Genomic DNA, 52,907 nt, shown 5'->3' on the forward strand with positions numbered 1-52,907 from the left:
GGCCGTGAAGGCACTGCTTGAAGAGCATGACCTGGATCTGGTGCTGCCGAGCGAAGCCGTTGTCTATGCCAAGCCGGATATGGACCTGACCAAAGAGTTGATCAAGAAACTCAACAAATAAGTCGATGGGTCGCTGCCTGAAAACGACTTGAGCGCCCCCGAATCAGGGGGTTCCAGCCATTGTCCCGCTGCGGGGCCTCTGGCAGGATTCGGCGGTATTTTTCGGGCGACTCGTTTTGGCGAAGAGCCCCTGTCCAGGGGCGGGTTGTATTTCGCCCTCAATAGGGAGGCGAGGCGACCCGTCACCTTTTCAGGGGCTTTTCAGGTCTGGTGGCTGGCACAAGGGAGGCTGTCCGCGTCCTGTGTATTTGCGACGGTGAGCCCGAAGCAGTATCCCAAGACAGGGTGGAGTGAATCATGACGAACAAAGTCCATACGCTGGGCGACATTGCACAGGCACTGGGCGGTCGCGTAATCGGGGATGAATCGGTCCAGATCAGCGGCATTGCGACGCTGCAGTCTGCGGGAGAGGGCCAGATCTCTTTCCTGGCCAACCCGTCCTACGGCCGCTATCTCAAGGAGACGCGAGCTACGGCCGTGATCGTCTCGCCGGACATGGCTGACGAGTGTCCGACCAATGTCCTGTTACTGGACAATCCCTACCTCGGTTATGCTCGGTTGAGCCACTGGTTTGATCCCGAGCCCAATCCTGAGGCCGGCATTCATCCCTCGGCGGTAGTTGATCCGTCGGCAACGATTGCCGAAACAGCCTGGATCGGTCCCCAGGCGGTCATCGAGGCAGACGCGTCGGTCGCCGATCGTGCGGTGATTGGCGCGGGTTGTGTGGTCGGTCAGCGCTGCCGGGTCGGGGAAGGGTCCCGACTCAACCCGCGGGTGACGCTCTATCACGACGTCGTCGTCGGCAAGCGTTGTCTGATCCTGAGCGGTGCCGTGATCGGTTCCCAGGGGTTTGGATTCGCCAATGAAAAAGGCGTCTGGCATCGCATCGCCCAGGTTGGACGCGTGGTCATCGGCGATGATGTGGAGATCGGCGCCAATACGACAATTGATCGCGGCGCGCTGGACGACACCGTCATCGGCGATGGCGTCAAACTGGATAATCTCATCCAGATCGCCCATAACGTGAGCATCGGTGATCACACGGCTATGGCGGCACTGACCGGTATAGCCGGCAGTACACGGGTGGGACGGCACTGCGTCTTTGGTGGCGCATCCGGGGTGGGTGGACATCTCGAGATTGCCGACAACGTGCACCTGACCGGCATGACGATGGTGACACGCAGTCTGAAGGAACCGGGTGTTTACTCGTCAGGTACCGGCGTGGATACAAACCGCAAGTGGCAAAAGAGCGTCGTGCGCTTCCGTCAGCTGGATGATCTGGCGCGGAAATTGCGCGAGTTAGAGAAGAAACTGCTTAAACGAGCCTGAGGCCGTACCTGATGATGCATATTGAAGAAATTATGGAATTCCTGCCCCACCGCTATCCGTTCCTGCTGGTGGATCGCGTCACGGAAGTCGAGAAAGGGCAGTCCATTGTCGGCTACAAGAACATTTCGATTAACGAGCCGTTCTTCAACGGACACTTCCCGGGCAAGCCGATCATGCCGGGTGTGCTCATTATTGAGGCCATGGCGCAGTTGTCAGGGATTCTCGGGTTTGTGACTGTCGACCGGAAACCGTCCGATGGCGTGATACACTACCTCGCCGGTTCCAGTAAGGCTCGCTTCAAGCGGCCGGTGGTACCGGGAGACCAGTTGCGTCTTGAGTCCCGTTTCATTTCGGACAAGCACGGCATCTGGAAGTTTGACTGCCGCGCGCTGGTGGATGACAAGGTTGCCTGCGTCGCGGAAATCATGACCGCTGAGAGAGAAGTTTGATGGCGACACAGGTCTGGTCGGGAGTCCATCCTCAGGCGATCGTTGATCCCGGAGCGAAGTTGGGGAAGGACGTGACCGTGGGTCCCTTCAGTTATGTGGGACCCGATGTGGAAATTGGCGACGGTACGGAAGTTCTGTCCCATGTGGTGATCAAGGGGCCGACCGTCATCGGCCGCAATAACCGCATTTTCCAGTTTTGCAGTGTGGGCGAAGAGTGCCAGGACAAGAAGTACGCCGGTGAGCCGACGCGGCTGATTATCGGTGACAACAACGAGATTCGTGAAAACTGCACCATCCACCGTGGCACGGTCCAGGATCGGGGTGAAACGGTGATTGGCAGCAACAACCTGCTGATGGCCTATGTGCATGTGGCGCACGATTGCGTTGTGGGTGATAACACCATCCTGGCCAACTGCGCGACCCTGGCCGGCCACGTGTCGGTGGGTGACTGGGCGATTCTGGGCGGGGGCACCATGGTGCACCAGTTCTGCCATATTGGCGCCCACAGCATGAGCGCCGGCGGCAGCATCGTGCTGAAGGACATTCCGGCCTACATCATGGCCAGTGGCCAGTCGGCGTCCGCCCATGGTCTGAACGCCGAGGGCCTCAAGCGACGTGGCTTCAGCCGCGAGGTGATCACCGAGTTGCGTCGGGCCTACAAGGTGATCTACCGGCAGGGGCACACCCTGGCGCAGGCCCTTGAAGTATTGGAGCGGGATTTCTCTGGTCAGCCTGAGCTCGATGCACTGATCGAATCCCTGCGCATAGCGCATCGCGGTATCGTTCGATAACGGGGTGACCGTGACGGAATCCCCGCCTTTCCCTGCGGTCTCAGTCAAGCACGAGGCCGCGTCCCCGAAAGCCTCCATGATCAGCGAGCGTGCGTTCACCATCGGTATCGTGGCGGGCGAGGCGTCCGGCGATATTTTGGGCGCCGGGCTCATCCAGTCGTTGCGCCGGCGCTACCCGAATGCCCGTTTTGCTGGTATCGGCGGTGAAGAGATGCAGGCCGAGGGTTTTCACTCCCTGGTGCCCATGGATCGGTTGTCCGTCATGGGGTTGGTGGAGGTGCTTGAGCGTCTGCGAGAGCTGGTTTCCATTCGCAGGCGTGTGCGCGACTACTTCCTGGCCACGCCGCCGGCCATCGTCATCGGCATTGATTCCCCGGACTTCACCATCGGCCTGGAGTTGCAGTTGCGCGAGGCCGGGATCCGCACCGCCCACTACGTTAGCCCTTCTGTCTGGGCCTGGCGCCGTAAGCGCATCCACAAGATCGCGCGGGCGGTGGACAAGATGCTCACCCTGTTTCCCTTCGAGGCCCGGTTCTACGAAGAGCACGATGTGCCGGTGGCTTGTGTCGGTCATCCGTTGGCCGATGCGATCCCGATGGAGCCCAATACCCAGGCGTTTCGGCAATCGCTGGAACTTGACGCGTCCGCGCCGGTACTGGCCATTCTGCCTGGGAGTCGTGCCGGTGAAGTGGAGCGTCTCGGCGAGCTTTTCCTCGCGGCGGCCCGGTGGCTGCAGTTCCGTAAGCCGGATCTTCAGCTGGTCATCCCCTGTGTGAATCGTGCAAGGCAAATGCAGCTGGAAGCACTGCTCGACGCGATGGACGTCAAGCTGCCGGTGCGTCTGGTTTTGGGGCGTTCAAGGGATGTCATGGCTGCAGCTGATGTGGTGTTGCTGGCTTCCGGAACGGCCACGCTGGAAGCGATGCTGCTCAAGAAACCCATGGTGGTGGGCTATCGTCTGAACAGCTTTACCTACTTTCTTGCCTCTCACCTTGTTAAGGTGCCGCACGTCGCGCTGCCCAACCTGCTCGCCCGTCGGGAGCTGGTGCCCGAGCTGCTACAGGATAAGGCGACACCTGAAGCGCTTGGTCAGGCGGTACTGGACCGGCTGACGCCGGGGCCGGACATTGACGCGCTTAAAGAGGCTTTCTCTGAATTGCACGATATGTTGCGTCGCAATGCCAATGAACGCGCGGCCGAGGCCTTGGTGCCGTTGATCGAAGGGGGCGTCGATGGCCGCCGCTAGTTTGGTCGGACAGCCGTTTGTGGCGGCGTATCAGGGCGATTTACTGGCCGGTGTCGATGAAGTGGGTCGGGGGCCGCTGGCGGGGCCTGTCGTCACTGCCGCGGTTATTCTTGACCCGGCCCGGCCGATCGAAGGCCTGACCGACTCCAAGAAGCTGACAGAGCGGCGCCGGGAGGCGCTGGCTGGCGAGATCCGGGAAAAGGCGTTGGCCTGGTGTCTGGGGCGCTGCGAAGTGCATGAGATCGACGAACTGAACATCTATCAGGCGACCATGCTGGCCATGGAGCGAGCAGTGGGTGGCTTGCAACCGGCGCCAGAGCATGTGCTGGTCGATGGTAACCGCTGTCCAAAGTGGCGCTGGCCCAGTGAGCCGGTGGTCAAGGGCGACAGCCGCGTCGCTGCCATCAGCGCCGCGTCGATCCTGGCCAAGGTAGCGCGCGATCAGGAGATGCTGGCGTTGGAAGATCATTACCCCGGCTATGGCCTCGGTGCCCACAAGGGATATCCCACCCCGGTTCACCTTGAAGCCCTGGCGCGTCTGGGCGTGACGCCTGTCCATCGTCGCTCGTTTCGTCCTGTCAGGGAGGCGCTGGAGAGCATCGGTGCGGCAACGGCCTCGGTCCCGGTCTTTCCCACGGATCTGTTTGACGTCTGAGGTGGGGCTGTTTCGTGTCCGAATCAGGCCGGTGCGCGTCGCTTCATCTCATACAGTCGCTGGTCGGCCAGTCGCAGCAGTTCTTCCGTCGTCGTGTTGGTTTCCGGGCGAATACAGGCGATGCCGTAGCTGAAGCTGACCGAAACCGCCTCGCCACGGATCGTCACCGGATTTGATTTGAGATCGTCCTGCATCCGGCTGGCGATCTGTTCCGTCCGTTCTTCCGTCTGTCCGGGGAGTAAGGCGATAAATTCATCGCCAGCGAAGCGGAACAGACTGTCATCCCGGCGCATCAGCGATTGCATTCGGCGGGCCACGTGAACCAGGCAGGCATCGCCGGCTTCGTGCCCCCAGGTGTCGTTGACCGTCTTGAAGTCGTCCAGGTCGAGAAAGAGCAGGGCGAGTGGCTGCTCGTGACGCTGTGATCGGCCCAGTTCCTGTCCCAGCACCGCTTCCATATCCCGTCGATTGCGCAGGCCGGTTAACGGGTCGCGTGTGGCGAGCAGGCGAAGTTGCTCCCGCGCCCATATGCTGGTCAGGCCGGCAGAGGCCTTGATCGCCAGTTGGTGCAGAAAGAAGGATTCCATCTCCGGCTGATAGCGCGTGACGTCGCCGGAGCCCAGGATCAGAGCGCCGATCAGTCGTCCCTCCATTTGCAGGGGCAGAATGGCCAGTGAGCGGATACGGCTTCGCAGGTGGCGTGGAACGAGCGGCTGCAGGGGGCGGATGTTGTCGCGGAGCACCGGCGTATCACTGTTCTCCGTCAGGCGGAGAAAGTCGACCGCACTCACCAGCAGGCGTTCGGAAAGGCCACCCTGTTCGCCCAGCAGCGCGAGGATGCGGCGGTTGTCTTCGATATCCGTCAGCGCAAACCAGACCTCATCCAGTTCAAACCGATCCCGGACCTGCTCGGTCAGGCCATCGGCGAACTGGCTCAGCTCGGCTGCTCGCAGCATATCCAGCTCGATGTCGAACAGCTTTGCTGCGATCGCCTCATTGCGGCGAGCCTGCTGAATCAGGGCCTCCAGGCGATGGGTCGCATGTTTGTGATCGGATGACGGCATGACAGGTCCGGATGAAAGACTCAAGGCGCAAGCAGCTGAGCGTATCGTACTTTTGTGATCTTTCTGAATAACCTGTAATGCGTCAATTGGCAAGCCCGGCGCCGGAACTGATGCGTGGTTTTACAATGTGTGAAATCCGCTACGAGAAACGTTTGACACCCACCCCGCAAGGCCGTATTATTCGCGCCACTGAGATCAAGGGCGCATTCACGAAGTGCTTGATTTCTAAAAGTTTGATGCGGGGTGGAGCAGTCTGGTGGTTCGTCGGGCTCCCCATTCCAAAACAGCCGAAGGGAGTATTTCGACCTTTGGGTTGTGAGCCCGGATCGCAGGTAACTGAAGTTGCCGGGCTAGAGAAAGTTTTGATGCGGGGTGGAGCAGTCTGGTAGCTCGTCGGGCTCATAACCCGAAGGTCGTTGGTTCGAATCCAGCCCCCGCTACCACGTTTACCCAAAGTTGGGTGTTTCCGGGAACGCTTCCAGAGTTCTCGGTCTAAAGTTAAAAGCCGTTTTGATGCGGGGTGGAGCAGTCTGGTAGCTCGTCGGGCTCATAACCCGAAGGTCGTTGGTTCGAATCCAGCCCCCGCTACCAATTTGAGAATGGCCAGTCTGAGGACTGGCCATTTTCGTTCCTGGAGGGGGCTTTGTGAGTCAGCCCTCTTTTGGCGCTTTGCGCGGAATTGTCGCTGCCGCAAGTGCTTCATCGCACTTGCTCCCCGCTACCAATATGAGAGAGGCCAGTCTGAGGACTGGTCTTTTTTGTTTGTGCCCGGGCTTTAAAATGTAGCAGACGCTTCAGTATCGTAGGTTGGGCTGACGCAGGAAACCCAATAATCGGGGTTTGCCGCCGCTCTCATTCAGCCTGATGGTCGCCAAGCGCCCATGCTCCACGCATTTTCGCGATAACAGGAGCGTCCGGTATGCGCTTGTGTTGGGCTTCCTTTGTCAGCCCAACCTACCGTCGGTCCCTGTTAAGGCTCAAGGTCCACTCCAACTGGATGCGTTAGTCGTCATCCAGCAAGTGCGTCATTGGAAAGCGCTCAATCCTCAAATTCTCCCTCTCGATCCATTCCGCTTCACCCGCTTTAAATCCGTGTTTCTCGAACAGGGGGCGGGATACCCGGCTGGCATCCACGGAAAGCTCGCGTACGCCCTCGCGGCGGGCGGATATCAGCAGCTCTTCAAGTAACGCCGAGGCGATGCCGCGGCGCGCGAAGTCCGGGTGGGTGTACAGCATGTTGATGTGGTCGTGCGGCTGTCGCTGGGCGAAGCCTGCGATCCGGCCGCTGTGCTGGGCGATGAGGGTTTGCCCCTGGCTCAGGGTCAGGGCGATGGCCTGGGTGCTCTCGCCCCATTGGCGCCAGACCTCGATCACCTCAGGCTCGTAGCATGTCGCGCCCAGCTCGATGATCGACTGGCTGTACAGGGCGCCGATGGCAGCGCAGTCGAATTCCGGTCGGAATCGTCGGATGGCGAAGTGGGTGGTGCGTTGGGCCATGGCTTCGTCCCAATAAGTGTCAAAATATTGGCTAAAAAATAAACCATAAAATGACGTAAAACACATTAGTTTTTACGCCGCTTGGATACAGTGACGCTGTATCGTCAAATTAGTGGTGCAAAAACATGTTTTTTACCGTCATTAATCGGTCATGGGCAGGGATTGCCAGTCTGACATTATCCCTTCTGCTTGTTGGCTGCGGTGGCGGTGGATCGTCAGATGACGTCTCCACGTCGTCCAGTGCCATGCCCGAGTCTATCGTGCTGAACGGTGGCGCGATCAAGGGCATTATCAGTGATGGTGACGTTACCGCCTGGACGCTCGAAAAGAACGCGGACACCGGGCGTTTCGAAATCGGCAGCGCTCTGGGTGACTCCGTGACGACCGACAAGCAGGGGCGTTTCCAGTTGCCGATCAAGCGCAAGGCCTCTGGCTGGATCCTGGTTGAACTGCGTGCCAATGGCGCTACCCGGATGACCTGTGACGTCGTACCGTCCTGTTTTACCGGGACGTCCAGTGCAGTAGCCTTTGGCGAGACCTTCCCGCTGAATGACGATTTCCGGCTGCGCGGTGCGGTCAATCTGTCGGACACTCGCGAGGTTTATCTGACTCCTCTTTCAAGTCTGGCCGTTGCTCTCGCTGAGGCCTCCGACGTGGGGTTCTCCGCGACCAGTCTCACCCGGGCCTACGCGGAGATGGAATCGGCCTTTGGTCTCCAGGCCGGCACCCTGCAGTTGCCGCCGCCGGATCTGGTGCGACTCAACGGCTTTTCCGGTAGTACTGACGCGGTGCAGCTGGCCGTTATCAACGCCGCGTTTTTGTCACTGGTCGATGGCGACCACTGGCAATCCATTGAAGAAGTACTGACGGACAGCGAGTCACTGATTCGTGACGAGGGAAGCTTTTCTTCGGCGTCCAACGGCGGCAATGACCTGTCTGTGGAATCGGTCATGCTCGAAGCTGCCGTTTTGTCAGAAGGGCTGAAATCCGAGGTGAACAATGCCTCGATCGTGGCGACACTGGATGAGGTCTCCACCCGCACCCAGGCCTACTATGCGGTCGTCGCCGGTAACGGGAGCGAGGCCGATACGCCCAGCGATAACAGCGGCGGCGTCATTGTTGACCATACGGCAACGCTGACCTGGGATGCGCCGCTCACCCGCATGAATGGCGACAGCATCGCCATGGGTGAGCTGCAGGGATACGAGATCGTCTACGGGCACAGCGCCGATCGTCTCGACAACACCATTACGATTTCAAGCGCCAGCACCACGACCCATACCATTGAAAACCTGGATTCGGGAGACTGGTACTTTGCTGTTCGGGCGATCGATACCGAAGGGCTGACAAGCCCCCTGTCCCAGGTATTGAGCAAGTCAATCTGAGTCTGAGGTCTCAGCTGCGATGGTGGCCAGCGGATCGGCCACCGGCAGACGCAGGGTAAACGACGACCCCTGGCCTTCCTTCGACTCCACGCTGATTTCCCCCTTGTGCTTGTCCACCACGACTTTGACGAACGACAGGCCCAGGCCGGCGCCCCGGTTGCCGGATAATTCCGTGCTCTTCTGGCGCCGGTAACGGTCGAACAAATGAGGCAGTTCGTGAGCCGCGATGCCCATGCCTTCGTCGGAGATCGTCAGGCAAACCTGATGGCCGGCCCGGAACACCTGGATGGTGACGGTGGACCCCGGTGGGCTGTATTGCACGGCGTTGGTCAGCAGGTTGATGACCGCTCGCTCCAGCAACTCGGCGTTGCCCCGCAGCCAGATGTCGTCCAGACCGTGCAGGGCGAGTTCGATGCCTTTGCTCTGGGCCTGTTCGCTGACGCTGTCCCGGGCGTTCTCGACCACGGACAGGAATTCACAGTCGTAGAAGCGGGTCTCGGTCAACTGCTCGGCCCGGGCGAGCTGCACGAATTCCTCGGCCAGTTGGTAGCTGCGCCGAGCCAGGTTGCCCAACTGCTCGAGCTGCTCCGGGCCAATGGACTCCGGGCGCCGCTTGAGCTGGGCGATCAGGGCCAGCTGGGAGACCAGGGGCGAGCGCACGTCGTGCGAGATGAAGTCGATGGCTTCCCGATGCTGTCGCTGCTGCTCCCGCAGCTCGGAAATATTGGAGATGTTGGCGATGATGCCGTGTTGCTCGTGATCGGACATGCTGAACGGCGCCAGGTGGATCAGCAGATCCATGCCGCGTACGCGTAAATCGACGGTACGGGTCTGGCCGAGTGTTAGCGTGTCGGCAATGGTTTCCTGCCAGGGTGTGCCGTCTCTGGGGTCATGGGCGTTGAGCAGGCCGGGCAGTGGCATGCCAATGAGGCTTGGCCGTGGCTCGCCGAACCATTCCTCGATGTGACCGTTGACGAACTGGATGGTCGCCAGGGCATCGGTCACGATCACGCCGTCAGGCATGCGCTCGAACCCGCGGCCGATGAATTCCCGCATCCCGGTCAGTGATTCGATGGCGCCCCGGACCCGCTCAATGCGCGCGCCGATATTCTCCGCCGGATAGTCCTTTTCCGCGCCGCCGCCATGGCCGGGATGGTCCAGTCGCAGCCGTTGCAGGTAGCGGCGGCTGGCTTCCCGGGTCAGGCTGGGCGGCAGCGCCAGCCCCATATCGAACTGCCGTTCACCGCGTTTGAAGCGCAACCAGCTCTGGTCGCCTTTATGCATCCACAGGCCAATCGTCAGCCGATCCGGCCTGTCCACCTCTGAGAGGCTGTGACAGGCCAACACGTCGTCATCCTGGGATAGCCACCAGCCTCGGGCCTGCAAGAGCTGGGAGAGGTCTTCCAGGACGCGCAGCGGCTGATGATCGTTGGGTTCCTTGAGGCCAAGGCCGGGATCGCGGCTGAGGAGATCGAGCTGACGGTTGAGAAACGTATTGAGCAGCGTCAGGCGGCGGGTGCTCCATAGTGGGTAGGCGATCAGGGGGATCAGCAGCGATTGGGAAACCGGAATCCAGAAATTGGCATGCCGGTACAGCAAAGTGGTCGCGAGCAACAGCAATGCGCTGGTCATCAGGCAGACCCACAGGGTGTGGGACGGTTTGAGCTGGGGCAGGGCCAGGCTGATGAACAGGATGATCGCGATGAGTAGCAGCCATTGCTGGTAGGGTGGCATGGTGATCATCAGCTTGTGCTGGACCAGGGCCGAAAACGCATTGGCATGGAATTCGACGCCGGACATGGGTGCTGCCAGGCCGGACAGCGGCGTTGGCAGTACATCACCAAAGCCCGGGGCTGTCGCACCGACAAAGACCGTTTTGCCGGCGAAGCGGTCCATGGATACCCGCCCCTGCAATACATCGCTGTAGGACGTGGTGGATATCGTCCCGACGCGTCCCGAAAGCGGAATGTAGGCATACTGGCTGCGGACATTCACGTAAGGGGACGCCTGATTCGCACCGGAGTTGCGGGCCGGGACATCGCTGCCGCCGAGTTGTGCGGCGGCCACGGATAACGCCGGCCAGGTGGCGTCGCCCAGACCGCTGTAGAGGTAGAGGCCGCGGGCGATACCGTCTTCATCCAACTCAACATGGACATGGCCGAGCGCACCGGCAACCTGGGTCAATTGCGGTGTCGGTAGCTGTTCGGTGAGCGGGGCGTCGGCGGTGGACGGGTATAAGTGAACCGGCAGGACGACCTTGCCATGCGCCTTCATGGCGGCCGCCAGGGCATCATCACCGGGACCGGCTTCGCTGAACAGCACATCGAAGACGATGACTTTGGCGCCGGCCTCCGTCAGGCGCTCGATGAGCTCTGCATGGCGCTGACGGGGCCACGGCCAGCGGCCGAGCTCACGCAGACTTTTCTCGTCGATAGCTACCAGCTCCAGGTCAGAAGCCGGTGCGAGAGGCGTGCTCAGGGCAAGGGTGTCGTAGAGCCAGAGGTCGAGGCGCTGAGGCAGGCCGGCAAATTTCAGTGCAAACGCAATGAGAATAAGGGGGAGGGCCAGCTTCCAGGCAGTGCGTGTCAGTCGGAACCAATCCCTGTGCATGCGTCTCGCTTATTGAAGCCCGTTTCCTGGAGGTGTGAAAAAACGTGGTGTTTGCGACGCTTTTACACGGACTCCATCCGTTACGGTTTAATTGACAAATAGCTCCCTGCCCGGTCCCCATCGGCCGTTGATCGGTCCATCAGAAAGCGCTTTCAGCCGCACAAAATACCGTCTTCCGGGAATCAGGCGCAAGGCCGCCGTGGTGTCGGCTACGTTGGCCTCCTTGATGATGTGCTTGAAAGACGGGTCTTCAGACAGCTGCAGCTGGTACTTGTCGGCGCTTGCGACCTGTTGCCAGAAGATCCGTACCTGACTGTCGACGTAGTTGATGTTGATGATCCGTGCCGGTGGCAGGGTGCCATTGACGACCAGCTTACGCGGCTGACTGGTGGCGTTGGAATTGCCCCCGGTCCGGGTCACCACCCGCCAGTAATATTCCCCGGGTGTCAGGGCGCGGGATGGAATTGCATTGCTGTCCGGCGCCCACTCGCTGGTGGCCACCAGTTCCGAAAAGTCAGATGAGCTGGCAATTTCCACCCGGCCTACCTCGTTATCACCTTCATAGGTCCAAGCAAACGACGGCATCTTGTCATCAATTTTGGCGTCGGCTTCGGGGGTTTGCAGCTCGGCGGCGCGGGCTTTCTGGTCCACGGTAATAGACTGCTTGTCGGGCATGCCGGGATTGCCATGGCGGTCGATGGCCGCCAGCCGCACCTGGTAATGGCCATTGGCGAGATCATCCAGGCGTATTTCTGGCGATGACGACGTTTTACGCGCCACCCAATTGCCCGTGTCGGCGTTGAAAATGTCCATCTGATAGGCCTGGGCGCCCTGGATAGCCTGCCAGGCGATGTCCAGCGGCATCTTGTTGGTGGTGCCGGGGATCGCGCCGGGTTCGGGCGCCGGCGGTAAATGCCGGATGTCCACCGGGTTTTGGGTGCCCAGGCCCGCCGTCCCGCTGTAGCCGGCCGGTATACCAACCGTGCGACCGTGTGGTCCGAATTCAACCTTGCCCTCGGTCACCTGCAGTTGGGTTTTCGATGAGGTGGCTTGCAGGCTGAATTTGGTTCCCCGCACAGCGGCCACAGCAGAGGGCGTATCAACCTCGAAGCGCGAGCCCTTGTCGATCAGTTTTTCCACTTCCGCATCGAGTTCGCCCCGGTCAAGGCGCATGCGAGTGTCCACCATGCCGGTCTTGCCAAAGCGGGTTAGCCGGTTGAACATCAGGTCCGTGTTGCGCCCGAGGCGCAGGAGGGAACCGTCTGCCAGCTGAACCACGGCAAAACCGCTACCCGTTGCGATTTCGTCACCGGCCCGGATGCGGGACTGTGCCGTCAGTGCCTGGCGCCGCCCGGTCACACCGTCGACGTGCTGAACCGGTCCGGAAACGGCCAGGGCCACGGCGGGTTCGGGGCTTTTCTCAAGCCAGTTGACCGGGATGCGGATGCTCTGACCGGGCACGATGTCACCGGGGCTGGATACCCCGTTGTGCTGCAGGAGCTGATTCAGGTCGTGGGTGGATGCCAGCAGGCGTTTGCCCACCTGTTCCACGGTCTCGCCCGGGCGCAGGGTGTAGCGCCAGTCATCCACGCCATGGGCCTGGGCCACCTGCAGGTTGCCCTGCTGTGAACCATGGGTGACGGACAGGTCCGCCTGGGTGTGCGAGGCCAGGGTCAATAACGTGAGGCCGCCCAGGAATCGGGCGGCACGGGTGACATTGGAAAGCATCGGCATGAATCGTCTAGCCCGTCGGATACGTCATTGGATGGACGGCGAGTCACCGATCGGTAGCGAGTCGTCGTCCGCATCCAGGGCGATCTCGTCCATCGATTCCAGGCGGTAGCCGCGCTGGTAGATGGTCTTGATGCGGAAGCCGTTCTCGGGCTTGATGCCCAGGCGCCGGCGCAGCCGGCTCATGTGGGTGTCTACGGTCCGGGTGTTGATGTCCCGGGTCACGCCCCAGACCCGCTCCAGTAACATTTCACGGGTGAGCAGGCGGCCCTTGTTCTGGAACAGGAACAGGGTCAGGTCAAAATCCTTGTCGGTCAGCGTCACTTGTTCACCGTGCAGCACAATCGTGCGTGCCTTGGTGTCGATGGTGAACGGTCCGAACTCCAGTACTGGGCGATCGACCTCTGGATTGCTGCGTCGGGCCAGCGCGTGGATGCGCGCCAGCAGCTCGCCCGGACGGGCCGGCTTTGACAGGTAATCGTCGGCACCGGCGTCCAGCGCCTGAACAATGTCCTGCTCACTGTCGCGCTGGGTCAGGAAAACCACGGGAATGGGCCAGTTGAGCTGAGCGCGGACGCTTTTCAGAACGTCAATCCCGGTCATGTCCGGAATCTGCCAGTCGAGGATCAGCAGGTCGTAACTGCGGTGCGTGACGGCGCTCAGGAAAGACTGGCCGGTCTGGAAGCTGTCACATTGGTGTTGATTGTCGGCCAGCAGGGTTTCGATGTTTCTTGCCTGAGCCAGCTCGTCTTCCAGTAATGCGATTCGCATTGAAAGTCTCCTGCGTATTGTCGTGCGCCATTACCGCCATCGCGTTGAATATTGTTGCAAATTGCCAGCGAGGGGTCAGTGTCAATGTGTAGCGTACTGTTAACCAGATCGCCCGAATGTTCCATAGGTCTGTAATAAACAGCGACGGATAGCGTGATTTTCAGGCGGGGGCGAGACGTCTACTGCGGGCGACCCGGCCTTCCGTCGACATCCCCTACTGTTTGTCGGCAGGCGGGGAAATTACTGCAGCCCCAGAACCAGCCTTTTTTACCGTGACGACGCACCAGGGGCGAAAAGCAGGCCGGGCAGGGCACGGGTGCCTGGTCGGTGCCGTCGTTGTGATCACTGTCGTCTTCGAATGGACGCGTACCTTTGCATTGGGGGAAGCGCGTGCAGGCCCAGAATCGGCCGAATTTGCCGGTCCGCTCCCGCATCGGGGCGCGGCAGGCCGGGCAGTGGACGCCGGTTTGCTCCACCGGTTCGTTCGAGAAGCCGCTTGCGGCTGGTGCGGAGCGGATCGGGTCGAGCAGCGTGCCGATCTGCTTTTCAATCGACGCCAGGAACGCCCTCGGGTCGCCTTCGCCCTGGCGAATCCGCTCCAGCGTGGCTTCCCAGACCGCGGTCATGTCCGGCCGTGCCACCGCATCGGGGAGTGCGCCAATCAAATCCTGGCCCTTCTCCGTCGACTTGATGGCGCGACCGTCACGGATCAGGTAGTCCCGCTTGAACAGGGTTTCGATAATGCCGGCCCGGGTAGCCTCGGTGCCCAGGCCGTCCGTGTCGCGCAGCGTTTTGCGCAATTCGGCGTCCGACACGAAACGGGCGATGTTTGTCATGGCCGACAGCAGCGTGGCGTCGGTGAAATGGCTGGGTGGCTGCGTCATCCGATCCTTGATCTGAGGCGATGCGCAATCGACCGGATCGCCAACGTCCAGTCGGGGCAGAGGCCGTGCCGGCTTTTCATTCTGCTCTTTGAGGCGGATTTCCAGCACTTTCCACCCAGCGTCCAGGACGCCGGTTTCAGTGGCGCGGAAGTCATAGTCGGCCACGGTCAGATCCAGGCGACCCTCGCGGTGAACGGCATCGGGGAAGAACTGCATCAGGTAATAGCGACTGATCAGTTCGTAGATGCGCATTTCCGATCGGCTGAGGTTGCCCGCGGGCCGCTTCCGGGTCGTCGGAATAATCGCGTGGTGGGCATCCACCTTCTTGTCGTCCCACGCGCGGGAGTGGCGTTTGAGTTCGGCTTGCTGTGCCAGTCTGGAGAGGCCCGGCGCGATAAATTGCAGTGCCTCGACCACGGCGTGGCGTTGCCCGAAGTGTTCCTCCGGCAGGTATCGGCAATCCGATCGGGGATAGGTGATCAGCTGGTGCTTTTCATACAGGGACTGAGCCGCATCCAGCACGGCTTTCGCGCCCAGGCCGTACAAGCGACCGGCCTCGATTTGCAGGGCCGACAGGGACAGCGGCAACGGCGGTGCTTCGTTGCGTTCGCGGAAGCGGGCCTGGGTAATCGTGCCCGTCTGGCCGTCCACGTCGGCGGCGACCTTTTCCACCAAGCTTCGGTCGAGGACGCGATCCTCTTCGTCCATGGCCTGTCGGAACGCTTCCCCCGGTCGCCAGCGGGCCGTGAACGTTTCCGGCGGTTCCGAACGGCTCGCTCCGGTGACGGTGAGCGTGTAGAACGGCTTGGGCTCGAAGTTGGCAATGGTCAGGTCCCGCTCCACCACCAATCCCAGAACCGGAGTCTGGACCCGGCCAACGGAATAGACGCCTTGCTGGCCCTGTTGTTGGTAGCGCAGGGTGTAGGCCCGGGTCAGGTTGATGCCGTAGAGCCAGTCCGCCCGCTGGCGCGCGAGGGCAGAGTGGGACAGATGCCGGAACTCGCGGTTGTCGCGCAATTGCGAGAGTGACCGCACCACCGCGGTGGGGGTCAGATCCTGGATCAGCAGCCGCTCGACCGGCATGCGCACGCGACAATAGCGCAGGACTTCGTCGACCAACAGCTGGCCCTCGCGATCCGGGTCGCCGGCATGGACAATCGTTGTCGCCTGGCCAACCAGCGTCTCCAGGATCTTGAGCTGGTTGCGCACGTTGTTTTTGGGCAGCACGGCCCACTGTTCCGGGAAAATCGGCAACTCATGCAGGCGCCAGGACTTCCAGCGTGGGTCGTAGTGGGCCGGTTCCGCCGGTTCCAGCAGGTGGCCGATGCACCAGGTCACCACGTCGCCGTCACCGCAGCGCAGGTAGCCTTGCCCTTTTTCAATATGACCGGGCAGGGCCGTCGCGATCGCGCGGGCGAGGCTGGGTTTTTCGGCGATGAACAGGCGCATGGTGATACCGGGTCGGAAACAGGCGATGGAAGATGGCGAACCCGCCGGATAGTGTCAAGGGTGGACCGCGTCTTCTCAAGCAGGCGGGGTCGGGATTACGTTACAATAGAGAGTATTGTTAAGGGAGGTTCTTTATGGCCGAAACGGCACCCATCCAGACTGCCATTGAACAGAAGCTGAACCAGGGGTTCCAGGCGACGCATCTGGCGGTCGAAAACGAAAGTCACATGCACAGTGTGCCCCCGAATTCGGAGACGCATTTCAAGGTGACGCTGGTCAGCAACGACTTTGCCGGCAAGAACCGCGTCAAACGGCACCAGGCGATCTACGGTGCGCTCGGAGCGGAGTTGCAGGCCGGCGTCCACGCTCTCGCCCTGCATCTGTATACGCCAGAGGAATGGCAGGCCCGCAACGGGGTATCGCCAGCATCGCCCCAGTGTCTTGGCGGGTCCCGGCACGACAAGGCGTAAGCTCACGTTCGCCAGGAACATGATTGCACCGGTCCCGACCGGATGACCTATTTCGCTCAATCAAAAAGGATGCCCCATGAGCCAGTTTTTCCAGATTCATCCGGAGACGCCACAGCTGCGCCTGATCAACCAGGCTGTCGACATCCTGCGCAAGGGCGGTGTCGTGGTCTACCCCACGGATTCGGCCTATGCCATCGGCTGTCAGCTCGAAGACAAGCAGGCGACAGACCGCATCAAGCGCATTCGCCGCCTTGACGACAAGCACAATTTCACGCTGGTGTGTCGCGACCTGTCCGATATCGGGCAGTACGCCAAGGTGGACAACACCCAATACCGCCTGCTCAAGAATTTCACGCCCGGTCCTTACACGTTCATCCTCGATGCCACCAGCGAAGTGCCGCGTCGGTTATTGCATCCCAAGCGCCGCACCATCGGTCTGCGAGTGCCGGACAACCCCATTGTCCAGGCCCTGTTGGCGGAACTGGGAGAGCCGATCATGAGCAGCACCCTGATCCTGCCCGGTGAGACCGAACCGATGACCGACCCGTACGAGATTCGTGAGACCCTTGAGCATGAACTGGACCTGATTATTGACGGCGGGTTCTGTGGCTTCGAGGCAACGACGGTTGTGAACTTCTGCGGGGAAGTCCCGGAAGTGACCCGGGTTGGCAAGGGGGATCCCGGCCCGTTCCAGTAAGGCCTGACGACCGGATCAGACCCGGGTATTCAGGCTGAAGGCGTACTGGCGATTCTGGCCGGCCGCTTCCAGGGCGGTGGCGCCGGCGTTTTTGCGCAGGCTGTCGTAGCGGTGGGCCAGGTCCTGCAGTCCATTGAACTGCTGGTTTTCGCTGACCATCTGGTCCAGTACGCTGTTGCTGACACCGTAGGCCTGGTTCAGGCGCAGGGCGGTGTCCACAAAGGAGACGGTCGGCTCGTTCACGCTGAGTCGGCCAAACGCCTGTCGAAACGCCTTGTTGTTATCCAGGTCCTTCTCGATCTGCTGGCGGGTCGATTCCGGCATCAACGCGTTGATGGAGAAATCGCCGGACTCTTTCCTGGAGACGGCAATGCGTGTCGCCGGGTTCAGCCCGTACTCGGCAAGTTTGTGCCGCAGCGTATCCTTCACAAAGGCATGATCCTGCCCCACGTTCTGCTTGAACGAATTCACCGACAGCTTGCTGGATGCCTTGTGGGTTTCTCCGCCATTGATGGTAACGCTGTCACTGTCGGCGGAGGCCGATTTCTCAACATCCGCGCCAGCATTGGCTTGTGTGGCCGCCTTCTGGGCTGCCCGGTTTTCTGTGGCCTGTTGGAAACTGGTGCCGGCCCGCATCAGTGATGTCAGCAGAGACATGGTTTTCGATCCCCGAAAGTCAAGGTTTCAACGCTTACCGGTATCGGATTGCATAATGTGGGCCAATTGGGCGTGAACGTGAGCGTGTCTTTGCCCTGACCATCTCGAGGCCCGGTAACGGAAGTCCACGTGTTACTGTCGGGCGTAGACCTTCGACAGAATCAACCGACGAACAGGAGGACGGATGATGACAGACAAGGTCATGTTGATTACGGGAGCCTCTTCAGGCATTGGTGCCGCGACAGCCCGGGCTGCGGCCAAAGAAGGTTATCGACTGGCGCTGGCGGCGCGTTCCGTCGACAAGTTGCGATCGCTACAGGAGGAGCTGGGCGGCGAGTCCAAGGCGCTGGCGCTGTCCTGCGACGTCCAGGATTTCGACCAGCAGAAAGCGGTGGTCAGCAAGACGCTGGATCATTTCGGGCGTCTGGACGTGGTCTTTGCCAACGCCGGACGCGGCGGTTCGCCGGGTGGATTCAGCGGTGCCGATCATGAAGCCTGGCGGGATATGATCCTCACCAACGTCTACGGGGTCGGCTTGACTTTGCAGGCGGCTTTACCGGCATTACGGGAATCGAAAGGTCAGGTGCTGCTGACCGGTTCCGCCGCCGGACGGGCGACCATTCCCGGATCCATGTACAGCGCGACCAAATGGGCCGTGTCGGCGATCGGTTATGGTCTGCGGGAAGAGCTGCGAGGGTCGGGCATTCGCGTCACGCTGATTGAGCCCGGCATGGTCGACACGCCGTTTTTCGATCAGAAGCCCGAGCATGCACTGGTCGACGACGACATTGCCCGCGCGGTGATCTACGCCGTGTCACAACCGGCCCATGTCGATGTGAACGAAATCCTGGTGCGTCCGACACCCAAGGTCGAGTGACACGGTGCTGTAAGCAGCGGGAAAGGCAATGGTGCCCCCGGCAGGCATCGAAAAGAGCTATCAAGTACCTGAAAAATAGACTGTTCGATTGGTGGTATGCTCGCGGGTACCCGCAAAAGTACCCGCATTTTCAATCGCTTAAATTACCCTTGTTTCTGGTATTTGATCCAGCCGCGCTTGGTTTTTAAAAGTGACTCAGGATCACAATAAAAACCCGGAGCAAACCCTCCGCCCGGGCGAAACCACGACTCGAAATTTTCAAATCTCAATTTTGACCGCGCAAAAAAAAAGATGGGGGGGCGGTGTCAGAGCAAAGGGCTCTAAGGTTTCGACCCACCCCCCCGCCCGCCGGCGCCTGGATTGTCTGCGGCTACCATCTGCGGCTGTTGAGCATAATTGCTCCTATCAGCCCAGCGATCGCAAGAGTAGCCTCGCCAGTGCATTTTCCTAAAGCCTTGTTGATGCTTTTCTTGTGGCTCTCGATAAGCGCGGTGCGATCTGATTCGCTGATGCCGTCGGGGATGGCCAGTTCGGTCTCGTATTCGATTCCTGGAGCAAACCCTGCGGTGCACTCTTGGAGTTTCTTCTCCGCTATTTTGATCTCTTCTGCGGTCAGTCCGGCTTTATCCCAAGCACCAAAAACGGTTTCATACCATGGTTTCTGGTGAAGTTTGAATTGGTCGAGATATGTGATTTTATCCATACACCCCTCATTGGTTGACCAGTGCTTTTAGCGTGCGCTTATTTCGAGCCAGATGGTTTACAAAAAGTTTCTCGCCCCGCGTAGAGCCCCAGAAATTCTCAACACCATCGTTGCTCTCAATATTCACTATGCGGATTCTGTCTTCGATTGACGATCCCGAACCACCAGAGCTCATGTTCTGTTGAACACGATTCAGGGTGTTGTCCAATTTCGCGCTGGTCTGAGCTGTGGTCACCCGCTCGCCTTTCTCCAATAGCCAGGTGCCGGTCTGCGGTACCGAGTCGAGGCCTTCATGGGCCATGCCTGTCAGGCCATAGGCCGCCGCAGTAGTGGCAGCAATACCGGCAATGGCTGCCGTCGCATTGGAACCGAAACTGGCCAGGGAGGCAGCTGCAGCTGCTGGCGCATAGGCGGATGCGATGGCAGAGCCCGTCGTTTCAGCTTGAACGACTGCGGCGGCGGATCCCTGTTCACCGATGGTCGCCTGAATCGCTTCATTCACGAGTAGTTGTGCCGCAACCTGACCAAGCGCGTTGACCAACGACCGGGAGATACCGTCCGCCACTGCGTACACGGCATCACCAAACGATTCGGCTTCGAATATCATCGACTCAAAGGCATCGCCCACACCGGAGGTCAGGTTTTCCAGCATGTTCGAAGTCAAGTCGTCGAAGTCTTTGGCGTTTACCTCTACCGCCTCTAGGTATTGATCCCAGTAACTCTGGCTGACTTCGTTTGTGATCTCCCCGCGTTGTTCTTCACCTTCCTTGGCAATCTCGGTCATGCGGTCCTGGTAGTCCTGATAGGCTTTGAGCCGCAGTTGCTCCTTCTCCGCAGCGCTAATGTTGAATTCGTCGATGAGCTCTATTTGGTCGGCATACTGATCGAATGACGCCATGGCGGGATCCAGCTCTGCCCGCATGTCGGCCAGGGCCTTCTCCAGTTCACGCATGGATTCCGCGGCATCATCAGCATCATCGGAAGTGCCTTTGAGGCTGCCAGAGTTTCCGCCGTTGTTCCCATCTCCACCGGTGCTCCCGGTGATCTCAGGAATGTTCGTCGAGGGGATTTCCGGGATGTTCTCGCTCTGCTTCTTCAGTTCTACGGCTCGTTGATATTGCTCCTGCAGTCGCTCCAGCTCTTTGCGCTCTTCTTCCAGTTGCTTCTTCGGGACGAAGAATCGCGAATCCCCGGTGTCCCTCTTCGACTGCTTTTCCAGTTTATCGACCAGCTCGGCCTGCTCATCCAAGGCCTCTTTCAGGCGCGGGATATCGTCCAGGGATATGCCGTTCACAAAAACGGCCAGTTCTTCGGCAAGGTGTTGGGTCATTTCCACTGCGCCGCGGATGGCCTTCACGGCTACGGTCACGGATGTAACGATGGCGCCGCCCAAGCTCTTTGCTGCGTCTATGGTTTCCGGGTCAGACAGAAAATCGATCAAGTCATTGATTGCCGGCAAGGCGGCCATTACCACCTCGTTCGACATCCCGGAGAACGACGCCTTGAGCTGGTCCATGCTCTTGGTGACTTCCGCCAGCTGTTCGAACTCCAGATCCGAGAAGACGTTGCCGGTGTTCTCGGCCTCGATGCCGAGCGCCTTCATTTCCTTGCCGTTGTCGCGAAGCAGGGGTAGCAACTTGGTGGAGTCGCTGGCCAGGGCCTCCATGTAGAACGTCATGTCCTTCTGGGAAACTCCGGCCTTTTCCAGGCTGCTCACATAAAGCTGGAGAGCATCAGGGCCTGAGAGGCGCGCGAACTCATCAGCAGTAACACCAACCATTGGAGCGATGTTTTCGAAGAAGTCCGCCAGCGGGCCGCCACCGGTCTGGATGAAGTCACCGATCTTGTCGTTGGTGTCTTTGAGGATGTCGGCCACCTTTTCCTGCTCAATGCCGTAGCGCTGAGCAGCGTAGGTGATCCGTTGGAAGGTTTGCGGTGTGGCGTCCGCCAGCTTCGATAAGTTCTCGATCTCCCGGGCGGATTCAGCCAGATGTGTTGTCATCGCCACCAGGCCGCCAGCCGCGGCGACCCCGAGGCCTGCGATGGTTTTCGAGATGCTCTTGATGTGCTTCTCGATCTCCCGGGATGTGCTCTTCGTCTTGCGGCCCGCCTTGTCCATGCCGGCTTCAAAGCCGCCGACTTTGGCTACCAGGTCGAGGGTCAGCGTTCCGAGGCTTTTGCCGGCCATTCTGGCCTCCGTATGAATGGGTGAGGGCGGTTGGAATAATGCTGGCCGCGAGCAGTCCGCGAGGGACTATGAGGGATGCTCCGCCAGCTGTCAGGGTTTTGGGGTCCGGCACTCTCTGACTAACCCGGCGCAGTGGCAAACTAACTCCAGACAGAGGCGAACCACTGCGCACAGGAATCAATGTTCCTGCAACTTGATATGTCGCCTCTGCCCAATCTTTTCGTGGGCCTGCTGCCGATCGTTCTCGCGGCGCTCTGCCGCTTGATTGATCTGGCGCAGGATCCTCATGCGCTTCTTTGCTTTCTGCTTCATTTACGCGCCTGACGACGGTGATAGGTCCATTTTGTAAACCGCGAAGGCGTCCAAAATTTCCAGGCCGGCGCGCAGCTCACCAAGGATGGCAACCAGGTTGCGGGTGAAGTAGTCCTTGTGACTGTTGCTGAGCATGACGCTCGGTGCTTCACGGTCCAGAACCGTAGTAAATGATGTGTCGATGGTGAGTGCGGTTCCTTCAGGAACACTGGGAGAAGCCACTACGGAGGCATTCCACAGGGAGGGCGGGACCGGCATAGTCGGTGAGCCAAACATGTATTCTTCGTCTGTAGTGGATTTTGTGATCTGAATTTTGAACCAGTCCAGGCTGTTCATCAGAATCAGATTCGGCATATAGCCGTTGTCCGCCTGCCGGACCAGCGCTTCACCGATAATGTCGGCGCGAGTTTGGCCGATGGTGGGAATGAACTGTGCCCCCTGGTTGATGAGGCCGTCAATGTGGCCCTGTCCGCCAGTGCCGTTGATGATCCGCTGTTCCAGCTTTGAGAGCAGCTTGTACCGAATCATTCGGTCGATGGCCGCCTGCAGTGCAGAGTGGTCGCTCAGCACCTGGCGAGAAGCGGTTGTGTGTGCGGCGATGGTTACGATCTCTGATTTCTTGAGCTCACCGTCCAATTCGATGGAGGCCTTTTCGTCGCCTTCCAATACCTGCTCGCCTGCTTCGCCATCGCTGTTCATCTGGACGAATTCAACGGAGTCGCTGGTGGTTGGGCGGCTCGGCATTACATCCAGCAGACGAAGAGGGCGTTTAGCTTCCGTGACGATGGCGCCGCGTTCCGGATCGCTGGGCATGTAGTTGCCGGATTCGCCTTGGTCATTTGTCAGTGCGGCTTTGATAGGTGCCTGGAGTTTGATTCGGCAGGTTCCGATGTTCCATTCCTTCAGAGAAGTGAAGGCTTGGTTATCTTCCAGGTTTTGGGTTGCCATAGAGCCAACGGTCTGCATGGGGCCGGCCAGACCTGCAAACTTGTTTCCATGTTTACCGCCGACCAATTCCTGTTCAACGGCCAAAACGCGTGCTGACAGGTCACTCATTCCCTCTTTCGTGTCTTTGGCGTAAGCCTTCAGATCGGCGCCCACTTCATGTAGGTCGTTTTGGACACGCTTGTATTCCTGCTCAACGTTGACCGAACGGTCACCGACTTGACCGGCTTGACCGAAGGCTGAATAGCCTGCAGGTACGCCGCGCTCAATCAGGAGCGCAAATCCCACAACAACGGCAGCAGACAGCGCGACCGAGTTGATAGAGATTCCCAGCGCAGCCGGGATAGCTGCCGCGATAGCGATTACCGCCAGCATGAAGACGGGTGTAAGTCTCATGATATTTCCTCACTGAATAATGTGATTCCATGGTCGGCAAAGGCGCCGACGCGAACCATCCCGTTATGTGGACTTACGTGAAAAGACAGCGTCATCACGCCGAATTTCGATCCATTCAGCCAGATCCCGTAGGCGGTAGCTTATCCTTGAGCTGTCGCCGGCCGCCCGCTTGTAGAATGGCGGTGAGGCGCCCATTGTCCGTAGATTTCTCAAGGATCCTTCTGCATACCCCAAGAGTGCAGCCGCCGTCGGCTCACTGACCCGAAGGTCGCTGGTCTGGAAGTAACCCTCTGCCTTACAGGTGGCCGAAAATAACTCTACGGCCTCGTTCACCCGGGCGCGGTACTCCTCTTCGTATTTCGATTTATCACCCATGGCCGTGATCCTCCGTGCGCTCGAGGATCCGAACTACCTGCCCGGCGGCATCCTGTAGGGTGTCGATGACCTGGTGGCGCTCCAAGCGGTCGAAGTGGTCCCGGGTGCTCTGAAGGTCCGCCAGCAGGGCGCGCAGTAGGCAATCAGTGTCCGGGTCGATGCACGGTCGGTGGTTGCCGGTGAAGGCCGCCAGCGGCGCCCAGTAGGATTCAGAAGTTGGTCTGGCCATCTGGCACCCCCTGCTTCACGCCGTCGTTGTAATCGATCTTCCCGAATCCGTTGTGCGGTGACCCTGATCCAGGGGCCGGGTCTTCCGGCGGGGTCCACTCGTTCTCGTATTCGCACGACGTACCGAAGAACCGCACCGCCTGCATGATGAATTCGGTGTTCTGCCGGCCGGTGTCGCGGATGTAATTCGCGTAGCGGACGGTGCCGGCCAGGATGTTCGCCGGGTCCGCCCCTTCCTTGACCCGGGCTCGCCATGCGTGGAAGGCCTTGTTCTTCGGATTGCTGCCCGGTCGCTTGGGGTATTTCTTCCAGACCAGCTCGAACGCCTCTGGGTAACCGGATTTCCCTGCCTGTCCCGTCGACTCAGCATCCGAATCGGATTGTGTGGGCGCATCGCTCGCCGATGTGCCATTACTCTTTCTCTGTTCTGTATCTGTATCTGTATCTGTATCTGTATCTGTATCTGTATGGGAACCTGTTCGCACCTGCGCTCGTTGTGCGTTCGCATTGCGTCCGCACAGCTTCCGCTGATCATTCGGTGACCCATGGCGTTTTTGGGCGGCCTTCCGGGCCGATTCCGACTTGGCGAGCACCTTTTCCAGGTCTCTATCGATCCGGCGGTGATGCCAGTAGCCGTCATGAGCATCGAAGAATTCCAGCAGTGCTGGGCGCAGCATCTCCCACTGCTGTGCGTTCGCTTTGCAAATGCACTGCAGGCGCTGGTCATCGTCTGGTAACGGCTTCCCTGTCTGCCAATAGTTCATCATCAGCAGCATGTAGGCGCCGTGTTGCTCCAGGGTGAGGTGCATGGTGTCGGCCAGGTAGTCGGCGACATAGAATTGCATGTAGGGGAGCGCGGCCATTACGCCCCCTCAGGCGAAAAGCTGTTAATCAGGTCTTCCGCCAGCTCTATGGATTGGGGGTTCAGCTCATACTTGCCGTACCTGACGGTGAGCCCGTCTCGATCGAACCCGGAGCAATCCCGGACGTCGATGAGCAGGCCCTTTCTCCGAAGACAGGCCACGATCTGGGGCACGCCATTGCAGCCGGCGGCGTCCATCAGCTGGCGGACGGTGGCCGGGCCTTTCATGAGGCGGATCAGTGCTCTATAGTGGCGAGGTGACTGAAGGCGCTTTGCTGTGGCGGCGGGCGTCTTTTCCATTTCAACACCCCCCTTCTGCGTGCTTTTCAATCCATCCTTGGATATCGCTTTTCCGCCACCGGAGTGCACGGGCACCGAGCCTTATAGCCCTGGGGAAGTCTCCTGTTTTTTCTTTCCGGTAGATGCTTGTCCGAGATAGCTTCACGATGCCCGAAACTTCCCTGAGCGTCATCAAGCTGTCGGAGCTTTCGATGTGTTGAGATATATTCACTTTTAACTCCTGCGTTTCGCGTTGTTGCAGGAGCAATGAAACTATTTGGGATGAGTGATAGGTGACAGCCGTCAAAACCAAATGACAGCTGTCAAAATCACTCGGATAGTTCGGGGCAGGCTTTGATGGCGGCGGCAATGGTTTGCCGGACTGTTGTTTCGCTGAAGCCGTGAGGGGTGCGGTCGCTATCGGCATCCCGAAGATGCTCAGTTGCAAGGCGTGCTATTTGTGAGGCGTTTGGTTTTTCTCCTGCCCGGTACCCTGGGTACTTTTCCGCGAGGCCAAGCACAAGGGCGGCGAGGGTCCGCTGAGTGCGTTTCAGTTCTGAGTCAGTGGGGGCGGTTGTGGCATCTTCAGATTCAGCATTGGTGGGGTGTTGTTCCTGATTTGCGGAATGAGCCCGCTCGAATCTTTGGAGCTCTTCACGGGTTACCAGTAGCTCACCTTTGGTAATTGTTACCGGTGACGCAAACCTTATCCATTCTCCATCTTCAACGTACTCGGAAAGCATTCCGATACCATCCTTGAACAAGCAAAAGAGCAGCTCAGGATCGAACCAGGTGCGAACCTCCAGTTGATGGGTTGTCGTAATCTCGGAAGTGTTGCCGTTTTCGCTTTGCCGGGTAGAAGTGGCCACCGTTGATACCAAGGCCACGGCATCAAGTTCTCTATTCAGAATCAGCTCAAGAACTCGGCGCTCTGTTGTACTCCAACGCTCGATCAATTCAGCCAAAGTGAAGTATTGCTGTTCTGGTAACACCATACGCGCCCCCTAAAGCGCCCCTTAATTTGAGGCCATGCCAGGCGGGAAGGGTGCCCGCTTTTCTCCTGGCCGGGATAGGCATGGCCAAACTGGATGAACCGCTATAGGTGCTTGGTTGCGGCATCTATGTTTTCGATATTTTCTTGCATCTGCCAGACGTAGTTGCTTAGAAATCCTGGTGCGATTTCATGATTGCTGGCGTTTTGGTTATCAAAATACGCCTGGAGCATGACCATCATGGCCTGTAGCTGCCTCGAAGCTCTCGTGATGACATCAACTGCGTCCAGTTTGTTGGTGATTTCAGTTGCTGCGTTACCGCTCATTTCAGGTTCTCCCGTGTGTGCAGTGCTTGGTCATTTTTCGGAATTGCCGTATTCACAACTGCTTGGCAGCCGCATCTATGTTTTCGATATTTTCTTGCATCTGCCAGACGTAATTGCTGAGTGACTCACATGAAAGTGAATCGTCGCCAGGTTTTTGATTGTCAAGATATAGAGATAGCATGTCAGTCAGCGCGTAAAGCTGGGTGGTGGCTCTGTCAATGACATCAATCTGATGAATTGGACGGTCTGCGGTTGCATTCTGATGCTCGGGCATTGGATTGCTCCTTTCTTTGCTCAGTTGGCGTGTTGAATCGGTACGACGTTGGTTTTTCCGTTCTTCAGGCTATCCAGGTAATCGGCCCAGGCCTGCAGCATGCGCTTTCGCTCATCGAGCCGGGCGGACCGGTTGTAGGCAGCGGCCACCTGGTTGCGCTGGCGGTGGGCCAGCTGCAACTCGATTACCTCGGGAGGCCACCCAAATTCATGCAACAAGGTACTGGCCGTTGCCCGAAAGCCATGACCGCAAATCTGGTCCTTGCCGAATCCCAATCCTCTGAGTGCGTTGTTTACCGTGTTCTCGGACAGAGGACGGCCGGGGCGCAGGCTTTCGAACACGTAGGGACGGTGGCCTGTGACGGCCTGCAGCGGTTTCAGAATGTCCACCGCCTGCCAGGGTAGGGGAACAATGTGGTCTGGTACCTGGCCCGCCCGCTTGGCTGCCATGGTGCCCTTCATGCGGCGGCCGGGGATGGTCCAGACTTTGGCCTTCAGGTCGATCTCTGACCATTCGGCGTGTCGGAGCTCCCCGGGTCGTAGGAACAACATAGGGGCGAGCGCCAGGGCGGCGCAGGTGGTCGGCTGCCCGGGGTACCCCTCGATGGCGTTCAGCAGGGCGCCGAGTTCGTCCGGCTTCACGATGGCGGCGCGGTTCGTTGTGGGTACCGACTTCAGCAGCCCCCGGAGGTCTCCGGCAGGATCCCGGGCGGCTCGGCCCTCTCCGATCGCGTAGCGGTAAATTTGACTGATTCGCTGGCGGAGTCGGTGGGCGGTTTCGTGCTTGCCCTTCGCTTCGATCTTCCGGAGCACTTCCAGGACCAGCGGCGGCTCAATGTCGGTGATGGGCAGGTGGCCGATGTGAGGGTGAATCCAGGCGTTCAGGCGGCGGCGGGTGACTTCAATGGTGCTGGCGGACAGTTGGTTGTCCTGGAGCTCCAGCCAGTCTTCAGCGACCGCCTTGAACGTGTTCTCGGCGGCTACCTGGCGCTTCGTGTTTTCCACCTTACGGTAGGTGACAGGATCCTTCCCTTCCTCGAGCAGGGCGCGGGCATCATCGCGGGCGGCCCTTGCCTGCTTCAGGCTGACTTCCGGGTAGCTGCCCAGGCTCAGGGTCTTTTCTTTGCCGGCCAGGCGGTACCGGAGCCACCAGACCTTAGAGGTGGGTTTGACGACCAGAGTCAGGCCGCCTCCATCCGCCAGCTTTCGGCGTTGCTGACCGTCAGCCGTAGCAGATCGAATTGCCCTGTCTGTGAGCTTGTTCAGTTGTCGCGCCATTGTGGGTACCGGTTTCCTGAAAAATCAGTTGGTACCCGCAAAAGTACCCGCAAGGTGCGGGTTCTTCAATATGGTTTCAGGTTGTTCCTAGACGCTCCAATACAACCGAATATCCGGAACGCTCTGTATTTAAAGGGGTTTTGAAACGGTGGGAAACGTCATGGTATTTTTCAATGGTGCCCCCGGCAGGACTCGAACCTGCTACCTGTCCCTTAGGAGGGGACCGCTCTATCCAGATGAGCTACGGGGGCGCGCGGGTCCGGTATCATACCCATGGGGTGCGCCGGGCTCAACCTGCGAGCATAAGAGGCCTCTACCGGGTTGCCGACGTCGTCTTTCACGCTTGGCTGCAGGGGACTGGACCTGTTAATTTAATAGCGTCATTTCCTGTGCAATGTCACGGAGTTTTCCTTGGGTACGGTACCCCTGCATGTTTCCTTTGTCCTGCCTGTCCTGAACGAGGCCGAGGGCATTGTCGTGGCGTTGAATGAGTTGCAGGGCTGGCGCGATCAGGGCCATGAGGTGATCGTGGTGGATGGCGGCAGCAGTGATGCCACGCGAGATCTCGCGGAGCCGCTTTGCGATCAGCTGGTCTCGGCACCGCGTGGGCGAGCCAACCAGATGAATACGGGCGCTGCCCTGGCGGGCGGCGAGGTGCTGGTCTTCCTGCATGCGGATTCCAGACTGCCCCTGGATGCCCTGCCGCAGTTGCAACAGTTTGTTGATAGCCCCGCGGCCTGGGGGCGGTTCGACGTGCGTTTGTCCGGGGAGAGCTTGATCTTCCGGGTGATTGGCTGGTTCATGAATCAGCGCTCACGCATCACCGGCATTGCTACCGGCGATCAGGCCATGTTCGCGCGGCGTGTGATTTTCCAGGAGGTGGGCGGTTTTGAAGCGCTGCCGTTGATGGAAGACATCGCCCTCAGCCGACGCTTGTTGGCGCTTTCCCGTCCTTACTGCATCCATTCCCGGGTAACCACCGACAGCCGTCGGTGGGAGCGACAGGGCGTCCTCAAAACCATCCTGCTGATGTGGCAATTACGCTGGCGCTACTGGCGGGGCGAAGACCCGCTCAAGCTGGCTCAGGTCTATTACCCCGATGCACGCACCAAATCCGAGTGAGTTGTCCGATGGCGTGCTGATCCAGTTTGCCAAGTGGCCAGAGCCGGGGCAGGTCAAGACCCGGCTGGCGGCCGGCATTGGCGACGAGAAAGCCCTTGAAGCGCACTTGGTTCTGACGACTGCGGTACTCCATTCACTTTCGGCAACGGCTTACCCGCTCTCATTCTGGTGGGACAGGCCCCGGCCACCTGGAGTGCAGGTCCACGCCGATAAGCTTCTGACTCAGCTGAGCCATTTGGCGATTCCCCAGTTCAGCCAGAAAGGCGCGGATCTCGGCGCGCGCATGGCCCATGCGCTGGGCACCGCTCTGGAAAACTCGCCGAAGGCGGTGATTGTCGGCAGTGATTGCCCGTCGGTTGACCCGGACTATGTCAATCAGGCGTTTGGCGCGCTGGCCGAGGCGGATGTAGTTCTGGGACCGTCCGACGATGGCGGTTTTGTCTTGATCGGTACCCGCTGTGATCTTGGGGATGCGTTGACCGGTATCGAGTGGGGCACTTCGAGAGCACTCGAGCAAACCGTCCAGGCGTTGACTGAAGCGGACTTTGTGGTCCGGCAGCTGGCCCATCGGTGGGATGTGGATGATGTGGCGGACTGGCAGCGTTTTCTCGAGAGTCGGGGTAGTTGATCGGGAAGGTTATCAGCCACCCGCGATCGGCTGGCCCGACGCGGGTGGCTTAATGAGGACTAACGCCGCTTCATGAAGTACAGCGTCAGCGGCTGGCCCTGAACGCTTTGCACGTTGCTGCCTGTTGCTTCCGCCTGAAGCTGCTTCTGCACCGGCGCCAGGGCGAGGCTGTGACCGTCGCTGTCCTGGGCCCGGACGAGCTTCCAGTTCACTTCATTGCTCAGCAGGTTGATCAGACCCGCCAGCTGGGTTTTGTCCTGGGGACGGAACCACCGATTGTGGCAGCCCCCCGCACCATAGAAATCATCTTCGCGAAGCAACGCCCCAAGTTCCGGATCCTGAGCGTTATTGATGATCATGCGCCGGAGTCGACGCAGTGACGCGCGGGTTTCCGGCAGCTCATGTTGGCGGATAAGCTGACGGATATGGCTGTCGGCTTCCGAGTCGCCTTCAATTCGCGTGTGCAAGTGGACAACAGCGCCCTGGCCGCTGGCCTGATCGACCAGTTGGGCCAGTGACAGCGGGCTCATCTGTTCCGAAGGGAGACGACCGATTTCAAGCCAGTGCACCTGGTTGCCATCCGCAATGAACTGGCTGGCCAGCGACCAGGGCCAGAACACAATGTGGTTCAGTCCCATTTCCTGGGCGGTCCGGCTGGCACGAGCGATGTTCGGGAGAGACTCGTCCACCGCCACGATTTCGACGTCGCTCAGGGAGGCGGCGAGCTCAAGGGCCCGCTGCCCGGACTCGGCGCCACACACCATGATGCGCAGGGTATCCGGCATCGAGTCGGTGTTCAGGCCCAGCTTCGCTTTCATCACTGCTTTCAGGCTGCTTTCGCTGTGGTGGGACAGTGTCTGCCACGTGGGCCAGGCTTGCGGCACATCGGCTCGCTCAAGTGTCAGCTCCGCAGCTTTCTCTTCAAAAGGCTGTTTGATGGCTTCTTCCATCGCGCGGTTGTAGTAGCTGGCCGCCATCAGGGGTTGCAGGCCGACGGGCCACTCCGTCAAATTCCAGCGGCCGATATCGACAGCGAAGGATTGATGGAACAAGGCGCCGTACAGGGCACTGATCATTAGCGAGCCGGCGATGTCTTCCAGACGCTCGCCCATGGCGAACTGGGCGCGGATGCTGTTGTTGATGGCGTCGATCAGCCGTTCTTCAGCATCGCTGACCAGCAGTGCGTAACCGGTCCGGTCGGCATAGAGGGCGATGGCGGCCGCAAGCCGGTGCACGCCGTCGCGGAGCGTCGCGGTTTGTGCAACTTCCGCCAGAATCGCATGGCGCAGCAGGGTGACCAGATTTTCAATCCGGGCATCCGGCATCAGGGTCTTTTCCAGCGCCAGCAGGAGCAATTCGTCTTCGGCGGCGGCTTCGAGCAGGACCGCCGCATTGGGGTTATCCAGATCGTACTGCTGGCACAGGATACCTGCTGCGAAACGACCCAACTCCTGGTGCGCAACATCATCCCGGCTGAGCAACGTGATGGCGTCGTAAGCCAGCTCCTGATCCGCACGGTCGACCTGCAAATGACCGGCACAAGCCACCATGCCCGCGCAGACTGACGGCCAGTTCAGGTCGAGCTGCAGCAGTTTGCGGTAATGCAGGTAAGCCACATCGAACTGACCCAGTCGCCGTTTCGCGTGGGCGATCCCACAGAAAGCGGCGGCAGACTGCCGGTCCCGTTGCAGGGCTTCCTGGAAATACTGTTCAGCGAGGGCAGGACGTTCGCAGGCCAGGGCCCAGTAACCGAGGTTGGTATATTGCTGGGGTTGATCCGGATTGATGTCGAGGCTGCGTTCGAACAGGGCCCTGGCGGTATCCAGGTTGCCGTCGTCCATTTCCAGTCGCCCCAATAGGCCCCACGCCGCCGCGTTCTCGCGGCTGAGCTCCATCACCTGGGCCAGCAATTGCCGACTCTCAGCCCGGGCTTCCACGCGCTGGGTGTAGCTGTTGTCCGGTCGGTTGGACTCGCCGTAGGCGCTGTTGGCGGCCAGCAACAGACGCGCAATGGTCGCCTGGTTGCGCGAAGCGACTTGGGGTTGGTGTTGTGCCTGCATGTTTCACCTCGTGATCGTTCTGGCCGCTTTTTGAGGAGAGGCGGCAAGAATCTGCAGCTTTTATGGCGATGAATCGATGTTGAGGTGTTTGGAGCGAAAGCTGTGCCAACCTGTCGATAATTTCTACAATCTGCTGTTTTAAAAGACTTTGTAACAAATAAAACGGCCAGATCAGTTTCGGTATGGATGTTGCTCCACTATGCTCAGGATTGCCGCAACGAGTTGAAGAACAATATGAAGGTACTGGTTTCCGGAGGGGCGGGCTTTATTGGCTCCGCGTTGATCCGGTTTTTAATTCAGGAAACCGACGTTTCAGTGATCAATCTGGACAAGCTGACCTACGCAGCCAGTCCGGAAGCGCTGGACGCCGTGAGGGCAAACACGCGCTACCATTTCGAACAGGTGGATATCTGCGACCGTGAGGCAGTGACGAGCGTCTTCGAACGGCATCGTCCGGATGCCGTCATGCACCTGGCTGCGGAATCCCATGTCGATCGTTCGATCGATGGCCCGGAAGCCTGCCTGCAAACCAATGTGGTTGGAACGTTCGTTCTTCTTGAAGCAGCGAGGGAATACCTGAAGCATCCCTTCGCAACGGGGATTGAGCAGACGGTCTCCTGGTATGTCGACCATCAGTCGTGGCTGTTTGGAAGTGGGGCAGATGGGCGCCGGTTGGGTTCAGGGAGTACGGGATAATATGAAAGGCATCATACTGGCCGGAGGCTCAGGCACGCGGCTCTATCCCATCACCATGGGTGTATCCAAACAGCTCCTGCCGGTGTACGACAAGCTTATGATTTATTACCCGCTCTCAGTGCTGATGTTGGCGGGCATTCGCGACATTCTCATTATTACCACACCCGAGGACAGCGACAGCTTCGAGCGCATTCTGGGCGACGGTGCCTGCTTTGGGATCCGTTTGTCCTACGCCGTCCAACAGGCACCGGAAGGGTTGGCCCAGGCCTTCCTGATTGGCGAAGAATTCATTGGGCAGGACTCTGTTTGCCTGGTTCTGGGGGACAACATTTTCTACGGGCAGGGCTTCTCACCAAAGTTGAGGGAAGCGGCGGGGCTAGAAGAAGGCGCTCGAATCTTCGGCTACCAGGTTCGGGATCCGGAGCGATTTGGTGTGGTTGAGTTTGACCGGGATCGTCGTGCGATCTCTCTGGAAGAGAAGCCATGTCGGCCAAAATCCAACTACGCGGTGACCGGGCTGTATTTCTACGATAACGACGTCATCGATATTGCCCGATCAATCAAGCCTTCCGGCCGGGGAGAGCTGGAAATAACATCAGTGAACCAAGTTTACCTGGAGCGTGGAAAACTCGCTGTCGAGAAGCTGACACGCGGTTTTGCCTGGCTCGATACGGGAACGCACGAAAGTTTGCTGGAAGCCGCCCAATTCGTGGAGACGATCGAGAAGCGGCAGGGCTTCAAGATTGCCTGTCTTGAAGAGATTGCACTGGACGAAGGTTGGTTGTCGGCTACGGATATTCGCGAGTTGCCCTCATTTCAGGCCAACAATGGCTACGGGGAATACGTTCTAAATCTGGTGGATGAATATGATTCCTGTCACTAAACCTCATTTGCCACCGCGAGAGTGCGTCGATGCCTATATTGATCGCATTTATACTTCAGGCTTGCTCACGAATAATGGTCCGCTTGTTCAGGAACTCACCGAAAGGCTGAAGCGATATCTTGGGGTGAGCCATCTTTTGCTGGTTGCGAACGGCACTCTGGCGTTGCAGGTCGCTTATGCTGCACTTGGTGTTCGGGGAGCCGCTATTACCACGCCCTTTACTTTTCCGGCTACCAGCTCGTCTCTTGCCTGGCAAGGTGTGCAGCCTGTTTACGCCGGGATAAATCCCCGGACACTGAACCTGGATCCGACGGCGGCAGCGCGATGCATTGACTCCTCGGTGTCTGCATTGGTGCCGGTCCATACCTATGGCAATCCCTGTGACGTCGAGGCATTCCAGGTTCTGGCGGAAGATAGGGGGCTCAAGGTCGTCTATGACGGCTCCCATGCTTTCGGTGTGACGTATAAAGAGCGAAGCCTGCTTGAATGGGGGGATGCCACGACGCTCAGCTTTCACGCGACGAAGCTATTCTACACGGGCGAGGGTGGCGCAATCGTATTCAGGCGTGAATCCGATCTTGAATATGCTCGGAAGCTAATCAATTTTGGATTGGTGGATGGCGTTCCCTCTTGTGTCGGAATCAATGCCAAAATGAGTGAGCTGCACGCGGCGATGGGGCTGGCGGTCCTGGATGATGTTGGCAGTGTGATTGCCCGCCGAGTCGATATTCTGGCACTTTATCGACACAAACTGGAGGGGTATGTAGAGATGCCCATGCGCCGGCCTCAGACCTCCGAAAACGGCGCATATTTGCCGATCCTTCTTACCAATCGTGAGGTGAGGGATCATGTGCTCGGATGCCTGAAGCGGGAATCGATCGAAGGCAGAGCCTATTTTTCTCCATCACTGGATTCCACATCACTCTACACTGAACAAGCATCCTGTCTGGCTCAAGAGGCATCGGATCGAATTCTTTGCCTGCCGATTTATTCGGATTTGTCTGATCCGGATGTTCGCCGTATTGCGGATATTGTTGTCAAATCAATGAGGGAGGTTTCATAACGTGCGTTATTTATTTGTGGGCGGTAGTCAGCGTTCGGGCACATCGATGCTGCTACGGCTTCTGTGCTCTCATCCGACCGCTAATGACGTGGTCAGGGAAGCCAGTTATCTGCGTACGTTAATGGCGGCCTACAAATTCGGTCGTGACGATTTCGAGAACGATACCCGTGATTATTTTGGCGACCTGGCTTTTTTCCAGCGATTCAACCGAACCCTGGTTGAATCGGTGCTTCTCAATGTTGCGGATTTGCAAAACCCCAATCGATCTCAGCCGATCGATACCCTCGTGACCAAAGAACCCCACCTCACAATGTATTTCCCCGAACTGCATCAGTTGCTACCCGAAGCTGCTTTTGTTCTCATCGCCCGGGATCCACGAGACATTATTGCGTCCATGGTTGAAGTCGGTGAAAAGCTCCAAACACAGGGGCTGAAACATTTCTTTCAGGACCGCAATATCAAGCAGATGAGCAATCATCTGAAGTCGTTTTATGCGCCCAGCATGAATTCTGGTGATCAGGTGTTCCGCCAGTCTCTGATGACGGTGAAGTACGAGGACCTGGTCGCGGACGTTGATGCCTTTATATTAAAGGCTAAAGAGAGCTTTGGACTTGATCTGGTCAACTCTATTGCCAGGGAGGTGGACCAGCGAGCGAAATATGAGGCATGGAGTACTGAGCAATTCTCTCGCAATGTCAATGATAGCTCGGTTGCCAGGTATACCTCCGTGTTGACGGCGGACGAGATTCGTCAAGCGGAATCGGAGTGTAGCGACTTTATGCGCTTGTTCGGATACCAGTAAGTCGAATCCTAAAGATATATCGGTGTTCAATGCGGGATGGACGACTGGAAGTACTGTCACGACATGGTGTTTGAAAAAATGGTGATCGGTTTCCGAAGGTTGGAGCGTCATCAGCATTATGGCGTTCAAGTGGGCTATGAAGTATCAGCTGATGCCCGAGGAAAGAGCTTTCTGAATTTCCCTTCGATAATAGAAAGAGCTTTATTGATGCAGATGGGGAAAGGGGGATCAAGATCAATAGTGAAATTTATCCTGTCACGATAGTGGCTGATGCGGATGATGATATGGAGGGCACTCTTGCTCTGGGGAGAGCATGCTAATGAGGCTAGCCATCATGCAACCCTATTTCCTCCCCTACGTGGGTTACTTTCAGCTCCTCGCTGCCGTAGATGAGTTCGTTATCTACGACAACGTGAAGTATACGAAGAAAGGTTGGATTAATCGCAACCGGATTCTGGTTTCTGGGAAGGCGATGACGTTTTCCCTTCCTCTTGCGAAGGACTCGGATAAGCTCACAATCGGTGAGCGGAAATTGGCTGGCGAATTTAGTGCCGATAAATTCCTTAATCAGTTTCTTGGCGCCTATCGAAAGGCTCCTTATTTCGAGCATGTGTTTCCGATGCTGGAAAAAATCGTGAGTTTTGAACATAGAAACCTGTTTGAATTCATCCTGAACGCTGTGCGCCTCGTGGCGGACTATATCGGGATCGACACGCCAATTACGGTGTCTTCAAGTATTCCCTTAGACGAAGCGTTGAGGGGAGAGGACCGCGTCATCGGGATTTGTAAGGCCAGAGGTGCGAGTGAATACATCAATCCCATCGGCGGTCAGGCTTTGTATTCCAAGCAGGATTTCGCCTCTCACCGGATTTCTCTCCGATTTATTCAGTCGAGATACCAGGAATATGTCCAGGGCGATAACGAGTTCGTACCTTGGTTATCCATCGTGGATGTGCTGATGCACAACGCCCCGGAATCTGTCAGTCACTACGTCTACACAGGCTACGATTTGGTATAGATGCATGTTCCATTGGAAAAAACTGGGAAAGGTCTTTACTCCACAGGATATTGACAGTCGCCAATGGCTGAGCGAATTTGCCCAGGCGCCAGCGACTCTGGTGTTTGATAATTTTGTCAGGGTCTATTTCTCGTGCCGCCCTCCTATAGAAGCTTCGGGTCAGTACGTCAGCTACTCGGCCTATGTGGATCTGGACAGGAACAATCTTCTCAATGTCATCCGGGTCGCGGAGCAACCCGTTTTAAGGCTGGGCCAGAGGGGAGCTTTCGATGAATTCGGGACGTATCCTTTCTCGGCCATCCGGGACGGATCCCGCATCGTCGCTTACTATGGTGGTTGGACCCGCTGCGCCTCGGTGCCGTTCAACGTTGCGATCGGTGTGGCGAGCAGCGATGACGAGGGCAAGAGTTTTGTCCGTGCAGGGCCGGGGCCTGTGTTGTCTTACAGCCCTGACGAACCGTTTGTTTTGAGCGGACCCAAAATCCGGCGTTTTAACGGGATTTGGTACCTGTGGTACATCGCGGGGCGAAAATGGAAACTTGTCGATGGTCGCCCCGAGCCGGTCTATAAAATCCGCATGGCAAGCTCCGAAGATGGTTTGGCCTGGAAACGAGAAAACAGGGATCTGATTGAAAGTCGTATAGAAGAGGACGAAGCGCAGGCCAGTCCGGATGTTATCCATGCCAATGGCCGATACCACATGTTTTTTTGCTTTCGTTACAGCAGTGGTTACCGGGGCAAGGAAAAAGGCTATCGCATCGGATACGCATCCAGCTCCGACCTGCTTCACTGGCATCGGGACGATAAAAAGGCCGGCATAGCACTTTCCGACAGCGGCTGGGATTCACAGATGCTTGCCTATCCCCATGTCTTTCATCTCGATGGCAACACGTGGATGCTGTATCTGGGGAATGACGTGGGCCGGGAAGGTTTCGGCCTGGCTCAGCTTCAGGGCCAACTAACGTAGGACCGCACATGAAGTGGAAGAAGTTAGGCAAGATCTTCGATCCGATTGAGCATCCGCTTCCGAATGATTGTGTGGAATACGCTCAATCGCCCCAGGCTTTGATATTTGACGAGTTTGTTCGCATCTACTTTGCCAGCAGGCCGCCGCGGAATGAGGCGGGGCAGTATCTGAGCCATATAGCATACGCCGATTATACCAAGGATTTTTCACGTTTACTGAGGGTTTCGGAGGAAACCGTGTTGCCTCTTGGCGGCCTGGGTACCTTCGACGAACATGGCATTTTTCCATTGAATGTGCTGCCTTTCCGAGGTCGCGTTTTGGGCTATACCTGTGGCTGGAGTCGCCGTGTGTCTGTGCCGGTAGAGACGTCAGTCGGTCTGGTGATCAGTACCGATGGGGGGGAGACGTTCCAGCGATATGGCGACGGTCCGGTCATGACGAGCAGTCTGCATGAGCCATACCTCGTAGGAGACGCCTTTGTCCGGCATTATAACGGTCAATTTCACATGTGGTACATGTTTGGAACGGACTGGATCGAGCCTGGCACCGGTGCCGCGCCGGAGCGTACTTACAAGATCGGGCATGCGACGTCAGACGACGGCATTGTCTGGGAAAAGGAAGAGGCGAGGCGGATCATCAGCGATCGCCTAGGGGAACGGGAAAGCCAGGCTCTGCCGTCGGTTATCAGGATCGATGACCGATACCACATGTTTTTCTGTTATCGAGAATCGTTGGATTTTCGAACTAATACCGAACGGGCTTACCGTATTGGGCATGCCTGGTCAGCGGACCTCAAGAACTGGCACCGGGACGATGCCGATCCTGGAATCGATGTAAGCGATGACGGCTGGGACTCGGAAATGCTTTGCTATCCTCATGTCTTTGAGTGCGAAGGACAGGTCTACCTGCTCTATAACGGTAACCAGTTCGGGCGATATGGTTTCGGCTTGGCTGTTCTGGAAAACGATTGACGATGGTGACATACCAGCGAAACCTGGCCTCGGTGAATGAGGTGGAGATCCACCTGAAAAATTGCGATGCAGAATTCGTCCCACCCTTGAGCGAACGGGTTCGCATTGAAGACTATGCGTTGAAACTGGTTAATCATGCACAGCGGTTTGAAGCTTGGTACGAGGGGGAGTTGGCCGCATTGGTTGCCATGTATTGCAACGATGAGACCTTGGGAAAGGCGTTTATTTCTAGTGTCAGCGTAGCGATTCATCTCCGCGGGCAAGGTATCGCATCGAAGCTTATCGATATCGGCGTGGGCTATGCGCAGGAGACGAGCCTGCGTCAGGTTGAGCTGGAGGTGGATCGGCGGAACGTCGATGCGCGACGACTGTATCTGCAGAAAGGGTTTACGGTGGTCAGTGAAACTGGAACGAACCTTCTCTTGCAACGGATTCTTTGAGGGCTGAATATATGTCAGGTCAACGTGAGTTTGACGAAGAGATAAAAGATACTTCTAACCACAAGTACGCGTATGGCTTCGATTTTGATGTCATGCACCCTTTTATGCTCAGATCATTTGAGCCTTTTATTCGTTCCGGTAGTCTGCTTGAGTTGGGGAGTTTCTGCGGCGACTTCACCCTGCGACTTGCAGAGCGTTTCCTGGATATCACCTGCGTGGAAGGATCGGCCGTTGCCGTTAACGAAGCCAGAAAACGTGTTCCTTCGCACGTAAAATTGGTCAATGCGTCCTTTGAAGAGGTGCAGCTTAATGATCGATTCGACAACATTGTTCTGACTCACGTCCTTGAGCACCTCGACGACCCGGTAGCAACCCTTCGGCGGGTAAACGAAGAATGGCTTTCGGATGATGGGCTGCTTTTCCTGGCTTGCCCGAATGCCGACGCACCATCACGTCAGATTGCAGTCAAGATGGGACTGATTTCTCACAATACCGCAGTGACGCCTTCAGAACAGAAACATGGGCATCGCTGTACTTACACCCTTGATACTCTGGAACGGGATGCCGCGCAGGCAGGACTTGAGGTTATCCATCGCTCCGGTATTTTCTTCAAGGCGCTGGCAAACTTTCAATGGGATCGCATTCTGGCCACGGATATCGTGAGCAAGGAGTATCTGGAAGGTTGCTACAAGCTGGGCCAGGTTTATCCGGAACTCTGTGCGAGCATCTTCTTGGTCTGCCGGAGAGGTGACGGCAAGTCTTAATGGTCGGCCCCGGTGATTTGTCCGGGCCTCCTCTGCGTCCTTAATGTGTTTCGGTTAGTGCTCGGTTCGGTTATGGCCGCGTTCGTCCACTATTTTCCTGATACCACGGGTGAAATAGTGCTCCGTTGGTTCAGGAGATGTGCTGGAGGTCGACAGTCGCTGGAGCAGACGTTCGCGCATCCTCTGGACGTTTGCGACAGCCGCGGCATGCTCTTGAGGATTATGAATCCAGATAATGGCCGCCGCGACGAGTTCCAGTTCTGACTTGTAGGCAAAGCCGCCGTTGTCGTCGAACCTCAGGAACGTCGAATAATCGGTTTTCTCGGCGAGCTCGTCCCCCCCTTGCAGGTAAAGCTTGGGCTGGCCCAACAGAATGGAGTCGATGTTGGTGTTAGTTCCGCCAAACGGGAAAGTCCCTATTGCGAAATGACATGAGGCCAGGAGATGTTGATAGATCCGGTACTCTTGGGGGCCGTGAATTCGATGGCCATGGCCAAGGGTCATCGTGATTTTTTTCTCCAGTGCCAGAAGTTTGAAGGCTCTCTCGTGACTTGGGAAGAAATCGAATTCAACTGGTCTTGAGGAGTTTTTCAGTATCAGCTTGCACGCCTGCAATACGCGATCACTGATCTTCATCAGCGAGCTGTTGATCGCGATTCTCACCGGTTCGTCACCGGCAGGAACAGCGGGCGAGCTGAGGGTGAAGTCAGTCTTGGGATGCAACTCAATGTCCTGTCCGTAATCCAGATTGAAGGAAATAACCTTCTCCTGACAGAGGGCCTGATAGCCAGGTCCTGGTTCAAGACCTACCAATAAACCGTAGTCGATGACTTCGCTGAAGGCGGATGCCGGATGGCCATAGCTCATTACCTGGAGTGGAGCGAGGCGAAAATTAGATAGAATCACGGTCCAAACACTCATCCCTAGAGAAGGATAAAGCACGACGTCAGGTTTGAACTCAGACACTTTTCTAGCAATCGACTGGAGACTCTCTTTGGCCGCGTCGAAGGTAATGGTTTGCTCGCCGTCCCGACAGCTGACTCCGTCCAAATCCCGCTGGTCGGCGAAAAGGCAGGTGTGAAATTCGGTTTTAAGGTTCAGCAGATGTGCATGGTAGCAGCGATACATCGCATGGTCAGATCGGTACTTTTCAAGAAGGACGGCCACTCTCGGCTTTCTGCCAACGGAGTGTGTTTTCACCTCAGGAATATCGGGATAGGCGTGCCGAAAGAGCCGGTTAATTTTTTGTTTGATTCGATGGCGTGATGGCAAATCCCAATAGGAACAGCCCATCCATATATTGACGAGCATGACCGAGCATAAGGACACATCCAAGCCATTTGGTAGCTCAAGGAATGCATAAAGTGCTTTGTCGAACTGTTCGTAACCTGTGAGGGTTTGGATTTGTTCCAGTTGGTAGAAAACGGATGTCAGGGTCTGAAAAATTTCCTGCGGGATTTTCTCGATCAATGTGGCAAAAGGCATCTCCATCTGACTGTTGATCGTCCAACAGATCATCAGCATGAGCACATCAGCATCGCTCTTGAGCTGGAATCCGCCATTCGGCGACCAGAGCTCTCGATAGTCCATAATGTGATCGAGGTTGCCGAAATCCGAAAGGTAGAAAATGTCCGTTAAATGCGTTTTGTAGAAAATCAGTTTGCGTACTTCAAGCGTTTCCAGCTCAAGTTTGGGGGCACAAAGAAAACCGGTAATACAAGTTGCGAGCCTTTGCGTCGCATTCTGGTTATCAAAAAAACTGGCATCTTTATGCAGTGGATAAATTCCGGGAGAGTAGTGCGGTTTTCCCTCCGGCGCAATGCGCTCGCCACCGAGAACTGGACGGCCTTTTTCCATCGCATCGAGAATGTCGAACAGGTCTTTCTTGAAACCCGCGTCATCACGGGTAAACAGCTTCTTCTCGAGCGAGGCGATAGTCACATCGGATCCTTAATCAGCGGACGGAAAAGGGCAGCACCCCTGTGCCACCCTCAAAGGCTAGTTTAGCCCTGCAGCAGCTGCAATACCTGCTGCGGCCGGGCGTTCGCTTGGGCCAGAATGGACAGGCCCGCCTGTTGCAGGACCTGGGTCCGCGCCAGCTCTGCCGTCTCGGCGGCAAAGTCGGCGTCCTGGATCCTAGAGCGGGCGGCCGACAGGTTCTCGGAGGTGGTACTCAGGTTGGCGATGGTGGATTCGAAGCGGGATTGCACCGCCCCCAGATCCGCCCGGATGCCGTTCACGACCGACAATGCGCCGTCGACAATGGATATGGCGTCATTGGCACCTTCGACGGTGCTGATGTCGATACTTGATACCGTTTCTCTCTGAGCGCCAACAGGAGTTCCACCTGTGACGTCAAATAGAGAGCCATTGGAGTTATCTATGTCGGAGGTTACTGCGTAGGCGCCCGAAGAAGAAAAATCCACCGTGCCAGTCACGACTACTGAATCCTGGGTACCGTCATCACCAATTAGATTAGTTGATGCGCCGCTGCCGGTGATACCGGCAACTGTAAGATTGCCCGGCCCGCTGTGCGAAAAATTTTCAATCTGGATGTCCTTGCCGGCATCCTGTGTCAGAACGATGGTGTTGTCTTCAACTTTGGCGTTGATGCCTGTCTGGCCGGCGGCCTTATTAATCACAGACGCCAGTTCGGTCAAATCATTCGGGTCGTCAATGGAAGCTGAGATAGTTGAAACCTCATCGCCGGAACTTAGGTCGAATGTGACCGTGCCCGCCGCGGTGGTCGTTAAAGTGGTCTCTGTACGGGCGGTGGCTGTGACGCCGGTGCGTTCTTCTTCTTTATTTACCAGTGCAGCAATCTCAGCCGCTGAAGCACCCGCTGAAATGGGGATGTCGATCTGGTCCAGCGCACTTGCGACGGTCAGGTTCTGTGAGGCGACCGGGTGGTTTGCCGTGGTCAGGTTGCCGGCTGCGGTTGAAGGTGAGCCAGAACCCAGGTTGTCCTGGCTGTTTACACTTTTCACGGAATAGTTGCCGAGATCATCGTTGGTCGCGCCTGTGACCGATACCGAGATGTTCTGATTTTCGTTCGCACCCACCTGGAAGGTCTGAGCCTGGAAAGACCCGTCGAGGAGTTTCAGGCCGTTGAACTCGGTGGTCTCAGCCACGCGCTGCAGCTCCTGCTTCAACTGGTTGACTTCGCTCTGCAGGGCCGCGCGATCCGAAGCGGAGTTGGTGGAGTTGGCAGATTGAACAGACAGCTCACGGATCCGCTGCAGGATTTCGCCGGATTCGTCGAGGGCGCCCTCGGCCGTCTGTGCCAGGGAGATGCCGTCGTTGGCGTTGCGCACAGCCTGGTTGAGGCCTTTGATCTGCGACGTGAATCGCTCGGAAATCGCAAGACCGGCCGCATCGTCCTTGGCGGAGTTGATGCGAAGGCCCGAAGACAGGCGTTGCAGGGCAGTGTCGGCATCCCGTTGTGATGTGTTCAGGTTTCGCTGGGCATTCAGCGAGGCAATGTTCGTGTTGATAATCTGAGGCATATCGCTCTCCTTATTCAGAGAAGCCGGTAGCTCAGTGCCCGATCACAAGGACGCCCTGCCGGCCGTTATTCAGAAAAATTCATTCCTGAGCGGCACAAAGCGAAGGCCATGCCAGTTTTTGGTTATTGTTTATAACCAACTAATAAATATAAAAAAATAGTTAATCAATTGCGTGATGGGTGGGGTGGGTGACGAGCTTTTGGCGGGGCGGCAAGGCAGGCTTTTGCCGCTTTTACAATCCTTAACAATAAAAACCGAAGTTTTTTCTAAAGGAACCGTAAGGGTCGCCGTTAAGCACTACAGCAGGGCGGCGCACCCAAACAAACGAGGACGGGCGCCAGACCTCTTCCAAGAGAAACATAGGTTTTATAGGAGAAGCATCATGGCTCTCGGTATCAACACTAACGTCGCTTCACTGTCCGCTCAGAACAACCTGAACAAATCCCAGTCTCTGTCGGATCAGGCTCTGGAGCGTCTGTCTTCTGGTCTTCGCATCAACTCCGCCAAGGACGATGCCGCGGGCCTGGCCATTTCCTCTCGCTTCGACTCTCAGATCCGTGGTCTGAACGTTGCCCAGCGCAACGCCAACGACGGCATCTCCCTGGCGCAAACCGCAGAGGGCGCCCTGGGTCAGGCCGGCGACCTGCTGCAGCGGATTCGTGAGCTGTCTGTGCAGTCTGCCAACGACACCAATTCCTCCACCGACCGTAAGTCGCTGCAGGCCGAGGTGACCCAACTGCAGGCCGAGCTGAACCGTGTTGCGGATACCACCAACTTCAATGGTCGTACGCTACTGAACGGTGATTTTACAAATTCCCAGTTTCAGGTTGGCGCGAATGCTAATCAGACAATTAATGTAACGCTTGGTAGTGCTCGCGCTACCGATATTGGTAACTACACTGCTAATACTGACAACGGTTCCCTGGCTGGAAATTTGACAGCTGCTTCGAACGATCTTCCTACGGGCAATGGTGTTACAGGCGCAAATATTACGATTTCCGGTAATGGCGCAACCGAAGCAGCTTCATACAGCAACAATGCAACAGCTAGTGATATAGCAAGTGCTGTTAACGAGCTGACATCGAAAACTGGCGTTTCGGCAGATGCCCATACCGAAGCAACAATTTCTGGCTTGTCAGCTGGGACAGTTTCATTTGATTTGACTGGTGAGAATACTTCAGCAGTAACGATTTCGGCGACCGTAGAGTCAAATGACAATAGCTCTCTCGTAACGGCTATTAATGATGCTTCTGCGACAACTGGTATCACTGCGTCATTGGATGATAGCGGAAACGTATTGCTGACTAGTGATGCAGGGGATGACATTGGGATTGCAAACGTATCCGCTGATGTCACTGTTACAGCTGGCGATGGAAGTAGCTCGGCTAGCTTGACAGCAGGCGGTACGGATAGCACCCGCGTTATAGGTCAGGTTGATTTCAGCTCGTCATCCGCGTTCACCGTTGTTGGCGACAACGCAGAGATCGTCGATAGCAGTGCCGAAAGCGGTCAGCTCCAGAGTGTCGCAGCGATCGACATCACCACGGCTGACGGTGCGAACGCTGCGATCGACACCATCGACGCTGCACTGACCTCCATCAACAGCCAGCGCGCTGACCTGGGTGCGATTCAGAACCGCTTCACATCGACCATCGATGCGATTGCGACCACTTCTGAAAACCTGTCCGCTGCGCAAAGCCGGATCCTGGACGCGGACTTCGCCGCTGAAACCGCGAAGCTGTCCAAGTCCCAGGTCCTCCAGCAGGCTGGTATCTCTGTCCTGGCGCAGGCTAACGCCCGCCCGCAGCAGGTCCTGTCCCTCCTGCAGTAACAGGGATAGCACGGTAACGGCCGGTCCCCTCGGGGGCCGGCTTTACGCCGTATGAGGATAGCGAGGTGAGCTATGACTGACGTAAACCTGAACAGCCCGGATTTGAAGCTGGTTCGCTCCAGTGAGCAAGCTCCGGCTCGGGCGTCTGCGTCACCTCAGGCAGAAGGAAACAAGCCTTCCGCTCGAGCTCAGGATGCCTCCAATGTTGTGTCGCTCGACCAGTCGCAGCAGCCTACAAAGGTGCAGCGGATGGAAAAGCAGGAGGAAGCCCAGAAGGAATCTCTTGATCAAGCCGTTTCCCGCCTCAACGATTTTGTCCAGACCGTTCAGCGAGACCTGCAGTTTGAGGTCGATAATGATTCCGGCAAGACGATCGTGCGCGTGGTGGACCAACAAACGGAAAAAGTGATTCGGCAGATTCCGGATGACGTGGCTTTGAGGTTGGCCGAAAATTTGCAGCAGGATGAACCGCTGACGTTATTCAACATCGAAGTGTAGGCGCTTGCCGCCTCTCAATCCGGTCACGAGTAACGGAATTTCAGCACCGCCGCCTTCGCGAGAAGCCGGCGGTGTTCTGCGTTAAGGGCGCTTCGCTGAAGATCGTGAATAATCTGTGGCGTCAATAGGTTGGGGCAAGTGCGAACCACGAGAGCCGACCGAGAGTGCGGCTAGAGGGCCAGGCGGTCTATCATGGTTATCGACGGTTCTGGATGCCGGGTCTCGGATACATGTTGTTACAATTTGGCGGTCGTAACTGGCAAAGTTTTGCCGCTTCTGGCCGATAAGCGTACAAATGGATAAGGCAGCCTTCCTGGGGAGGCGATCGACATGGCAAATATTTCTTCATTGGGGATTGGTTCCGGCGTTCTGACGTCTGACCTGGTGGACCAGCTGGTAGAAGCCGAGCAGAAGCCGACGGCGAACCGGTTGGACAGCAAGGAAAAGGAAACCGAGGCCCTTATTTCCGCATACGGGACACTGCGCAGCGCCATCACGGAACTGCGGTTGCCTATGCGTCAGCTGAGTTCGGTCGAAAATCTGAAGGCCTTTTCCGCGACCTCGTCCAACGAGGATGTGTCCGTCTCCGTCGACAGCGCTACCGCAAGCCGGGGCAACTACACCATCCAGGTGGATAGCCTGGCCCAGGCCCAATCGTTGGCCTCCGGTACATTCGCGGATCGGGACAGCACCGGAATTGGCACCGGTCGGATCAGCCTCAGCGTGGGGGGCGAGGTCAAGAACATTGACATCGACAGCTCCAACAACACGCTGCAGGGCATCGCAGACGCTATCAACGACGCGGATATCGGCGCCAGCGCGGGCGTCATCGATACCGGTGACGGCTATCGACTTGTGTTGTCGTCCGACGAAACCGGTACCGACAATGCGATCCGCATTTCCGTCAACGATAGTGATGGCAACAATACTGACGGCTCCGGTCTGTCCCAGTTCGTTTTCAACGACACCACCCAGAACCTGACCGAAACCGTTGCCGCACAGGATGCCGTCGTCCAGGTTAACGGCATCACGATCACCCGCTCTTCCAACACCATTGAAAACGTGGTCGATGGACTGACGTTTGATGTGAAGGCGGAAGGTGTGACGTCCACGGTCAAGGTTACCCAGGATACGGGTGCCGTAGCGGATCGGGTCCAGTCTTTCGTCGACAAATTCAACGCGTTACAGCAAACCATCCAGGGGTTGGCCGGCTATAATGCCGAAACCCAGCAGGGCGGTTTGCTGTCGGGCGATGCCACGGTCCGCAATATCCAGAATCAGCTTCGCAACATGCTGACGGGCGTGGTGCCCGGTCTTGAGGATGCCGGCGTACGCTCTCTTGCCGATGTGGGCATCACCACAGACTACAAGACCGGACAGCTGAGCTTTGATGCCAGCAAGTTCCAGACGCAGCTTGAGAAGTATCCGGATGACGTCGCGGCGTTGTTCGGTGAACAGGGGCGGGCCTCCGATTCCCAGGTGGAGTTCATCGGCAGCAATCTGAACACCGAGCCGGGCGAATACAGTATCAACGTGACCCAGGCTGCAACCCAAGGCGCGTTGACAGGCGCAAATGCCGGCACGGGCTCCGTCACGATCGATGGCAACAATGACAACCTGTCGTTCAAGATTGACGGGTCCACCTCAGTCAGCATCCAGCTGACCGCAGGTACCTATACCCGCGACGAGCTGGCCGCTGAAATCCAGTCCCAGCTCAACAGCAGCGGCAGCCTGAGTGCGTCCGGCAAGAAAGTCCAGGTTGAGTTCGATTCGACCAGTGGCGCGCTGAGCTTCAAATCCGGCGCTTATGGCAGCGATTCGAACGTCAGCATCACCTCGGTGGATACCAACAGTGCCGCAGACCTGGGGTTGTCCGTTGCCACCGGCACGGCCGGAAAAGATGTGGCCGGCACGATCAATGGTCAGAGAGCCACCGGTGAAGGGCAGCTTCTCTACGTCGAGGGAACGTCCCAGGCGGCGGGCATGCAGGTGCGCATCACCGGCGATGCTACCGGCAATCGTGGAACCATTACCTACATTGAGGGGCTTGGGGAGCGGACCGTCAATATGGTGACGGACATGCTCAGCGCCGATGGTGCGCTTGAAGCGCGGACCGATAGCCTGCAGGACACGCTGGACGATATCGCAGATGATCGCGAGCGTCTTCAGACCCGCATCGACGCGTACCGGGAGCGCCTGGTGTCGCAGTTCAGTGCCGCCGACTCCCTGATTTCGCAGCTCAACAGCACTAAAGACTACGTCACCCAGCAGCTGGCGGCTCTGGCTCCAAACAGCAATAAAAACAACTAACCCGTTGTTACGAAGGCAAACAAGAGGTTGATTATGAACGGTTTACAGGCATATCAGCGGGTCAATACCCAGACCAGCATCACCGATGCCGACCCACACAAATTGATTCAGCTGTTGTATAACGGTGCCCTGGAACGGATCAATATGGCCAAGGCGCGTATGCAGGCCAAGGATTATGAAGGTAAAGGTCGCCTGATCAGTAAAGCCATCGAGATTGTCGGTGGTCTGCGCAGCTTCCTGGACTTTGAAAAAGGCGGTGAGCTGGCGCGTCATCTGGAAGGGCTGTACGACTACATCGAGCGCACGCTGTTTGAGGCCAATCGCCTAAACGATGTCGCCAAACTGGATGAAGTGTCTGACTTGCTGCGCCAGGTCAAGGAAGGTTGGGACGGAATCCGCGAAGAGGTCATGTCTGACCAGCAGGCCGTCGGCTAACCGATCGCCGATGTTGTGCTGACAGCCGCGGGGCACCAATGGTCGAATAGGGGCTGATTGTCATAGCCGGTAAGCTGGTGCCAAGCTGGTTCGATTGAGCGGTTGTCCTGCCACATGAAGCCTATTTTTCGGCATCCGGTTGCCGTAGTTCTGCTGACCTTTCTGGTGCTGGCTCTCGAAGCGGCCCACGCCAAAGAGCCCCACAAGGCGGACGATTACCCGGAACCTGCCATCTTTGTCATTCCCGAAGTCTGGCCCTGGGGTTATGAAGGTCGTTATGGCCAGCCGGACGGCACGTTGGTGGCTTTTGCTCATCGCCTTGTTGCTGTCGCCAACCTACCGATCACCTATGAATTGAGGCCCCATCGTCGCGCCATGAGCGAATTGCTGGAAGGCACGGCGGACTTTGTCGTGCTGTTTGAAAGCCCGGCCCTGGATGAAGCCGCGATCAACCTCGGCACGGTTGTGACCACGCAGGTGATGCTGACCGCGCTTGCGGACAGCGACTTTGAACTTTCTCTTGATGGATTGGCGGGCAAACCGGTCGCGTTCGTTAACGGTACCTATTACGGTGAGGTCTTCGAGCAGGCGAAGACAATCCAAAAGTTTCCGGTGCGGGACATTTTTCAGGCCATTGAGATGCTGAAGCTGGGGCGTGTCAGCGCCATCCTGTGCAGTGATCAGGCCCTTTACCACACCATGCGATCCCTCGAACTCTCATGGAATCAGTTTCGCACGGCCGTGTTTCGCAAAGGGCAGCGGGGCATCCTGTACATGTCGAAAAAAGCACGCTATCCACAACTGCAAGAGCCTATTCAGGAAGCTCTGAAGCAGCTCACGCAGGACGGCGACCTTGCCGATATCTTCCAGTTATTACACTGACGATCAGTCTTCGATCGCCACCAGGCCTTCCAGGTGAGCCGTGACGCCCTCGGCGAGCGCTTTCAGGTGATACCCGCCTTCGAGCGTCGAGACGACACGGTTATCCGAGTAATCCCGGGCAATCGACGTAATCATGTCGGTCAGCCAGCGGTAGTCCGCGGCTTCCAGTTGCAGTTCGGCTAACGGGTCCGACTTGTGGGCATCGAATCCCGCGGAAACCAGCACCAATTGCGGCTCGAATTCTTCAAGGCGATGCAGCCAGGCTTCTTCGACGGTCCGTCGATAGTCTGTGCCGGACGTGCCAGCGGCAATCGGCGTATTGATGATGTTTTCCGGCAACCGGTAGACATGGGAGTGAGGATAGAAGGGATGCTGGAAGCTGGAGCACATGAGCACCCGCTCATCGCCCTGGACGATATCGACCGTTCCGTTCCCCTGGTGCACGTCGAAGTCGATGATCGCGACCCGCTCCAGGCCATGGAAATTGAGGGCGTGCCGGGCGGCCAGGGCGATGTTGTTGTAGAAGCAGAACCCCATCGATTTGCCACGCTCGGCGTGGTGACCTGGCGGACGCGCCGCGACAAAGGCATTGGTGGCCTGACCGGACAGCACCATATCGACGGCCTGCACATTGGCGCCGGCGGCCAGTCGAGCGGCGCGCAGCGTGTGGGGCATCATCGCCGTATCGGGATCGGTGAACACGCGGCCCCGGGTGGGCTGCATCATGTCCAGCTGACTGAGGTAGGTTTCCGGATGGACCTGCAGGAGCTGGTCCCGGGTGATTTCCTCGGGCCGCACCCAGTCCAGTTGCTGCTCCAGCTCGGTGTCCGCCAGGTAGCTGATGATGGCATTGAGCCGTTCCGGTGACTCGGGGTGCTCCGGCCCCATGTCATGCTTCAGGAAGTCGTCGTGGTAGAAGAACGCAGTTGTCATTATTGGTCCCGTATTACCGGTGCGCTGTGGCATCTCTTTTTGTCATGGTATCAGGGATGGCGGGGTCTCGCTTTGCTTCTTTGGTGGGTTTTTATACCGTCCTTGCGGTGCCGGATAGGTGCGACAACAAGTCATTTCAAATGGTAAGAGTTTCGTTTTTAAATCCACCCCGGACCGCCTAACATGAGAGGCAGATTGGAGTACGGCTGACGCGGGGGCGACGACTTGAGCACACGGTATCTGGAAAGCCTGTTCAATCCGGAATCGATTGTGATTGCCGGTGCATCGGAGCGGGCGGAAAACCTGGGCGGGATGGTGCTGCGGAACCTGATGGCCGGCGGTTTCCCGGGCCAGTTGCTGGTGATCAACCGCAACGAGTACCAGAACGTTCACGGCGTGCCCTGTGTGCCGAAAGTGTCGCGCATGCCCATGAAACCGGATCTGGCGATCGTCTGTACGCCGCCGGACACGGTGCCCAAGATGATTCGCCAGTTGGGAGAGGCCGGTGTCCGCACGGCGATTGTGATGACCGGCGGGATGTCCCGGGCCCACAGTAAGACCGGTCAGCCGCTGATGTACTCGGTCCGCGATGCGGCGCGCGAGGCCGGTATTCGGGTGCTCGGGCCGAATACGATCGGTCTGATGGTGCCGTTCCGCAGCCTGAACGCCACCTACGCCCATATGGGCGCGATCCCGGGTAAGGTCGCGTTTGTGGGGCAATCGGGCACCGTGGCCAGCTCCATCATCGACTGGGCGTTCGCCCGGGGTGTGGGTTTCTCACACTTCCTGACCCTGGGCGATGGCATGGACATCGGTCACGACGACCTGATCGATTACCTGGCGCAGGACACCCGCTGCCGCGCTATCCTCCTGCACATTGAAAGCATTCCCAACCCTCGACGGTTTATCTCGGCGGTGCGGGTCGCCTCCCGTACCAAGCCGGTCATCGCTGTTAAAAGCGGACGGGTGCCGGAATCCGAGTGGATGCCGGTGCAACGTCCGGTGGGTGTGACCCGAACGGACCCGATCTATGATGCCGTCCTCCGCCGCGCCGGTGTGTTGCGGGTGGACGGTCTCAGCCAGATGTTCGACGCTCTGGAAACCCTGACCCGGATGCGCCCGGTGCGCCGGGAGGAGCTGGTGATCATGGCCAACGGGGTCGGGCCGGGCGTGTTGGCAGTGGATCGGCTGGCAGGGCTCGATGGCGATTTGGCAACCCTGTCGAACGAGACCGTCGAGTCGCTGGCCAAACACCTGCCGACCTACTGGACCCGCAAGAACCCGATCGACCTGAATTACGACGCGTCGCCGGAACTCTACGCCGAGGCGATCCGGATCCTGGCCAAGGATCCCAACGTCACCAACGTGCTGGTGATGTACGCCCCGAGTCTGACGGAAGACAGTTTGCAGATTGCCGATGCGGTTGTTCACGCCAGCAAGGGCACCCGCTTGAACATCTTCACTTGCTGGCTGGGCCAGAGTACGGTACTGGAAGCGCGGGACGAGTTCTATCGGGCCGGCATTCCGTCGTTCTTTTCCCCTGAGAAAGCCGTCAACGCCTTCATGCAGCACGTTCATCATCAGCGCGTCCAGCGGCTGCTGCGGGAAACGCCGGAATCCTTCACCGATCACTTCGCCGACAGTTCCGTTGCCCGCAAGTTGGTCATGAAAGCGCACCGTTCCGGGCGCAATCACCTGTCCAACAGCGAGGCGAGGGCGGTCATCCGCGACTACGGGATCCGCGCGGTGGATACGGTCTACTGCGATGATGTGGAAGGTGTGGTGGAGAGTTTCCAGGTCGAACGCCGCCCCATTGACGTCACCCTGATCCACGAGCGCGGCTGTCACCCGTTTATGGAAGAGCAGACCGGTCGCGGGCGCTACAAGTCGACGATTCAGGGGCTCAATAGTGAGTCGGCGATCATCGAATCCTGTCAGGTTCTGATGGATGAGTATCGTGCCCACTTCCCACGCAGCGGTTTCCTTGGATTTGCCGTGCAGCGCACCTATCAGCACCTGGGCGGTATCGCTTTCAGCGTCGGCATTACCCGGGATCCGGTGTTCGGCCCATTGGTGGTGTGTGGTGCGGCCGGCGCCAGCGTCAACGTGATGACCGATCGCCAGATCGCACTGCCGCCCCTGAATATGGTGCTGGCCAAAGAGCTGCTACGGCGAACCTATATGTACCGCCTGCTGCGCGAATACAGCCTGCAGCCGGAAGAGGACATCCGGGCGATCTGCGAGACCCTGGTGACCCTGTCTCAGATCGTGATCGATATCCCGCACATCCGCGGGCTGGAAATCCTGCCGTTGCTGTTTGATCGCAACGGTGCCGTGGCGGTGGACGTGGCCATCGACCTGGCCGAAGAGCCGGGGCGCCCGATTATCCAGCCCTATCCTCGGGAGCTGGAAGAGTGGGTGGTTTTGCCAAAATCCGGGCGTAAGGTGATAGTGCGGCCGGTACTGGCTGAGGATGAGCCCGCGCATCTGGAATTCCATCATCACCAGTCCCCGGAATCGATCCGCTACCGGTTTTTCCAGTACCGCAAGCATTTCTCTCACGAAGACGTGGCCCAGATGGTCCAGATCGATTACGACCGGGAAATGGTGTTTATCGCCAACGCCGAACGCGAGGATGGCAATGGCGAGGAAACCCTGGGCACCGTGCGCGTCTGGACCGACGCCGACAACCTCCAGTGCGAGTTCGCTGTGATGGTTCGCGATGATATGAAAGGCGAGGGCCTGGGCTATATCCTCATGCGCAAGATGATCGACTACTGCCGCGCCCGCGGCACTGTGGAAATGATCGGCAATGTCTTGCCGGACAACCATCCCATGCTCAAACTGGCACGGCATCTCGGCTTCGAGATCACCTACAACATGGAAGAAGACGTCATGGACCTGCGCCTGCCGCTCAATGAGCCTGAGACGGATTGGCAAAGGGAGCGGTTGCGCGGCTAGGGCGATAAACGCCCGAATTGGCCGGAGGGCCCCGTAGGATGGGCTGACGCAGGAAGCCCAATAATCCGGGTTTTCGGCCAATCTCTTACAACCCAATGGGTGCCAAGCCGGTTTTTTAATCCCCCATGCGCCAAGCAGGCCTGCGATAACGGGAATGTCCGGTGCCCGGTCATTGTTGGGCTTCCTGCGTCAGCCCAACCTTGTATCTGTCCATGAACTTTGGCTAGCTACCAGAGTTCACCTGGAAGCCGGGTATATAGCGCCCAACCTGAGGGCATAGACCCTGCGTTGTAGATGT

Annotated in this window: 50 protein-coding genes, 3 tRNA genes and 1 pseudogene (1 of these 54 only partly in view); 29 read left to right on the plus strand and 25 right to left on the minus strand. The window is 57.9% G+C overall.

Translation table 11 applies throughout. The features are described 5' to 3' along the window. The 6 genes from J3364_RS20555 to rnhB form a co-directional block, all read left to right on the plus strand. Positions 1–121, plus strand: partial view of an OmpH/Skp family outer membrane protein gene (locus tag J3364_RS20555; RefSeq protein ID WP_123634984.1) — the 3' portion only. 374 nt of this gene lie to the left of the window's left edge; only the last 121 of its 495 coding nucleotides appear in the window; its start codon lies beyond the left edge, outside the window; it ends in the stop codon at positions 119–121. 296 nt (positions 122–417) lie between these two features. Beyond that, on the plus strand, positions 418–1,449 hold the full coding sequence (gene lpxD / locus J3364_RS20560) for a UDP-3-O-(3-hydroxymyristoyl)glucosamine N-acyltransferase (protein WP_349560024.1): 1,032 nt from the start codon (positions 418–420) through the stop codon (positions 1,447–1,449). 11 nt (positions 1,450–1,460) lie between these two features. Further along, positions 1,461–1,898 (plus strand): 3-hydroxyacyl-ACP dehydratase FabZ, encoded by a 438-nt coding sequence (fabZ, locus tag J3364_RS20565; RefSeq protein ID WP_123634982.1) that lies wholly within the window; start codon positions 1,461–1,463, stop codon positions 1,896–1,898. Then, positions 1,898–2,689, plus strand: a complete 792-nt coding sequence (gene lpxA, locus J3364_RS20570; protein WP_123634981.1) for an acyl-ACP--UDP-N-acetylglucosamine O-acyltransferase — start codon at positions 1,898–1,900, stop codon at positions 2,687–2,689. Before fabZ ends, lpxA begins: the two co-directional genes overlap by 1 nt. 76 nt (positions 2,690–2,765) lie before the next feature. Next, a complete protein-coding gene (gene lpxB, locus J3364_RS20575) occupies positions 2,766–3,935 on the plus strand; it encodes a lipid-A-disaccharide synthase (RefSeq protein WP_349560025.1) in 1,170 nt (389 codons plus the stop codon). After that, a complete protein-coding gene (gene rnhB, locus J3364_RS20580; RefSeq protein ID WP_349560027.1) occupies positions 3,922–4,590 on the plus strand; it encodes a ribonuclease HII in 669 nt (222 codons plus the stop codon). The genes lpxB and rnhB overlap by 14 nt, the downstream gene beginning before the upstream one ends. Positions 4,591–4,613: 23 nt before the next feature. On the opposite strand, the gene J3364_RS20585 is transcribed toward rnhB, so the two are convergent. Further along, a complete protein-coding gene (locus tag J3364_RS20585; RefSeq protein ID WP_349560028.1) occupies positions 4,614–5,654 on the minus strand; it encodes a GGDEF domain-containing protein in 1,041 nt (346 codons plus the stop codon). Between the two features lie 366 nt (positions 5,655–6,020). Between J3364_RS20585 and J3364_RS20590 the strand changes: the two genes are divergently transcribed. Next, a tRNA-Met gene (locus tag J3364_RS20590) sits at positions 6,021–6,097 on the plus strand. A gap of 71 nt (positions 6,098–6,168) precedes the next feature. Further along, positions 6,169–6,245 (plus strand) — tRNA-Met (locus J3364_RS20595). Positions 6,246–6,656: 411 nt separating this feature from the next. Here the strand turns inward: J3364_RS20595 and J3364_RS20600 are convergent. Continuing rightward, a complete protein-coding gene (locus J3364_RS20600) occupies positions 6,657–7,151 on the minus strand; it encodes a GNAT family N-acetyltransferase (RefSeq protein ID WP_349560029.1) in 495 nt (164 codons plus the stop codon). 245 nt (positions 7,152–7,396) lie between these two features. On the opposite strand from J3364_RS20600, the gene J3364_RS20605 reads away from it, so the two are divergent. After that, positions 7,397–8,536 (plus strand): fibronectin type III domain-containing protein, encoded by a 1,140-nt coding sequence (locus J3364_RS20605; RefSeq protein WP_349560030.1) that lies wholly within the window; start codon positions 7,397–7,399, stop codon positions 8,534–8,536. On the opposite strand, the gene J3364_RS20610 is transcribed toward J3364_RS20605, so the two are convergent. The 4 genes from J3364_RS20610 to J3364_RS20625 form a co-directional block, all read right to left on the minus strand. Continuing rightward, entirely contained in the window at positions 8,528–11,146 is a 2,619-nt protein-coding gene (locus J3364_RS20610) for a CHASE2 domain-containing protein (RefSeq protein WP_349560031.1), read from the minus strand. The two genes, J3364_RS20605 and J3364_RS20610, sit on opposite strands and share 9 nt — an antisense overlap. 87 nt (positions 11,147–11,233) lie before the next feature. Continuing rightward, positions 11,234–12,880: a FecR domain-containing protein gene (locus J3364_RS20615; RefSeq protein ID WP_349560032.1), complete on the minus strand. Its 1,647-nt coding sequence runs from the start codon at positions 12,878–12,880 to the stop codon at positions 11,234–11,236. A 24-nt stretch (positions 12,881–12,904) separates the two neighbouring features. Further along, the gene (locus J3364_RS20620) at positions 12,905–13,648 is read right to left on the minus strand and encodes a response regulator transcription factor (RefSeq protein WP_349560033.1); all 744 of its coding nucleotides are present in this window, start codon (positions 13,646–13,648) and stop codon (positions 12,905–12,907) included. A gap of 179 nt (positions 13,649–13,827) precedes the next feature. Further along, positions 13,828–15,981, minus strand: a complete 2,154-nt coding sequence (locus tag J3364_RS20625; RefSeq protein ID WP_349560034.1) for a DNA topoisomerase III — start codon at positions 15,979–15,981, stop codon at positions 13,828–13,830. Positions 15,982–16,115: 134 nt separating this feature from the next. Between J3364_RS20625 and J3364_RS20630 the strand changes: the two genes are divergently transcribed. Together J3364_RS20630 and J3364_RS20635 are read left to right on the plus strand one after the other, a co-directional pair. Then, entirely contained in the window at positions 16,116–16,451 is a 336-nt protein-coding gene (locus J3364_RS20630; RefSeq protein ID WP_349560035.1) for a BolA family protein, read from the plus strand. Between the two features lie 76 nt (positions 16,452–16,527). Then, positions 16,528–17,148 (plus strand): L-threonylcarbamoyladenylate synthase, encoded by a 621-nt coding sequence (locus tag J3364_RS20635; RefSeq protein ID WP_123634972.1) that lies wholly within the window; start codon positions 16,528–16,530, stop codon positions 17,146–17,148. Positions 17,149–17,163: 15 nt separating this feature from the next. Here the strand turns inward: J3364_RS20635 and J3364_RS20640 are convergent, their stop codons facing one another. Beyond that, entirely contained in the window at positions 17,164–17,805 is a 642-nt protein-coding gene (locus tag J3364_RS20640; RefSeq protein ID WP_349560036.1) for a hypothetical protein, read from the minus strand. 184 nt (positions 17,806–17,989) lie between these two features. On the opposite strand from J3364_RS20640, the gene J3364_RS20645 reads away from it, so the two are divergent. Next, positions 17,990–18,682: an SDR family oxidoreductase gene (locus tag J3364_RS20645; RefSeq protein WP_502882536.1), complete on the plus strand. Its 693-nt coding sequence runs from the start codon at positions 17,990–17,992 to the stop codon at positions 18,680–18,682. 370 nt (positions 18,683–19,052) lie between these two features. Here the strand turns inward: J3364_RS20645 and J3364_RS20650 are convergent, their stop codons facing one another. From J3364_RS20650 to J3364_RS20710, 14 genes are all read right to left on the minus strand, one after another. Next, a complete protein-coding gene (locus tag J3364_RS20650; RefSeq protein WP_349560037.1) occupies positions 19,053–19,385 on the minus strand; it encodes a hypothetical protein in 333 nt (110 codons plus the stop codon). Between the two features lie 7 nt (positions 19,386–19,392). Next, positions 19,393–21,573 carry a hypothetical protein gene (locus tag J3364_RS20655; protein WP_349560038.1) on the minus strand — a complete coding sequence of 727 codons (2,181 nt, stop codon included), beginning with the start codon at positions 21,571–21,573 and terminating at the stop codon, positions 19,393–19,395. A 177-nt stretch (positions 21,574–21,750) separates the two neighbouring features. Then, positions 21,751–21,885 (minus strand): hypothetical protein, encoded by a 135-nt coding sequence (locus tag J3364_RS20660; RefSeq protein WP_349560039.1) that lies wholly within the window; start codon positions 21,883–21,885, stop codon positions 21,751–21,753. Then, positions 21,886–23,226, minus strand: a complete 1,341-nt coding sequence (locus J3364_RS20665; RefSeq protein WP_349560040.1) for a phage major capsid protein — start codon at positions 23,224–23,226, stop codon at positions 21,886–21,888. A 63-nt stretch (positions 23,227–23,289) separates the two neighbouring features. After that, positions 23,290–23,601, minus strand: coding sequence for a hypothetical protein (locus tag J3364_RS20670; RefSeq protein WP_349560041.1), 312 nt, complete (start codon positions 23,599–23,601; stop codon positions 23,290–23,292). Beyond that, positions 23,594–23,830, minus strand: coding sequence for a hypothetical protein (locus J3364_RS20675; protein WP_349560042.1), 237 nt, complete (start codon positions 23,828–23,830; stop codon positions 23,594–23,596). The genes J3364_RS20670 and J3364_RS20675 overlap by 8 nt, the downstream gene beginning before the upstream one ends. Beyond that, positions 23,811–24,692: a YdaU family protein gene (locus J3364_RS20680; protein WP_349560043.1), complete on the minus strand. Its 882-nt coding sequence runs from the start codon at positions 24,690–24,692 to the stop codon at positions 23,811–23,813. The genes J3364_RS20675 and J3364_RS20680 overlap by 20 nt, the downstream gene beginning before the upstream one ends. Then, positions 24,692–24,991, minus strand: coding sequence for a hypothetical protein (locus tag J3364_RS20685; protein WP_349560044.1), 300 nt, complete (start codon positions 24,989–24,991; stop codon positions 24,692–24,694). The genes J3364_RS20680 and J3364_RS20685 overlap by 1 nt, the downstream gene beginning before the upstream one ends. Before the next feature lies 1 nt (position 24,992). Next, positions 24,993–25,397, minus strand: coding sequence for a helix-turn-helix transcriptional regulator (locus J3364_RS22630; RefSeq protein WP_502882537.1), 405 nt, complete (start codon positions 25,395–25,397; stop codon positions 24,993–24,995). Then, the gene (locus tag J3364_RS20690) at positions 25,300–25,965 is read right to left on the minus strand and encodes a hypothetical protein (RefSeq protein WP_349560045.1); all 666 of its coding nucleotides are present in this window, start codon (positions 25,963–25,965) and stop codon (positions 25,300–25,302) included. The genes J3364_RS22630 and J3364_RS20690 overlap by 98 nt, the downstream gene beginning before the upstream one ends. A 101-nt stretch (positions 25,966–26,066) precedes the next feature. After that, positions 26,067–26,288, minus strand: a complete 222-nt coding sequence (locus J3364_RS20695) for a hypothetical protein (RefSeq protein WP_349560046.1) — start codon at positions 26,286–26,288, stop codon at positions 26,067–26,069. A gap of 52 nt (positions 26,289–26,340) precedes the next feature. After that, positions 26,341–26,562 carry a hypothetical protein gene (locus J3364_RS20700; RefSeq protein ID WP_349560047.1) on the minus strand — a complete coding sequence of 74 codons (222 nt, stop codon included), beginning with the start codon at positions 26,560–26,562 and terminating at the stop codon, positions 26,341–26,343. Between the two features lie 20 nt (positions 26,563–26,582). Next, a complete protein-coding gene (locus J3364_RS20705; RefSeq protein ID WP_349560048.1) occupies positions 26,583–27,839 on the minus strand; it encodes a tyrosine-type recombinase/integrase in 1,257 nt (418 codons plus the stop codon). A 174-nt stretch (positions 27,840–28,013) separates the two neighbouring features. Continuing rightward, a tRNA-Arg gene (locus J3364_RS20710) sits at positions 28,014–28,090 on the minus strand. A 160-nt stretch (positions 28,091–28,250) separates the two neighbouring features. On the opposite strand from J3364_RS20710, the gene J3364_RS20715 reads away from it, so the two are divergent. Together J3364_RS20715 and J3364_RS20720 are read left to right on the plus strand one after the other, a co-directional pair. Continuing rightward, a complete protein-coding gene (locus J3364_RS20715) occupies positions 28,251–28,961 on the plus strand; it encodes a TIGR04283 family arsenosugar biosynthesis glycosyltransferase (protein WP_349560049.1) in 711 nt (236 codons plus the stop codon). Then, positions 28,939–29,589, plus strand: a complete 651-nt coding sequence (locus J3364_RS20720; RefSeq protein ID WP_349560050.1) for a TIGR04282 family arsenosugar biosynthesis glycosyltransferase — start codon at positions 28,939–28,941, stop codon at positions 29,587–29,589. Before J3364_RS20715 ends, J3364_RS20720 begins: the two co-directional genes overlap by 23 nt. A 59-nt stretch (positions 29,590–29,648) precedes the next feature. Here J3364_RS20720 and J3364_RS20725 read toward each other — a convergent pair whose 3' ends face one another. Continuing rightward, positions 29,649–31,649, minus strand: a complete 2,001-nt coding sequence (locus tag J3364_RS20725) for a tetratricopeptide repeat protein (RefSeq protein WP_349560051.1) — start codon at positions 31,647–31,649, stop codon at positions 29,649–29,651. A gap of 234 nt (positions 31,650–31,883) precedes the next feature. Between J3364_RS20725 and J3364_RS20730 the strand changes: the two are divergent. The 9 genes and pseudogenes from J3364_RS20730 to J3364_RS20770 form a co-directional block, all read left to right on the plus strand. Further along, positions 31,884–32,225, plus strand: a pseudogene (locus tag J3364_RS20730) (GDP-mannose 4,6-dehydratase); the annotation flags it as partial. A 121-nt stretch (positions 32,226–32,346) separates the two neighbouring features. Next, complete coding sequence (gene rfbA / locus J3364_RS20735; RefSeq protein ID WP_349560069.1) at positions 32,347–33,228, plus strand: glucose-1-phosphate thymidylyltransferase RfbA; 882 nt, start codon at positions 32,347–32,349, stop codon at positions 33,226–33,228. Then, entirely contained in the window at positions 33,212–34,291 is a 1,080-nt protein-coding gene (locus J3364_RS20740) for a DegT/DnrJ/EryC1/StrS family aminotransferase (RefSeq protein WP_349560052.1), read from the plus strand. Before rfbA ends, J3364_RS20740 begins: the two co-directional genes overlap by 17 nt. Before the next feature lies 1 nt (position 34,292). Continuing rightward, the gene (locus J3364_RS20745) at positions 34,293–35,093 is read left to right on the plus strand and encodes a sulfotransferase family protein (protein ID WP_349560053.1); all 801 of its coding nucleotides are present in this window, start codon (positions 34,293–34,295) and stop codon (positions 35,091–35,093) included. Between the two features lie 334 nt (positions 35,094–35,427). Continuing rightward, positions 35,428–36,111: a WbqC family protein gene (locus J3364_RS20750; protein ID WP_349560054.1), complete on the plus strand. Its 684-nt coding sequence runs from the start codon at positions 35,428–35,430 to the stop codon at positions 36,109–36,111. Positions 36,112–36,115: 4 nt separating this feature from the next. Continuing rightward, positions 36,116–37,078 (plus strand): glycoside hydrolase family protein, encoded by a 963-nt coding sequence (locus tag J3364_RS20755; protein ID WP_349560055.1) that lies wholly within the window; start codon positions 36,116–36,118, stop codon positions 37,076–37,078. Between the two features lie 8 nt (positions 37,079–37,086). Continuing rightward, positions 37,087–38,049 carry a glycoside hydrolase family protein gene (locus J3364_RS20760; RefSeq protein WP_349560056.1) on the plus strand — a complete coding sequence of 321 codons (963 nt, stop codon included), beginning with the start codon at positions 37,087–37,089 and terminating at the stop codon, positions 38,047–38,049. Between the two features lie 2 nt (positions 38,050–38,051). Then, positions 38,052–38,489 (plus strand): GNAT family N-acetyltransferase, encoded by a 438-nt coding sequence (locus tag J3364_RS20765; RefSeq protein ID WP_349560070.1) that lies wholly within the window; start codon positions 38,052–38,054, stop codon positions 38,487–38,489. 11 nt (positions 38,490–38,500) lie between these two features. Continuing rightward, positions 38,501–39,253: a class I SAM-dependent methyltransferase gene (locus J3364_RS20770; protein ID WP_349560057.1), complete on the plus strand. Its 753-nt coding sequence runs from the start codon at positions 38,501–38,503 to the stop codon at positions 39,251–39,253. A gap of 54 nt (positions 39,254–39,307) precedes the next feature. On the opposite strand, the gene J3364_RS20775 is transcribed toward J3364_RS20770, so the two are convergent. Then, positions 39,308–41,194, minus strand: a complete 1,887-nt coding sequence (locus tag J3364_RS20775) for a hypothetical protein (protein WP_349560058.1) — start codon at positions 41,192–41,194, stop codon at positions 39,308–39,310. Positions 41,195–41,256: 62 nt separating this feature from the next. Next, positions 41,257–42,759, minus strand: coding sequence for a flagellin (locus J3364_RS20780; RefSeq protein ID WP_349560059.1), 1,503 nt, complete (start codon positions 42,757–42,759; stop codon positions 41,257–41,259). 382 nt (positions 42,760–43,141) lie between these two features. Here J3364_RS20780 and J3364_RS20785 point away from each other — a divergent pair, with 382 nt between their 5' ends. The 5 genes from J3364_RS20785 to J3364_RS20805 all read left to right on the plus strand — a co-directional run bounded on the left by J3364_RS20785 (position 43,142) and on the right by J3364_RS20805 (position 48,715). After that, entirely contained in the window at positions 43,142–44,590 is a 1,449-nt protein-coding gene (locus J3364_RS20785; RefSeq protein WP_349560060.1) for a flagellin N-terminal helical domain-containing protein, read from the plus strand. A 72-nt stretch (positions 44,591–44,662) separates the two neighbouring features. Then, positions 44,663–45,088 carry a flagellar protein FlaG gene (locus J3364_RS20790; protein WP_349560061.1) on the plus strand — a complete coding sequence of 142 codons (426 nt, stop codon included), beginning with the start codon at positions 44,663–44,665 and terminating at the stop codon, positions 45,086–45,088. Positions 45,089–45,418: 330 nt separating this feature from the next. Further along, on the plus strand, positions 45,419–47,398 hold the full coding sequence (gene fliD, locus J3364_RS20795) for a flagellar filament capping protein FliD (RefSeq protein WP_349560062.1): 1,980 nt from the start codon (positions 45,419–45,421) through the stop codon (positions 47,396–47,398). 33 nt (positions 47,399–47,431) lie between these two features. Next, entirely contained in the window at positions 47,432–47,833 is a 402-nt protein-coding gene (fliS, locus tag J3364_RS20800; protein WP_349560063.1) for a flagellar export chaperone FliS, read from the plus strand. Positions 47,834–47,947: 114 nt separating this feature from the next. Continuing rightward, positions 47,948–48,715 (plus strand): substrate-binding periplasmic protein, encoded by a 768-nt coding sequence (locus J3364_RS20805; RefSeq protein WP_349560064.1) that lies wholly within the window; start codon positions 47,948–47,950, stop codon positions 48,713–48,715. A 3-nt stretch (positions 48,716–48,718) separates the two neighbouring features. Here the strand turns inward: J3364_RS20805 and J3364_RS20810 are convergent, their stop codons facing one another. Then, complete coding sequence (locus tag J3364_RS20810) at positions 48,719–49,648, minus strand: histone deacetylase family protein (protein ID WP_349560065.1); 930 nt, start codon at positions 49,646–49,648, stop codon at positions 48,719–48,721. Between the two features lie 225 nt (positions 49,649–49,873). Between J3364_RS20810 and J3364_RS20815 the strand changes: the two genes are divergently transcribed. Continuing rightward, positions 49,874–52,609 (plus strand): bifunctional acetate--CoA ligase family protein/GNAT family N-acetyltransferase, encoded by a 2,736-nt coding sequence (locus tag J3364_RS20815; protein WP_349560066.1) that lies wholly within the window; start codon positions 49,874–49,876, stop codon positions 52,607–52,609. Positions 52,610–52,907 lie beyond the last annotated feature (298 nt).

Source organism: Marinobacter sp. NFXS9, assembly GCF_040148665.1.
GTDB classification, from domain to species: Bacteria; Pseudomonadota; Gammaproteobacteria; order Pseudomonadales; family Oleiphilaceae; genus Marinobacter_A; species Marinobacter_A mangrovi.

Excerpts from the sequence above, each read along its gene's own strand:
- lpxD (WP_349560024.1), top strand. The coding sequence starts at position 418 with ATGACGAACAAAGTCCATACGCTGGGCGACATTGCACAGGCACTGGGC.
- fabZ (WP_123634982.1), top strand. The coding sequence starts at position 1,461 with ATGATGCATATTGAAGAAATTATGGAATTCCTGCCCCACCGCTATCCG.
- lpxA (WP_123634981.1), top strand. The coding sequence starts at position 1,898 with ATGGCGACACAGGTCTGGTCGGGAGTCCATCCTCAGGCGATCGTTGAT.
- lpxB (WP_349560025.1), top strand. The coding sequence starts at position 2,766 with ATGATCAGCGAGCGTGCGTTCACCATCGGTATCGTGGCGGGCGAGGCG.
- rnhB (WP_349560027.1), top strand. The coding sequence starts at position 3,922 with ATGGCCGCCGCTAGTTTGGTCGGACAGCCGTTTGTGGCGGCGTATCAG.
- J3364_RS20585 (WP_349560028.1), bottom strand. The coding sequence starts at position 5,654 with ATGCCGTCATCCGATCACAAACATGCGACCCATCGCCTGGAGGCCCTG.
- J3364_RS20600 (WP_349560029.1), bottom strand. The coding sequence starts at position 7,151 with ATGGCCCAACGCACCACCCACTTCGCCATCCGACGATTCCGACCGGAA.
- J3364_RS20605 (WP_349560030.1), top strand. The coding sequence starts at position 7,397 with ATGCCCGAGTCTATCGTGCTGAACGGTGGCGCGATCAAGGGCATTATC.
- J3364_RS20610 (WP_349560031.1), bottom strand. The coding sequence starts at position 11,146 with ATGCACAGGGATTGGTTCCGACTGACACGCACTGCCTGGAAGCTGGCC.
- J3364_RS20615 (WP_349560032.1), bottom strand. The coding sequence starts at position 12,880 with ATGCCGATGCTTTCCAATGTCACCCGTGCCGCCCGATTCCTGGGCGGC.
- J3364_RS20620 (WP_349560033.1), bottom strand. The coding sequence starts at position 13,648 with ATGCGAATCGCATTACTGGAAGACGAGCTGGCTCAGGCAAGAAACATC.
- J3364_RS20625 (WP_349560034.1), bottom strand. The coding sequence starts at position 15,981 with ATGCGCCTGTTCATCGCCGAAAAACCCAGCCTCGCCCGCGCGATCGCG.
- J3364_RS20630 (WP_349560035.1), top strand. The coding sequence starts at position 16,116 with ATGGCCGAAACGGCACCCATCCAGACTGCCATTGAACAGAAGCTGAAC.
- J3364_RS20635 (WP_123634972.1), top strand. The coding sequence starts at position 16,528 with ATGAGCCAGTTTTTCCAGATTCATCCGGAGACGCCACAGCTGCGCCTG.
- J3364_RS20640 (WP_349560036.1), bottom strand. The coding sequence starts at position 17,805 with ATGTCTCTGCTGACATCACTGATGCGGGCCGGCACCAGTTTCCAACAG.
- J3364_RS20645 (WP_502882536.1), top strand. The coding sequence starts at position 17,990 with ATGATGACAGACAAGGTCATGTTGATTACGGGAGCCTCTTCAGGCATT.
- J3364_RS20650 (WP_349560037.1), bottom strand. The coding sequence starts at position 19,385 with ATGGATAAAATCACATATCTCGACCAATTCAAACTTCACCAGAAACCA.
- J3364_RS20655 (WP_349560038.1), bottom strand. The coding sequence starts at position 21,573 with ATGGCCGGCAAAAGCCTCGGAACGCTGACCCTCGACCTGGTAGCCAAA.
- J3364_RS20660 (WP_349560039.1), bottom strand. The coding sequence starts at position 21,885 with ATGAAGCAGAAAGCAAAGAAGCGCATGAGGATCCTGCGCCAGATCAAT.
- J3364_RS20665 (WP_349560040.1), bottom strand. The coding sequence starts at position 23,226 with ATGAGACTTACACCCGTCTTCATGCTGGCGGTAATCGCTATCGCGGCA.
- J3364_RS20670 (WP_349560041.1), bottom strand. The coding sequence starts at position 23,601 with ATGGGTGATAAATCGAAATACGAAGAGGAGTACCGCGCCCGGGTGAAC.
- J3364_RS20675 (WP_349560042.1), bottom strand. The coding sequence starts at position 23,830 with ATGGCCAGACCAACTTCTGAATCCTACTGGGCGCCGCTGGCGGCCTTC.
- J3364_RS20680 (WP_349560043.1), bottom strand. The coding sequence starts at position 24,692 with ATGGCCGCGCTCCCCTACATGCAATTCTATGTCGCCGACTACCTGGCC.
- J3364_RS20685 (WP_349560044.1), bottom strand. The coding sequence starts at position 24,991 with ATGGAAAAGACGCCCGCCGCCACAGCAAAGCGCCTTCAGTCACCTCGC.
- J3364_RS22630 (WP_502882537.1), bottom strand. The coding sequence starts at position 25,397 with ATGCCGATAGCGACCGCACCCCTCACGGCTTCAGCGAAACAACAGTCC.
- J3364_RS20690 (WP_349560045.1), bottom strand. The coding sequence starts at position 25,965 with ATGGTGTTACCAGAACAGCAATACTTCACTTTGGCTGAATTGATCGAG.
- J3364_RS20695 (WP_349560046.1), bottom strand. The coding sequence starts at position 26,288 with ATGAGCGGTAACGCAGCAACTGAAATCACCAACAAACTGGACGCAGTT.
- J3364_RS20700 (WP_349560047.1), bottom strand. The coding sequence starts at position 26,562 with ATGCCCGAGCATCAGAATGCAACCGCAGACCGTCCAATTCATCAGATT.
- J3364_RS20705 (WP_349560048.1), bottom strand. The coding sequence starts at position 27,839 with ATGGCGCGACAACTGAACAAGCTCACAGACAGGGCAATTCGATCTGCT.
- J3364_RS20720 (WP_349560050.1), top strand. The coding sequence starts at position 28,939 with ATGCACGCACCAAATCCGAGTGAGTTGTCCGATGGCGTGCTGATCCAG.
- J3364_RS20725 (WP_349560051.1), bottom strand. The coding sequence starts at position 31,649 with ATGCAGGCACAACACCAACCCCAAGTCGCTTCGCGCAACCAGGCGACC.
- rfbA (WP_349560069.1), top strand. The coding sequence starts at position 32,347 with ATGAAAGGCATCATACTGGCCGGAGGCTCAGGCACGCGGCTCTATCCC.
- J3364_RS20740 (WP_349560052.1), top strand. The coding sequence starts at position 33,212 with ATGATTCCTGTCACTAAACCTCATTTGCCACCGCGAGAGTGCGTCGAT.
- J3364_RS20750 (WP_349560054.1), top strand. The coding sequence starts at position 35,428 with ATGCAACCCTATTTCCTCCCCTACGTGGGTTACTTTCAGCTCCTCGCT.
- J3364_RS20755 (WP_349560055.1), top strand. The coding sequence starts at position 36,116 with ATGTTCCATTGGAAAAAACTGGGAAAGGTCTTTACTCCACAGGATATT.
- J3364_RS20760 (WP_349560056.1), top strand. The coding sequence starts at position 37,087 with ATGAAGTGGAAGAAGTTAGGCAAGATCTTCGATCCGATTGAGCATCCG.
- J3364_RS20765 (WP_349560070.1), top strand. The coding sequence starts at position 38,052 with ATGGTGACATACCAGCGAAACCTGGCCTCGGTGAATGAGGTGGAGATC.
- J3364_RS20770 (WP_349560057.1), top strand. The coding sequence starts at position 38,501 with ATGTCAGGTCAACGTGAGTTTGACGAAGAGATAAAAGATACTTCTAAC.
- J3364_RS20780 (WP_349560059.1), bottom strand. The coding sequence starts at position 42,759 with ATGCCTCAGATTATCAACACGAACATTGCCTCGCTGAATGCCCAGCGA.
- J3364_RS20785 (WP_349560060.1), top strand. The coding sequence starts at position 43,142 with ATGGCTCTCGGTATCAACACTAACGTCGCTTCACTGTCCGCTCAGAAC.
- J3364_RS20790 (WP_349560061.1), top strand. The coding sequence starts at position 44,663 with ATGACTGACGTAAACCTGAACAGCCCGGATTTGAAGCTGGTTCGCTCC.
- fliD (WP_349560062.1), top strand. The coding sequence starts at position 45,419 with ATGGCAAATATTTCTTCATTGGGGATTGGTTCCGGCGTTCTGACGTCT.
- fliS (WP_349560063.1), top strand. The coding sequence starts at position 47,432 with ATGAACGGTTTACAGGCATATCAGCGGGTCAATACCCAGACCAGCATC.
- J3364_RS20805 (WP_349560064.1), top strand. The coding sequence starts at position 47,948 with ATGAAGCCTATTTTTCGGCATCCGGTTGCCGTAGTTCTGCTGACCTTT.
- J3364_RS20810 (WP_349560065.1), bottom strand. The coding sequence starts at position 49,648 with ATGACAACTGCGTTCTTCTACCACGACGACTTCCTGAAGCATGACATG.